The sequence below is a fragment of the Rhodospira trueperi genome, assembly GCF_900101965.1.
In the GTDB taxonomy this organism is placed as follows: domain Bacteria; phylum Pseudomonadota; class Alphaproteobacteria; order Rhodospirillales; family Rhodospirillaceae; genus Rhodospira; species Rhodospira trueperi.
In genome coordinates this window covers 515,747-572,015 of record NZ_FNAP01000001.1, presented here as the reverse complement: position 1 = coordinate 572,015, position 56,269 = coordinate 515,747, and the positions used below count along the sequence as shown (strand labels likewise).

General features: G+C 66.7%; 51 protein-coding genes and 1 tRNA gene (2 of these 52 cut by a window edge). 27 read left to right on the top strand and 25 right to left on the bottom strand.

Going from position 1 to position 56,269, the window contains the following annotated elements; translation table 11 throughout:
• Nucleotides 1-550, bottom strand: the beginning of a protein-coding gene (locus BLS85_RS02635) for a GAF domain-containing sensor histidine kinase (protein ID WP_092781616.1). Its footprint begins 713 nt before the window's first position; only the first 550 of its 1,263 coding nucleotides appear in the window; its start codon is at nt 548-550; its stop codon lies off the left edge, out of view.
• A 216-nt stretch (nt 551-766) separates the two neighbouring features.
• Here BLS85_RS02635 and BLS85_RS02630 point away from each other — a divergent pair, with 216 nt between their 5' ends.
• From BLS85_RS02630 to BLS85_RS02620, 3 genes are read left to right on the top strand one after another with little or no spacing between them, the layout of a single operon-like run.
• Nucleotides 767-1,393: a transglutaminase-like cysteine peptidase gene (locus BLS85_RS02630; protein ID WP_176793285.1), complete on the top strand. Its 627-nt coding sequence runs from the start codon at nt 767-769 to the stop codon at nt 1,391-1,393.
• A gap of 39 nt (nt 1,394-1,432) precedes the next feature.
• Nucleotides 1,433-2,137: a DJ-1/PfpI family protein gene (locus BLS85_RS02625; RefSeq protein WP_092781610.1), complete on the top strand. Its 705-nt coding sequence runs from the start codon at nt 1,433-1,435 to the stop codon at nt 2,135-2,137.
• A 36-nt stretch (nt 2,138-2,173) separates the two neighbouring features.
• Nucleotides 2,174-2,386 (top strand): heavy-metal-associated domain-containing protein, encoded by a 213-nt coding sequence (locus BLS85_RS02620; RefSeq protein ID WP_092782151.1) that lies wholly within the window; start codon nt 2,174-2,176, stop codon nt 2,384-2,386.
• Nucleotides 2,387-2,394: 8 nt separating this feature from the next.
• Here BLS85_RS02620 and BLS85_RS02615 read toward each other — a convergent pair whose 3' ends face one another.
• A complete protein-coding gene (locus tag BLS85_RS02615) occupies nt 2,395-2,826 on the bottom strand; it encodes a universal stress protein (protein WP_092781607.1) in 432 nt (143 codons plus the stop codon).
• Between the two features lie 171 nt (nt 2,827-2,997).
• Between BLS85_RS02615 and BLS85_RS02610 the strand changes: the two genes are divergently transcribed.
• Nucleotides 2,998-3,600 carry an NnrU family protein gene (locus tag BLS85_RS02610; protein ID WP_092781605.1) on the top strand — a complete coding sequence of 201 codons (603 nt, stop codon included), beginning with the start codon at nt 2,998-3,000 and terminating at the stop codon, nt 3,598-3,600.
• A gap of 12 nt (nt 3,601-3,612) precedes the next feature.
• On the opposite strand, the gene BLS85_RS02605 is transcribed toward BLS85_RS02610, so the two are convergent.
• Entirely contained in the window at nt 3,613-3,894 is a 282-nt protein-coding gene (locus BLS85_RS02605; protein WP_092781602.1) for a PepSY domain-containing protein, read from the bottom strand.
• A gap of 93 nt (nt 3,895-3,987) precedes the next feature.
• Between BLS85_RS02605 and BLS85_RS02600 the strand changes: the two genes are divergently transcribed.
• Entirely contained in the window at nt 3,988-6,735 is a 2,748-nt protein-coding gene (locus BLS85_RS02600; protein WP_092781599.1) for an ATP-dependent DNA helicase, read from the top strand.
• 461 nt (nt 6,736-7,196) lie between these two features.
• Here BLS85_RS02600 and elbB read toward each other — a convergent pair whose 3' ends face one another.
• Both elbB and BLS85_RS02590 read right to left on the bottom strand, forming a co-directional pair.
• Nucleotides 7,197-7,862 carry an isoprenoid biosynthesis glyoxalase ElbB gene (gene elbB, locus BLS85_RS02595; protein WP_092781596.1) on the bottom strand — a complete coding sequence of 222 codons (666 nt, stop codon included), beginning with the start codon at nt 7,860-7,862 and terminating at the stop codon, nt 7,197-7,199.
• 112 nt (nt 7,863-7,974) lie between these two features.
• Complete coding sequence (locus BLS85_RS02590) at nt 7,975-9,000, bottom strand: MraY family glycosyltransferase (protein WP_092781594.1); 1,026 nt, start codon at nt 8,998-9,000, stop codon at nt 7,975-7,977.
• Nucleotides 9,001-9,133: 133 nt separating this feature from the next.
• Here BLS85_RS02590 and BLS85_RS02585 point away from each other — a divergent pair, with 133 nt between their 5' ends.
• The 4 genes from BLS85_RS02585 (at nt 9,134) to irrA (ending at nt 12,601) form a co-directional block, all read left to right on the top strand.
• Complete coding sequence (locus BLS85_RS02585) at nt 9,134-9,733, top strand: 2-hydroxychromene-2-carboxylate isomerase (protein WP_092781591.1); 600 nt, start codon at nt 9,134-9,136, stop codon at nt 9,731-9,733.
• 83 nt (nt 9,734-9,816) lie between these two features.
• The gene (gene ugpQ / locus BLS85_RS02580) at nt 9,817-10,581 is read left to right on the top strand and encodes a glycerophosphodiester phosphodiesterase (RefSeq protein WP_092781589.1); all 765 of its coding nucleotides are present in this window, start codon (nt 9,817-9,819) and stop codon (nt 10,579-10,581) included.
• A gap of 128 nt (nt 10,582-10,709) precedes the next feature.
• Nucleotides 10,710-12,107, top strand: coding sequence for an NAD(P)H-dependent flavin oxidoreductase (locus tag BLS85_RS02575; protein WP_092781586.1), 1,398 nt, complete (start codon nt 10,710-10,712; stop codon nt 12,105-12,107).
• Nucleotides 12,108-12,196: 89 nt separating this feature from the next.
• Entirely contained in the window at nt 12,197-12,601 is a 405-nt protein-coding gene (gene irrA, locus BLS85_RS02570) for an iron response transcriptional regulator IrrA (protein WP_092781583.1), read from the top strand.
• A gap of 24 nt (nt 12,602-12,625) precedes the next feature.
• Here the strand turns inward: irrA and BLS85_RS02565 are convergent, their stop codons facing one another.
• Complete coding sequence (locus tag BLS85_RS02565; protein WP_092781580.1) at nt 12,626-13,093, bottom strand: DsrE family protein; 468 nt, start codon at nt 13,091-13,093, stop codon at nt 12,626-12,628.
• A gap of 235 nt (nt 13,094-13,328) precedes the next feature.
• Between BLS85_RS02565 and soxC the strand changes: the two genes are divergently transcribed.
• The 3 genes from soxC (at nt 13,329) to acmB (ending at nt 16,937) form a co-directional block, all read left to right on the top strand.
• Nucleotides 13,329-14,663, top strand: coding sequence for a sulfite dehydrogenase (gene soxC, locus BLS85_RS02560; RefSeq protein ID WP_092781577.1), 1,335 nt, complete (start codon nt 13,329-13,331; stop codon nt 14,661-14,663).
• Complete coding sequence (locus tag BLS85_RS02555; protein ID WP_092781574.1) at nt 14,647-15,336, top strand: c-type cytochrome; 690 nt, start codon at nt 14,647-14,649, stop codon at nt 15,334-15,336. Before soxC ends, BLS85_RS02555 begins: the two co-directional genes overlap by 17 nt.
• Before the next feature lie 398 nt (nt 15,337-15,734).
• A complete protein-coding gene (gene acmB, locus BLS85_RS02550) occupies nt 15,735-16,937 on the top strand; it encodes a methyl acetate hydrolase AcmB (RefSeq protein ID WP_092781571.1) in 1,203 nt (400 codons plus the stop codon).
• A 61-nt stretch (nt 16,938-16,998) separates the two neighbouring features.
• On the opposite strand, the gene lpdA is transcribed toward acmB, so the two are convergent.
• From lpdA to BLS85_RS02515, 7 genes are all read right to left on the bottom strand, one after another.
• Nucleotides 16,999-18,411 (bottom strand): dihydrolipoyl dehydrogenase, encoded by a 1,413-nt coding sequence (lpdA, locus tag BLS85_RS02545; RefSeq protein WP_092781568.1) that lies wholly within the window; start codon nt 18,409-18,411, stop codon nt 16,999-17,001.
• A gap of 165 nt (nt 18,412-18,576) precedes the next feature.
• Nucleotides 18,577-19,878: a 2-oxoglutarate dehydrogenase complex dihydrolipoyllysine-residue succinyltransferase gene (gene odhB / locus BLS85_RS02540; RefSeq protein ID WP_092781565.1), complete on the bottom strand. Its 1,302-nt coding sequence runs from the start codon at nt 19,876-19,878 to the stop codon at nt 18,577-18,579.
• 134 nt (nt 19,879-20,012) lie between these two features.
• Nucleotides 20,013-22,964, bottom strand: a complete 2,952-nt coding sequence (locus BLS85_RS02535; RefSeq protein ID WP_092782148.1) for a 2-oxoglutarate dehydrogenase E1 component — start codon at nt 22,962-22,964, stop codon at nt 20,013-20,015.
• Nucleotides 22,965-23,263: 299 nt separating this feature from the next.
• Nucleotides 23,264-24,139, bottom strand: coding sequence for a succinate--CoA ligase subunit alpha (sucD, locus tag BLS85_RS02530; RefSeq protein ID WP_092781562.1), 876 nt, complete (start codon nt 24,137-24,139; stop codon nt 23,264-23,266).
• Nucleotides 24,139-25,338: an ADP-forming succinate--CoA ligase subunit beta gene (sucC, locus tag BLS85_RS02525; RefSeq protein WP_092781559.1), complete on the bottom strand. Its 1,200-nt coding sequence runs from the start codon at nt 25,336-25,338 to the stop codon at nt 24,139-24,141. The genes sucD and sucC overlap by 1 nt, the downstream gene beginning before the upstream one ends.
• A 57-nt stretch (nt 25,339-25,395) precedes the next feature.
• Nucleotides 25,396-26,352 (bottom strand): malate dehydrogenase, encoded by a 957-nt coding sequence (gene mdh, locus BLS85_RS02520; RefSeq protein WP_092781556.1) that lies wholly within the window; start codon nt 26,350-26,352, stop codon nt 25,396-25,398.
• Between the two features lie 321 nt (nt 26,353-26,673).
• Nucleotides 26,674-28,173 carry a tetratricopeptide repeat protein gene (locus BLS85_RS02515; RefSeq protein ID WP_176793283.1) on the bottom strand — a complete coding sequence of 500 codons (1,500 nt, stop codon included), beginning with the start codon at nt 28,171-28,173 and terminating at the stop codon, nt 26,674-26,676.
• Between the two features lie 194 nt (nt 28,174-28,367).
• On the opposite strand from BLS85_RS02515, the gene chrA reads away from it, so the two are divergent.
• From chrA to BLS85_RS02500, 3 genes are all read left to right on the top strand, one after another.
• Entirely contained in the window at nt 28,368-29,585 is a 1,218-nt protein-coding gene (gene chrA / locus BLS85_RS02510; protein WP_092781550.1) for a chromate efflux transporter, read from the top strand.
• 80 nt (nt 29,586-29,665) lie between these two features.
• On the top strand, nt 29,666-30,025 hold the full coding sequence (locus tag BLS85_RS02505) for a type II toxin-antitoxin system RelE/ParE family toxin (RefSeq protein WP_218128249.1): 360 nt from the start codon (nt 29,666-29,668) through the stop codon (nt 30,023-30,025).
• The gene (locus tag BLS85_RS02500) at nt 30,004-30,327 is read left to right on the top strand and encodes a helix-turn-helix domain-containing protein (RefSeq protein WP_092781544.1); all 324 of its coding nucleotides are present in this window, start codon (nt 30,004-30,006) and stop codon (nt 30,325-30,327) included. The genes BLS85_RS02505 and BLS85_RS02500 overlap by 22 nt, the downstream gene beginning before the upstream one ends.
• A 10-nt stretch (nt 30,328-30,337) precedes the next feature.
• Here the strand turns inward: BLS85_RS02500 and msrB are convergent, their stop codons facing one another.
• Together msrB and BLS85_RS02490 are read right to left on the bottom strand one after the other, a co-directional pair.
• Entirely contained in the window at nt 30,338-30,796 is a 459-nt protein-coding gene (msrB, locus tag BLS85_RS02495) for a peptide-methionine (R)-S-oxide reductase MsrB (protein ID WP_092781541.1), read from the bottom strand.
• A 75-nt stretch (nt 30,797-30,871) separates the two neighbouring features.
• Complete coding sequence (locus tag BLS85_RS02490; RefSeq protein WP_092781538.1) at nt 30,872-31,219, bottom strand: helix-turn-helix domain-containing transcriptional regulator; 348 nt, start codon at nt 31,217-31,219, stop codon at nt 30,872-30,874.
• A gap of 158 nt (nt 31,220-31,377) precedes the next feature.
• Here BLS85_RS02490 and hpnC point away from each other — a divergent pair, with 158 nt between their 5' ends.
• The 7 genes from hpnC to BLS85_RS02455 all read left to right on the top strand — a co-directional run bounded on the left by hpnC (nt 31,378) and on the right by BLS85_RS02455 (nt 39,550).
• A complete protein-coding gene (gene hpnC / locus BLS85_RS02485; RefSeq protein WP_092781535.1) occupies nt 31,378-32,244 on the top strand; it encodes a squalene synthase HpnC in 867 nt (288 codons plus the stop codon).
• A 60-nt stretch (nt 32,245-32,304) separates the two neighbouring features.
• Nucleotides 32,305-33,480 (top strand): glycosyltransferase, encoded by a 1,176-nt coding sequence (locus BLS85_RS19380; RefSeq protein ID WP_092781532.1) that lies wholly within the window; start codon nt 32,305-32,307, stop codon nt 33,478-33,480.
• On the top strand, nt 33,477-34,346 hold the full coding sequence (gene hpnD, locus BLS85_RS19375; RefSeq protein ID WP_092781530.1) for a presqualene diphosphate synthase HpnD: 870 nt from the start codon (nt 33,477-33,479) through the stop codon (nt 34,344-34,346). Before BLS85_RS19380 ends, hpnD begins: the two co-directional genes overlap by 4 nt.
• Nucleotides 34,346-35,620, top strand: coding sequence for a hydroxysqualene dehydroxylase HpnE (hpnE, locus tag BLS85_RS02470; protein WP_092781527.1), 1,275 nt, complete (start codon nt 34,346-34,348; stop codon nt 35,618-35,620). The genes hpnD and hpnE overlap by 1 nt, the downstream gene beginning before the upstream one ends.
• Before the next feature lie 339 nt (nt 35,621-35,959).
• Entirely contained in the window at nt 35,960-38,047 is a 2,088-nt protein-coding gene (shc, locus tag BLS85_RS02465; RefSeq protein ID WP_092781524.1) for a squalene--hopene cyclase, read from the top strand.
• Between the two features lie 7 nt (nt 38,048-38,054).
• Nucleotides 38,055-38,756, top strand: a complete 702-nt coding sequence (locus BLS85_RS02460; protein WP_092781521.1) for a phosphorylase family protein — start codon at nt 38,055-38,057, stop codon at nt 38,754-38,756.
• Nucleotides 38,753-39,550 carry an RNA methyltransferase gene (locus tag BLS85_RS02455; protein ID WP_092781518.1) on the top strand — a complete coding sequence of 266 codons (798 nt, stop codon included), beginning with the start codon at nt 38,753-38,755 and terminating at the stop codon, nt 39,548-39,550. Before BLS85_RS02460 ends, BLS85_RS02455 begins: the two co-directional genes overlap by 4 nt.
• 7 nt (nt 39,551-39,557) lie before the next feature.
• Here BLS85_RS02455 and lipB read toward each other — a convergent pair whose 3' ends face one another.
• The gene (gene lipB, locus BLS85_RS02450) at nt 39,558-40,229 is read right to left on the bottom strand and encodes a lipoyl(octanoyl) transferase LipB (protein WP_092781515.1); all 672 of its coding nucleotides are present in this window, start codon (nt 40,227-40,229) and stop codon (nt 39,558-39,560) included.
• Between lipB and BLS85_RS02445 the strand changes: the two genes are divergently transcribed.
• Nucleotides 40,228-40,806 carry a DUF924 family protein gene (locus BLS85_RS02445; protein WP_092781512.1) on the top strand — a complete coding sequence of 193 codons (579 nt, stop codon included), beginning with the start codon at nt 40,228-40,230 and terminating at the stop codon, nt 40,804-40,806. The genes lipB and BLS85_RS02445 overlap by 2 nt on opposite strands.
• Nucleotides 40,807-40,820: 14 nt before the next feature.
• On the opposite strand, the gene BLS85_RS02440 is transcribed toward BLS85_RS02445, so the two are convergent.
• The 5 genes from BLS85_RS02440 to BLS85_RS02420 form a co-directional block, all read right to left on the bottom strand.
• Nucleotides 40,821-41,609: a PleD family two-component system response regulator gene (locus BLS85_RS02440; RefSeq protein WP_092781509.1), complete on the bottom strand. Its 789-nt coding sequence runs from the start codon at nt 41,607-41,609 to the stop codon at nt 40,821-40,823.
• A gap of 155 nt (nt 41,610-41,764) precedes the next feature.
• On the bottom strand, nt 41,765-42,538 hold the full coding sequence (locus BLS85_RS02435) for a protein phosphatase CheZ (protein ID WP_092781506.1): 774 nt from the start codon (nt 42,536-42,538) through the stop codon (nt 41,765-41,767).
• Nucleotides 42,539-42,640: 102 nt separating this feature from the next.
• Nucleotides 42,641-42,985, bottom strand: a complete 345-nt coding sequence (locus BLS85_RS18575; RefSeq protein WP_143027065.1) for a hypothetical protein — start codon at nt 42,983-42,985, stop codon at nt 42,641-42,643.
• Nucleotides 42,986-43,053: 68 nt separating this feature from the next.
• Nucleotides 43,054-44,025, bottom strand: coding sequence for a DUF948 domain-containing protein (locus BLS85_RS02425; RefSeq protein ID WP_143027064.1), 972 nt, complete (start codon nt 44,023-44,025; stop codon nt 43,054-43,056).
• A 291-nt stretch (nt 44,026-44,316) separates the two neighbouring features.
• Nucleotides 44,317-45,012, bottom strand: a complete 696-nt coding sequence (locus tag BLS85_RS02420) for a hypothetical protein (RefSeq protein ID WP_092781497.1) — start codon at nt 45,010-45,012, stop codon at nt 44,317-44,319.
• Nucleotides 45,013-45,181: 169 nt separating this feature from the next.
• Here BLS85_RS02420 and BLS85_RS02415 point away from each other — a divergent pair, with 169 nt between their 5' ends.
• On the top strand, nt 45,182-46,039 hold the full coding sequence (locus BLS85_RS02415) for a DUF4743 domain-containing protein (protein WP_092781494.1): 858 nt from the start codon (nt 45,182-45,184) through the stop codon (nt 46,037-46,039).
• Here the strand turns inward: BLS85_RS02415 and BLS85_RS02410 are convergent.
• The 3 genes from BLS85_RS02410 to phbB form a co-directional block, all read right to left on the bottom strand.
• The gene (locus BLS85_RS02410) at nt 45,997-47,202 is read right to left on the bottom strand and encodes an O-antigen ligase family protein (protein ID WP_176793281.1); all 1,206 of its coding nucleotides are present in this window, start codon (nt 47,200-47,202) and stop codon (nt 45,997-45,999) included. The two genes, BLS85_RS02415 and BLS85_RS02410, sit on opposite strands and share 43 nt — an antisense overlap.
• Nucleotides 47,186-49,675, bottom strand: a complete 2,490-nt coding sequence (locus tag BLS85_RS02405) for a PAS domain-containing sensor histidine kinase (protein ID WP_092781488.1) — start codon at nt 49,673-49,675, stop codon at nt 47,186-47,188. Before BLS85_RS02405 ends, BLS85_RS02410 begins: the two co-directional genes overlap by 17 nt.
• Nucleotides 49,676-50,132: 457 nt before the next feature.
• Entirely contained in the window at nt 50,133-50,861 is a 729-nt protein-coding gene (phbB, locus tag BLS85_RS02400; protein WP_092781486.1) for an acetoacetyl-CoA reductase, read from the bottom strand.
• A gap of 458 nt (nt 50,862-51,319) precedes the next feature.
• On the opposite strand from phbB, the gene BLS85_RS02395 reads away from it, so the two are divergent.
• Nucleotides 51,320-51,406: transfer RNA gene (locus BLS85_RS02395), tRNA-Leu, on the top strand.
• 64 nt (nt 51,407-51,470) lie between these two features.
• Here the strand turns inward: BLS85_RS02395 and htpG are convergent.
• The gene (gene htpG, locus BLS85_RS02390) at nt 51,471-53,369 is read right to left on the bottom strand and encodes a molecular chaperone HtpG (RefSeq protein ID WP_092781483.1); all 1,899 of its coding nucleotides are present in this window, start codon (nt 53,367-53,369) and stop codon (nt 51,471-51,473) included.
• Between the two features lie 297 nt (nt 53,370-53,666).
• Between htpG and BLS85_RS02385 the strand changes: the two genes are divergently transcribed.
• The gene (locus BLS85_RS02385) at nt 53,667-54,008 is read left to right on the top strand and encodes an HPF/RaiA family ribosome-associated protein (RefSeq protein ID WP_092781480.1); all 342 of its coding nucleotides are present in this window, start codon (nt 53,667-53,669) and stop codon (nt 54,006-54,008) included.
• A 60-nt stretch (nt 54,009-54,068) separates the two neighbouring features.
• Nucleotides 54,069-56,269, top strand: the 5' portion of a protein-coding gene (locus BLS85_RS02380) for a helicase-related protein (protein ID WP_092782145.1). Its footprint extends 376 nt past the window's final position; the window shows 2,201 of its 2,577 coding nt (coding positions 1-2,201); the start codon lies at nt 54,069-54,071; its stop codon lies beyond the right edge, outside the window.

Genomic DNA, 56,269 nt, shown 5'->3' with positions numbered 1-56,269 from the left:
GAAGGGTTTGCTGGTGTTCGGCTTCTGCCTCCAGGGCCGTCAGGCGGCTGCGCAGAAGGTCCGTGGCCGTTTCCGCCAGATCCGTGAGGATTGCGCGCTGTCCCGGCGTCAGGCGGGGGCGCTGGGCCGTGTCGATGGCACACAGGGTCCCCAGGCGATACCCGTTTTCGTCACTCAGCGGCTTGCCGACATAGAAACGGATGTGGGGTGGGCCGATGACCAGGGGATTGCGGGCAAATCGGGCGTCCCGATGCGTGTCTGGGACCTCCAGGATATCGTCGTTGAGGATGGCATGGGCACAGAAGGCGACATCCCGGGACGTTTCGGAAGCGTCGAGTCCGCACCGTGCCGCAAAGAACTGTCGGTTGACGTCCACCAGGGTGATCAGGGCGATGGGAAGGTTCAGGACCTGGGCCGTGATTCGAGCCAGACGGTCAAAAGCGGCCTCCGGCTCGGTGTCGAGCAGGCCCTGACGCTGCACGGCGCGTAGACGGTCCGCCTCATCGGGGGGAAGCTGGGCGGGGCTGTAGTCCAACGTGTCGGTAGTCATGATGAGAGCACGATCCCTGCGTGTCCGATCCTTGAGGAGTCTGCGGTTGTGTGACGATCCGAATCCGCTTTGGCCCCGTCACCATACCATGTACGTTGAAGATGTGTGATCGGGTCAGTGGGATGCAATGCCTGAAAGGTAGGGTGTCGAGCGATGGCAGCCAAACGCGGATTTCAAAGGCCGGGCCAAAGGGTCCGTGGCTTGATCTCCACGGCCATGATGGCCGGGATCATAGCCTTTGGCACGATATTTGGGGCTGATGAGGCCGCCGCAGGGTTGTTCGGCAGTCAGGAGGTCGAACGGCCTGGGGCATTCGCGACCTTCGGAAAATGGCACGGTGTCGTTGATCGCGTCGGCACCGAACAACAGGTCATGCCACCGCCATGCCGGGGCCGCGACTATGATGCCTGCCCCTATCCAGAATTGGAAACCTTCATCGAGACCGCACGCGGTCAGGATCGGCTGTCGCAACTGAAATCGGTGGCGCGGTACTTCGACCGGCAGAGGTATATCGAGGATCAACCGAACTGGGGTGTGCCGGACTACTGGGCCACGCCGGGGCAGTTTCTGAGCCGCAATGGCGATTGTGAGGACTTCGCGATCTCGAAGTATGAGGCGCTCATGATGTTGGGGTGGCCCGCGAGTGACTTGCGGATCGTTTATGTGCAGGACCTGAACCTTCAGGTGGGCCATATGATTCTTGCGGCCACCCTGCACGGCACCACCTACATACTTGATAATCAGGCCCGCAATCAGCTGATCCGTCACGAACGGATCCGGCACTACCGTCCCGTCTATTCGCTGTCCCAGGATCGGTGGTGGCGGCATGTGCCCGCGCAGTGACGGACGGCGCGAACGGGCGGTCGGGCCCGGGGGTGTGACATGGCCCTGACCGTGGGGCTGTTGGTCTTTCCCGATGTGATGCAGTTGGACATGACCGGGCCACACGAGGTGTTCGCGCATGGCCCCGACTGTCGTGTGCTGACCGTCGGAAAGAGCCTTGAGCCCGTTCGCGCCAGCGGCGGTTTGCGCCTGCTGCCCGATGTATCCCACGTGGATTGTCCGCCGCTGGATGTCATCTGCGTGCCCGGCGGGGCGGGCACCACGCCCCTTTTGGAGGACGCCGAAACCCTTGAGTTTGTCCGGCGGCAGGCGGCGGGCTGCCGGTTCGTCACCTCCGTCTGCACAGGCTCCCTGGTGCTGGGCGCGGCCGGACTGTTGGTGGGGCGGCGGGCGGCCTGTCACTGGATGTCGCGCGATCTGCTCGCGGCGTTTGGCGCCATCCCCGATTCGGCCCGGGTGGTCCGGGACGGGAATGTGATGACCGGCGGTGGGGTGACCGCCGGGATCGACATGGCTCTGACGCTGATGGGCGAACTGTATGGGTCGACGGTGTCCCGGCGGATTGAACTGGCCATGGAATATGCGCCGGCCCCGCCGTTCAACGCCGGCCGGCCCGAGACCGCCGGCCCCGAGGACGAGGCGGCGACACGGGCGGCGGCGGCCGAGCGCCAGACCGCGCGCGCTCAGGCGGTGGACCGGGCCGCGCGGGCCTTGAACCATGCGGAGGGGGATTCCCATCCTTAAGGTTCCGGCTATCCTGCTCGCATGAAGGGGCACACCATGACCGACTCCCGCTATCACGTCGCCGGCATGACCTGCGGCGGCTGCGCGCGCTCCGTTGAACTGGCCATCCGCGAAGCGGCGCCGTCCGTCACGGCGGTGACCGTCGATCTTGAGGCGGGGACCGTCACTGTTTCAGGCGCCGCTGAGGCCGCCGTGATCGAACAGGCGGTGGACGACGCCGGCTTCACCTTCGGCGGGCGCGCGGCCTGAGGCCGGGATCACTCGTGACGGACCACCAGGACGGAGCAGCGGGCGTGCCGCACCACGCGCGCCGCGTTGGGGCCGAGAAGGTAGTCCCGCAGCTCCGGCCGGTGGGCGCCGATGACGATCAGATCGATCTCGCGCTGGGCGGCCATCGACAGCACCGCCTCGTACACGTTGCCCTCGCCGACAAGGTGATTGACCGACATGCCCTCCGGCAAGCCGGCTTCGGCCTTTTCGCGCAGGCGGTCCAGCACCATGGTGGCCATTTTCTTCTCGTACCCGGCCGGGAAGAACTGGCCGACGATGCTCATGCCGAAGTCGGGCACCACGGTCATGACATCCAGGCGGGCGTTCCACTGGCGGGCCAGCTCGATGGCCGTTGGGTAGGTCTTCTCCCAGTCGAAGGGGGCGTCCAGATCGACCGAGACGAGAATGTGTCTGAACATGGGGGGCGGCTCCGCCAGAGGGCAACGATCCCGTGAGCTTACCGGAGGCGGTGAGGGTTGCAACAGCCGCGCTGCTCCGGCCCTGTTCGGCATTGAGCGGCGGCGGCGGTTCGCCCTACACTCCGGCCCGCCTGACCATCCTCGCACACCGCTCATCACGGGACACGCACCATGACGATCCTGGCCGTTGGTATCCTTGTGTTCTTTCTGACCCACGTCGTGCCGACCAATCCGGTCCTGCGCGAGCGCCTCGTCGGCCGCTTCGGCGAGAAGGCGTACAAGACCGGCTTCTCGGTGAGCTCGCTGATCGGCCTTGCCCTGATCATCTACGGCTTTTCCGTTGCCCCGCGCATGCCCGGGTACGCCATGCCGGAGTGGGGCGTGTACGTGCCGATGGTGGCCGTGCCGGTGGCGTTCATTCTCGTTCTCGCCGCCTACATCCCCTGCAACATCGCGCGTTGGACGTGGCATCCGATGACCCTCGGCGTGTTGCTGTGGGCCGTCGCGCATCTGATGGCCAGCCCCTACGCCGCCTCCGGCCTGCTGTTCGGCAGTTTCGCGCTGTACTCCGGGTTCAACCTGCTGGGTCAGTTCGCCCGGGTGCAGGACGATCCTCTGCCCAAGCAGCCCGTCGGCAAGGACATCGTCGTCATCTTCCTGGGCCTGTCGCTGTCCATCATCATGACCGTCTCGCACATCTTCCTGTTCGGGCGCAGCGCGCTGCCCTGGCTGTTCGAGGGCCACGGTACTGGCCTGCCGGCGCTGCCGGGGTGATGAGAGGCGGAGTCACCGGACTCCCCAGCCGCCTTCCGAGATCACAGTGCCGGTGGCGTCGTCAATCATGACGGCGTAACCGCTCCCTTTCGTCGCGGTGCTGACGGACCACACCACACGACCGTTCTCCCGCCGTGGCTCCGCCATCATGCCGCTGAACCCTCGGAACGCCGCGAGATCGGGATCGCGCGCCTTGGCCCAGGCGATCTCGACCGCCTGATCGGCGGAAAGGCGGGTCTTCGGCCAGGGTAAATCCCGGAACACGAACCGCGTCACCGCATCCCATACCCCCATTGTCTGTCCTTTCGATCGCATCGACGCGAACCATCACGGCGCCCGTTCCTGCCGCGTGACCCCGGCCCGTGGCCTCCTTTATACTCGCCGACGATGACCACCGACCAGACCTTGCCGCCGTCCTCGTCCGTCTCGGTACCGCCCGTGCCCGCCCTTGTGGCGAGTCCGCGCCGCGCCGTGCTGGTGCATCCGGACGGCGAGGTGGAGGAGGGCGAGCCGGCCGTCCTCGGCCGTCGCGCGGCCGACCTGCGGCCGCTGGTCTGCCATGCCCCGGGGACGGCGGCGCGGCTGGGGCGGGAGTCGTTGCGCGCGCACGATGTGCTGGAGTTGTTCGCCTTTGCACGCCCGGCGCGCTTCGTGTTGCCCACGGCGGCGGGACTGGCGGAGGCGCTCGGCCTGGAGCGGCCGGAAGACCTCGTCTCGCAAGCGCTGGTGTTGCCCCGCGTCGCTGCCGCTCTGTTGCACGAAGTGACCGCCCTGCCGGGGCGGGAACGATCTGACGCCCGATCTCTGGCCTTCGCGATGGCCCGGGGCGGCTGGATGTGGGGCGGCCCGGTGCTCGCCGCGCTGGGCGCCCAGGGGGACGCACCGCACGCCGCGAGCATGGTCCGCGCCTTCCGCGTCTGGGAACGCCTAACGGAGATCAGCGAGCACGCCCCCGACGTCCCCGCCGGCAATCATCCGGTGGAGGGCGGCGAGGCCCGCGCCCGGTTGGCCGACCTGCTCGGCCCCGCCGCCGAGGATCGCCCGCAACAAGCCGACTACGCCAGCGCCGCCACCGCCGCCTTTGCCCCCCGGGAAAAGCGGGCCGCGCCGCACATGGTGCTCGCCGAGGCCGGCACGGGCGTCGGCAAGACGCTGGGCTACATCGCGCCGGCCAGCGTATGGGCCGACCGGAACGAGGGCACGGTGTGGATTTCCACCTTCACCCGCAACCTGCAACGCCAGCTCGACGGCGAACTCGGCCGCCTCTACCCGGACCCGGCGGAAAAGAACCGCCGTGTCGTCATTCGCAAGGGACGGGAGAACTACCTGTGCCTGCTGAACCTGGAGGAGGCGGTCTCCCGCCTGCCCACCCAGCCGGCGGCTGCCATTCCGCTCGGCCTGATGGCACGCTGGGCGCTGGCGACGCGGGACGGCGACCTGATCGGCGGCGATTTTCCCGGCTGGCTGGTGGACATCCTGGGGCGCGGCTGGAGCGTTGGCCTTGCCGACCGGCGTGGTGAGTGCATCTTCTCGGCCTGCCCGCACTTCAACCGCTGCATGATCGAGAAGGCCGTGCGCCGCGCGCGCCGAGCGCGGTTGGTGGTCGCCAATCATGCCCTTGTGCTGGTGCAGGCGGCGCTGGGTGGGCTGGAGGACGGGGTGCTGCCGACCCGCTACGTGTTCGACGAGGGCCACCACCTGTTCGACGCCGCCGACAGCGCCTTTTCCGCTCACCTGAGCGGCGCCGAGACCGCCGAATTGCGCCGCTGGCTGCTGGGGGCGGAGGATGGTTCACGCACCCGCGCGCGCGGCCTGAAGGCCCGCGCCGAGGAGCTGATCGGCGAGAGCAACCGCGCCGCCGAGGCTCTGGTCGAGGTCCTCCAGGGCGCCCGCGTGCTGCCCGGTCCTGGCTGGCATGCGCGGCTGGGCGAGGGCGGGGGAAAGGGGCCCACCGAACGGTTCCTATCGCTAGTGCGCGAGCAGGTGCTGGCCCGGGCGCGCGGGCAGGACGGCCCCTATTCCCTGGAAACGGAGGTGACCCCGCCGGTGCCCGAGTTGGCCGAGGCGGCGGCGGCCCTGGATGTGGCCCTGCACGGGCTGGACCTCCCGGTCTCCAACCTGATGAAGGCGCTAGAAGCGCGACTCGATGACGAGGCGTCGACCCTCGACCCCACCACCCGCCAGCGCATCGAGGGCCTGGTGCGCAGCCTCGACCGCCGAGTGTTGCGGCCGGTGCGGGCATGGCGGGCCATGTGCCGCACGGTCGGGTCCGAGACTCCGCCGGAGTTCGTGGACTGGCTGGGGATTGAGCGCGCCTACGGCCGCGACATGGACGTCGGCCTGCATCGCCACTGGATCGATCCGACGGTGCCGTTCGCGGAGGCGGTGGCCAGCCGGGCGCATGGTCTGCTGGTGACGTCGGCGACTCTGCGCGACGGCTCCGGTGACGCGGAGGCCGACTGGCGGGCGGCGGAACGTCGTACCGGCGCAGCGCATCTGCCGCACGGCATCCGGGCCGCCGTGCCGTCGCCGTTCGACTATCCTGCCCAGACTCGCGTGCTGGTGGTGACCGACGTGCGCAAGGATACACTGCATCGCGTCGCGGCGGCCTATCGGGAGCTTTTCATCGCGGCGGGCGGCGGCGCGCTGGGCCTGTTCACGGCCATCGGGCGGTTACGCGCCGTGCATCGGCACATCGCCGCCGACATGGACGCCGCCGACCTGCCCCTGTACGCCCAGCACGTGGACGGCATCGACCCGGCCACCTTGGTGGACATGTTCCGGGCGGAGGAGAACGCCTGCCTGCTTGGCACCGATGCCATGCGCGACGGCGTGGACGTGCCGGGGCGCTCGTTGCGGCTGATCGTGTTCGACCGCGTGCCCTGGCCGCGTCCCGACATCCTGCACAAGGCGCGCCGCGCGCATTTCGGCGGGCGCGCCTACGACGACATGATGACACGCCTGCGCCTGAAGCAGGCCTTCGGCCGGCTGGTGCGCCGCGCCGACGACCGGGGCGCGTTCGTGCTGCTCGACCCCATGATGCCGTCGCGGTTGGGCGGCGCCTTTCCGGACGGCGTGTCCATCGAGCGGGTCGGATTGGCCGAGGCGGTGGAGACGGTGCGTGGAATGATGTGACGACCGGCGGTCCTACCAGCGATGCCACTGCCCGCGGCGATCATAATAGCCCCAGGCGGGCCGATGAGGTTGGCCCCAGGCGGGCCTATGAGGTTGGCCCCAGGCGGGCGGATAGGCATGCCCCCGAGTCGGCCGATGGACCCGATACCGGGGCGGCGGTGGCTTCGGCACCACCACCGTCGGAGGCGGCGCGTATCGCGGCCGCACGGGTTGATGCGCCGGGGGATGGTACGTCTGGCAGCCGGTGAAGAGCACGAGACTGACCGCCGCCACGGCAATCGACGCCCCGACGGAGCGCATGGAACGGATACGGGCGGGCATGGCCGGGTCCTCCGATGGTGATGACCGTCCGATCGGGATACCCCACCTCTGTGGCGGAAGCCGGGTGGCCCCTGTGGCAAAGTCGGGGCAGTTGCGCGCCCGAACCGGACGGTTCCATCTTCCTCGGCCGATGTTGGCCCCTACCCCTGCCGGATGAACTCCATCAGCGACTCGACCGCGTTGTCGGTGCCTTCGGCGATCTGGCTCACCGTGGCGTCGAGCATGTAGCAGGGCGAGGTGACGATCTTGAGCGCGGGGTCCACCACCACTTCGCCGTGGGTGGTGGCCTGGTGGTTGGCTCTCATCTTGGTGAGCGCCTCGGCGGTGCCGGCGTCGGAGCCGATGGTCAGGGTGACGCCGCCGAACACGCGGGCGATCACCGCCGGCGCGATGCACAGCGCGCCGATGGGCAGGCCGGCGCCGTGGGCGGCTTTCAGGGCGGTCTCGACGGCGGGCAGCACGGTGCAATCCGGGCCATCAACGGCGAAGGTACACAGGTTCTTGGCGGCGCCGAATCCCCCGGGCAGGATCAGGGCGTCGAAGTCCGCCGGGTTGAATTCGGCGATGTCCTTGATGGCGCCGCGCGGGATGCGGGCCGCCTCGGTCAGGACATTGCGGGTCTCGCCGGTGGGCTGGCCGGTGCGGTGGTCGATGACGTGCATCTGCGGCACGTCGGGCGCGAAGCACTGGTAGCTGGCGCCGCGCCGGTCGATGGCCAGCAGGGTGAGTACGCTTTCGGTCACCTCGGCGCCGTCGAAGACGCCGCAGCCGGACAGTAGAACGGCGAATCGGGGACTGTCGGTCATGGGTCGGTCCTCTCACTGGTGATTTCGGCGGGCGGGCCGTGGCGGTGCTGCCCGCTGGCTCGACCCTACCTTGGGAACCTTGGCCGGCGACGGCAAGAGAAGATCCGCGGACTCATCTCTTAGGCGCCAACCATCGCGCCCGGTGTTGGAAGACCCACAGCAGGCCGCCCGTCAGCACCGCCGCCAGGATGAGGGGCGCCCAGGGCGACGCGACGGCGGCCCACAGCGCCAGTCCGGCCAGCGCGGCGTTCAGCAGGGCGATCGCCCCGCTCACGCGGGCGTGCGAGACGCCGGCCTGGACAGCTCTCTGGTATGCGTGCTCCCGGTGCGCCTGCATGAAGGGACGGCGCCGGATGATGCGGTTGGCCAGCGTCAGGGTGGCATCCGCGAGATAATAGGCCGGCGCGATCAGGGCTGCCGCCAGATGGCCCAGGCTGGCGAGCATGACCAGAAGCCCGCCCAACAGGAATCCGAGCGGCACACTGCCCACATCGCCCAGGAAGATGCGCGCGGGGTGCCAGTTCCAGACCAGGAACCCGGCCATCGCTCCGGCCAGGATCCACGGCGCTCCCACGGGTATCGGCACGTTGGCCACGCCGTGCAGCAGAGCCAGGGCGGCTCCCAGGGCCACCGTCTGAACGCCGGATATGCCGTCGATGCCGTCCATGAAGTTGAATAGGTTGACGAACCAGACCCAGCACACCGCCGCCGCCAGCAGATCGAGCGATGGCGGCAGCCAGCCCTGGAACACAGGGCCGGGCAGTGGCAGAACCAGCAGGGTCAGGAGGCAGGCGGCGAAGTGCGCCACCAGGCGCACACGGGCGGACAGATTTCGCAGGTCGTCCAGCCACGACAGAGCGGCCAGGCCCAGGGCCCCGACGATCAGCACCCAGGGCGTCCCGCCACCGTTTTCCAACGGAAGGGAGACCGCGTCCCAGGCAAGCAGCGGCAGAGCCACGGCCATCACCGCCAGCCCAGCGCCCCGGGGCGTCGGGACGGCATGGCTGGAGCGCGCGTTGGGGTGGTCCAGCACGGCGCGGGCGCGCAGCCACGCCTCCACCAGCCGCACCGCGCCGATGGACAGCACGGCGGCGATCAGAGCCAGGATAAACGGGGACGGCGCGACGGTCAGCATCATGGCGCTGGGATATAGCCGGGCCCGTCCCGATCGGCAACGACCCCGCAACAGGATGTTCTGTCACGGGGCGCGCATGTGCGTTAGAGTCAATTCAATCTGATTGTTGGGGCCCCTCGTCGGGCACGGAGGTCGTATGTCTAGGACGGTCACCTATTACTTTTCCCTCAATTCACCGTGGAGCTACCTCGGCGGGGACAGATTGGCCGCCATCGCCCGACGCCGAGGTGCCACGGTGGATGTCCGACCCGTGGACGTCATGCGGCTGTTCAGGGAAAGCGGCAGCCAGCCGCTTAGCCAGCGGCCGAAGGCGCGGCAGGACTACCGGCTGTGGGAGATCAAGCGGTGGGGGCGGCGGCTCGACATTCCGGTGCTTCCGTACCCTGATGCCTTTCCGTGTGACGAGCGTCTCGCGGCGGCTTGCGTGCTTGTGGTGAAGGCCGGCGGCGGTGACGCGTTGCGGCTGGCGACGGCCCTGGGCGGAGCGCTGTGGGTGGACAACCGGGATCTCTCCGCCCACGAGGTCGTGGCCGATGTCCTGACGGCGGACGGGTTCGAGGCGGGCGCGGCGCTGGCGGAGGCCGAGGGGCGCGCTGATCACTGGGAGACCGAGCGTCAGGCCAACACCGACGCCGCACTGGCCGCCGGCGCCTTCGGCGTGCCGACCTATGTTGTTGGTGAAGAGCCGTTCTGGGGGCAGGACCGCCTGGATTTCGTAGAGGAGGCGTTGGCCTGACCTGGGGGAACCGGAGCGGGCTTGACCCATGAGGACCGGGCGTGGTCCTTGGGGGCCCTTTGTTCTAAGGGGAGCCGCTCGCCATGACCGTCACGACGCTGCCGCCGGGGTTCTCGGCTCCGGCGCGGGTGATTGCCCATCGGGGCGCCTCCGGCTCGGCGCCTGAAAACACGCTATCCGCGTTCCGGCTTGCCCACGAGCTGGGCGCTCGCTGGGTCGAGTTCGATGTGCGCCTGACCACCGATGGCCGCCCGGTGGTGTTCCACGACGACCATCTGGATCGGACCACGGACGGCGGCGGCCCGCTGGCCGAAACGCCCCTGTCGGCGTTGGGTGATCTGGACGCGGGCCAATGGTTCGATCCTGCGTTCGCCGGAGAACTGGTGCCGACGCTGGAGGAGGTGCTTGATCTGCTCTCGGACATGGGCATGGGCGCCAACATCGAACTGAAACCGCACCCGGGCCACGAGCGGGAGACGGCGGAGATCAGTCTGTCGGTGGCCCGCGAGCTGTGGCCTCCGGAGGCGCCGCCGCTCCTGATTTCCAGTTTCAGCGATTCGGCGCTCGCGGTGGCGCGCGACGTGGCTCCGCAGTGGCCGCGCGGCCTGGTGGTGGGCGCGCTGGCCGATGACTGGAGGGACCGTGCCGCGCAGGTTGCGGCGTGGTCGATCCACTGTGATGCCGAGCTTCTGAACGCGCGCGGCGTGGCGGAGGTGCTGGACGCGGGCTATCGGGTCATGGTTTATACGGTCAACGATCCGGGGCGCGCCGTGAACCTGTGGGATTGGGGCGTGGACTCCATCATCACGGATCGCCCGGAGGCCTTGCTGTCCCTGGCTGGCTCCTGAGGTCGGGTCGGCCTGCCCCGGAGCGTCAAGGGGCGATGCCAGCCCCAGGGCAACGTATCCAGGTCGGTGGGCGCCCTCGGTGGGTGACTGTCCGTCGGTTCGCATCCGAGAAGGCGAAAGGAATCAATGTGAAGCCTCTCAATCCGTTCCTGATTTCCGGGCAGGAGGTGCTGCCGCTTGTGGAAGGCGGCAAGGGTGTAGCGGTCTCCAACGGTCTCAGTGCCGGGGCCTGGGCGGCAGCCGGTGGCGTCGGGACATTTTCGGGGGTCAACGCCGACAGCTACGACGAGAACGGCAATGTTATCCGCCAGATTTATCGCGGCAAGACCCGCGTGGAGCGGCACGAGGAACTCGTGGCTTACGGCATTCGCGGGGGCATCGCCCAGGCGCGCATCGCTCATGACACCGCCGGCGGACACGGCCGCGTGCACATGAACGTGATGTGGGAGATGGGCGGCGCGGAACGCGTGCTGCAGGGTGTGCTGGACGGCGCCCGGGGCCTGATCCACGGCATCACCTGCGGCGCCGGCATGCCCTATCGCTTGGCCGAGATCGCCGCGCGGTTCCGGGTCCACTACTACCCGATCGTCTCCTCGGCGCGGGCCTTCAGCGCCCTGTGGAAACGCTCCTACCGCAAGTACGCCGACTGGCTGGGCGGCGTGGTGTACGAGGACCCCTGGCTCGCCGGCGGACACAACGGGTTGTCCAACACCGAGGACCCCCGCGCGCCCCAAGACCCCTATCCGCGTGTTGCCGCGTTGCGCAAGAGTATGCGCGAAGCCGGCTCGCCCGAGGTTCCGATCGTCATGGCTGGCGGGGTCTGGTACCTGCGCGAGTGGTCTGACTGGATCGACAATCCCGAGCTTGGTCCCATTGCCTTTCAGTTCGGCACGCGGCCGCTGCTGACCCAGGAAAGTCCGATCCCGGATGCCTGGAAGCAACGCCTGCTGCGGCTGGCCAAGGGCGACGTCCTGTTGCACCGGTTCAGTCCGACCGGATTCTATTCGTCGGCCGTGCGCAATGTTTTCCTGCGGGAACTGGAGGAACGCAGCGAGCGGCAGGTGCCGTATGCACGCGAACCCGACGAAACGCACAACGCGGCCCTGGCCGTGGGGCAGCGCGGCCGGCAGGTCTTCGTTCCAGAGAGCGCGCTGGAGAAGGTGCGGTCCTGGATGGCGGCGGGCCATACGGAGGCCCTGCGCACGCCCGACGACACACTGATCTATGTGACGCCCGAGAAGGCGCGGAAGATTCTGAACGATCAGGTTGAGTGCATGGGGTGTCTGTCGGCGTGCGCGTTCTCGAATTGGTCGCAGTCCGAAAGCGGTTCCACCGGCCGCCGGGCCGATCCGCGCTCCTTTTGCATACAGAAAACCTTGCAGTCCATCGCCCATGATGGTGATATCGAGAATAATTTAATGTTTGCCGGTCACAATGCCTCCAGGTTCGCGACCGATCCCTTTTTCGCCAATGGGCGGATTCCGACGGTGCGGGAATTGGTGGAGCGGATCACGACCGGCGATTGAGATCATCATCAGGGCTGGCGCTGCCATGATGGGCCGCCCGGATCCGGGGTCGCGAACGAACCGGATGAGGTAAGGAGTGGACCGAGGCCATGAGACAGATTCCCGCCGCGATGGATCGACTGCGCGAAGCTGGTCTGCGCCCCACCCGGCAGCGTCTGGCGCTGGCCCGCCTGCTGTTCGACAATGGCGACCGGCACGTCACGGCTGAGATGCTGCATTCGGAGGTCATGGCCGCCGGGGTGCGGGTCTCGCTGGCCACTGTCTACAACACCCTGCACCAGTTCACGAATGTCGGGCTGCTGCGGGAAATCGTGGTGGAGGCCGGGCGGTCGTACTTCGACACCAACACCAGCACCCACCATCACTTCTTCCATGAGGCCAATGGCCACCTGAGCGACATTCCCGGCACCCAGATCGAGGTTGCGCGGGTGCCGGACGCGCCCGAGGGAACCCGGATCAAGAGCGTGGACGTCATCGTGCGTCTGGAGGGGTAGGGCGGACGGCGCGGTCTCCGCCCGTCACGGAGCCAGGGCGATCCAGCCCTTGAGTTGGCGCTCCACGATCTCGGCAAGGCCGGCCTGCACCCAGTCGACACCGGGGACCAGATCCTCCGGCGAATGACCCGTGGTTTCCATGGTGTTGCCGCAACCGATGTATTCGATGTCGTATTTGAGCTGGCTGGCGATGCGCTCCGCCAACGGGCTGTCCTTGTACAGCATCTCCATGCCGCGTCCGTAGGCGACGATCGCCAACTGTACATTGTCAATGCCGTAGAACTTCTGAAGGTTGATGGCGTTCCACAGCACGCTGTTGGCCGCGCTTTCGTCGTTTGTCGTCAGTTGCAGGACGATTCGGCGCGGATTGTCGAACCCGGGCGGCGGATCGGCCAGTTCGGTTTCGCCCGCCCCGGCCGGCGTGACGGCGAACGCGCACAGCGGGACCAGCAAGGCCAGAAGACGGGGCACGGAGACAAGCAGGCGGGGCATGATCGGGTGTCCTCCCTGGTGGCTGTCGCCCGGTGTTGATGTCCCGGGTCCCGTCGAGCCTTAGCATATCACCGCCCGCGTGGGAGCCCCCGTCGCTATGGTCCCATGACGATGACGCCGTCGAAACCAAACATCATTTCCGCCTTGAAACGCATTCGGGTTTGGTTAGGATCATCTAATATTTCGCGTCGGGCGTGGCGCGGGGACAGATAATAACATTCTGGGGAGGACACGGATGGATCGGACCAACGGAGCGCCGACGAACGGCGCCCGCAAGGCCGGCGTTGCGCGGCCGTCATCGCCCGGTCGGCGGGCTTTTCTGAGGACGGGGGCCGGCGTGGCCGGTGCGGCGGCGGCCGGCGCGGTGCTCGGCAAGAGCGGCCCGGCGGCGGCCGCGGCGGAGGCGGATCCCGCGCACCTGCCGCCCAACGTGCCCTGGTGGACCCAATACCTGGGCGACGGCGTCGCGGCGCGGCCCTACGGCCTGCCGTCCCCGCACGAAGCCCACGTCGTCCGGCGCAATGTGGAGTGGCTGACGGCCACCACCGAATCGTCGGTGAACTTCACCCCGATTCAGGACCTGCACGGGTTCGTCACGCCCAACGGCGTGTGCTTCGAGCGTCATCACGGCGGCACGACGGAGGTCAATCCGGTCGATTACCGCTTGATGATCAACGGCCTTGTGGACACGCCGAAGATCTTCTCCATGGAGGACATCTTCCGCTTCCCGGTGGAAAGCCGGTTCTACTTTCTGGAATGTGCCGCCAATACCGGTATGGAGTGGCGCGGCGCCCAGCTCAACGGCGTGCAGTTCACCCACGGCATGATCCATTGCGTGCAGTACACCGGCGTGCCGCTGCGGGTGATCCTCGATCAGGTCGGCGTCAAGCCGAACGGCACGTGGCTGTTGGCAGAGGGGGGAGATTCCTCCGGCATGCACCGCTCGGTGCCGCTGGAAAAGGCGCTGGACGACGCCATGCTGGCCTTCGCCATGAACGGCGAGATGCTGCGGCCCGAGAACGGCTATCCGCTACGCCTCGTGTTGCCGGGCTGGGAAGGCAACATGTGGGTCAAGTGGATCCGCCGCATCGAGGTCGGCGATCAGCCCTGGCACACCCGCGAGGAAACGTCGAAGTACACCGACCTGCTGGCGAACGGCAAGGCACGCTTCTTCACCTGGGAGATGGACGCCAAGTCGGTCATCACCGGTCCCTGTCCGGAAAAGCCGGTGCTGCACAAGGGCGTGAACCAGATCAAGGGGCTGGCGTGGTCCGGTCGCGGTCGCATCAAGGAGGTCCACGTCAGCACCGACGGCGGGCGCAACTGGATGCAGGCCCGTCTGCCCGACCCCGTGCTGCCGAAGTGTCTGACCTGCTTCAACGCCGAGTTCGAGTGGAACGGCGAGGAGGTGCTGCTGCAAAGCCGCGCGGTCGACGAGACCGGCTATGTGCAGCCGACCATGCAGGCGCTGCAGGAGGTGCGCGGCGTCAACTCCATCTATCACAACAACTCGATCCAGACGTGGCTGGTGAACAAGACCGGGGAGGTGGAAAATGTCCGTCTTGGCTAAAACCCTCACCCGGGGCGTGGCGGCCGGTGCCCTTGCGCTGGGCCTGGGCATCTCGACCGCCGCCATCGCCGACGATCTCGAACCGGGCAAGCAGTACGACCTGGGCCGCGCCGCCACGGCCGAGGAAATCGCCGGCTGGGACATCGACGTCATGCCGGATGGAACCGGCGCGCCGGTCGGACAGGGCACGCCGATCGAGGGCGAGGATATCTACCTGACGCAGTGCGCCTCCTGCCACGGCGAGTTCGGCGAAGGCATGGACCGCTATCCCGTGCTGTTCGGGGGCGAGGACACGCTGGCCAGCCACAATCCGGTGAAAACCCCCGGCAGCTACTGGCCCTACGCCTCGACGCTGTTTGACTACATCCACCGCGCCATGCCGTTCGGGCAGGCGCAGACGCTGACCAACGATCAGGTCTACGCCCTGACGGCGTTCCTGCTCTACATCAACTTCGTCCTCGACGACGACGCGTTCGTGCTGAGCAACGAAAACATCGGCGAGATCGAGATGCCCAACCGCGACGGCTTCATTCCGGACGACCGCCCGGACGCCCAGCCCGAAACGGTGTGCATGAGCGATTGCGACGTCGGCACCGAGGTCATCGGCCGTGCCGCCATCATCGACGTCACCCCGGACGGGGACGGCCAACCGGAGGGGATCAGCCTGGAGTAGGGCGCTGGCGCCGGGCGGGAGACGATCTTCCGCCCGGCCGGGACGGTCGCGTGAAACATGCTGGGCGGGCGATACGGTTTCCGAATAATCCGTTGCCCCCGGTGCCGGGGCATTGGGGCCGGTCGGCAGAGAGCGATCGAATTCCCTCCCCTGGATAGGGCTGGGAAGGGGGTGATGCGGAAAACAGCCTCCTTCGTATTCCGCGCCTTCCCGCTCCTTTGGGCCCTCTCCTGTGGGAGAAGTCGAATGGCCCGAAGGGCCGGAGGGACCTCGAGCGGCCACCCGACCGAACGGATTCTGTCGACGACGGGGCGGCGTCAATCGGAAAAACGATGAGCAGGGCGCGAAAATGCCCACGAACACAGCCGGACATCCACGAAAGAGGGAGACCAAGCCCGATGACCGATCTGACCTCCGCGCTTGATGCCATTCTCACCCGCGCAACCAGCGGTCCAGGCCACGAGAGCGTTCCGGGCGTCGTCGCCATGGTGACGGACCGCACGGAGACGATATACAAAGGGGCGAGCGGTGTGCGGTCGCTCGCCGACGCCGTGCCAATGACTCCAGACACCGTGTTCGCCCTGTTTTCGACCACCAAGGCCATCGCCGGGACGGCGGTGTTGCAGTGCGTCGAGGAGGGCCTTCTCGACCTCGATGCGCCGGCGCGGACGTACGTCCCGGAAATCGCCGCCTTGCAGGTGCTTGAGGGCTTCGATGCGACAGGCGCGCCCATCTTGCGTGCGCCGCGCACGGACATCACCACCCGCATGCTCATGCTGCACACGGCCGGATTCGGTTACGACTTTTTCAACGAGTCGTATGCGCGGCTGGCCACGGAACACGGCCAGCCAAGCGTGATCACAGGCACCAAGGCCGCCCTGATGACACCGCTTCTGTTTGATCCAGGCACGCGATGGGAATACGGCACCAACATCGACTGGGCCGGTCAGGTTGTCGAACGGCTGCGTGGTGAGAGTCTTGGTTCGGTTCTCCGGAAGCGGGTGTTCGAACCGCTGGGCATGAGCGACATCGCCTTCACCCGCGACGCCGCCATGAAAGCACGGACCGCGACCATGCACGCGCGCGGTTCCGACGGACAGCTCACGCCGCAACCGAACTTCGCGCTGCCCGACACGCCGGAAGTGGAAATGGCCGGCCATGGCCTTTATGCCTCGGTCGAAGCGTACATGGCGTTCATGCGCATGTGGCTCAACGACGGCGAAGGCCCTCACGGCCGGATCCTGGCTCCGGAAACGGTCGCCTGGGCCGCCCGCAATGGGCTGGAACCGCACCAGAAGGTCGTGATGCTGCCGGGCGTGATTCCGAGCCTGTCCAACGACGCCGAGTTCTTCCCGGGTCAGAAGAAATCGTGGGCCTATACCTTCATGGTCAACGAGGAAGAGGCCCCGACCGGTCGTCCGCCGGGTTCCCTGGGCTGGGCAGGGTTGGCCAACCTGTTCTACTGGATCGACCGGACCAATGGGATCGCCGGCTACTGGGCCACGCAGATCCTGCCGTTCGCCGATCGTGCGTCCTTTTCGTCGTATCTGGAATTTGAAACGGCGACCAACATCGGCATGGGGGTGAAGGTCGCCGCCTGATCCGTGTTCGGGCTCTGACCGGTTCCAAACGGCAGCCCGCAGGAGTCTTCTCCGCTCCTTCCTACATATGCAGCGGCCGGCCGTGCACGGCGAGCGCCGCTTCCTTGATGGACTCGCCCAACTGCGGGTGGGCATGGCTGGAGCGGAAGAGGTCCTCGGCGGACGCCCCGAACTCCATGCCGACGACGACTTCCTGGATCAGGTCGCCGGCCGACGGGCCGATGATGTGGCAGCCCAGCACCCGGTCGGTGCGCGCGTCGGCCAGGATCTTGACGAAGCCGTCGGTGTCGTTCTGGGCGCGGGCGCGGCCGTTGGCGGTGAACGGGAAGCTGCCGACTTTGTAGTCGGTGCCGGCGGCCTTGAGCTGTTCCTCCGTCTTGCCGACGGCGGCGATCTCCGGCCACGTATAGACCACGGACGGGATGGCGTCGTAGTTCACGTGGCCTGCCTGTCCGGCCAGAATTTCGGCGACCGCGACGCCTTCTTCCTCGGCCTTGTGGGCCAGCATCATGCCGCCGATCACGTCGCCGATGGCATAGATGCCCTTGGCGGTGGTCTCGTAGCGCTCGTTGACTTTGATGAAGCCGCGCTCGGTGCGCTCGATGCCGTTCTTGTCCAGGCCCAGGCCCAGGCTGTGCGGGACGCGACCGATGGCCACCAGCACGGCGTCCGACACCACGTTTTCCGACTCGCCCCCGCCGGCGGGCTCGACCGTCAGGGTGACGCCCTTGGTGGTCTTCTTGGCCGCCGTAACCTTGCTGGACAGGCGGAACTCCAGGCCCTGCTTCTTGAGGATGCGCTGGGTCTGCCTGCGCACCTCGCCGTCCATGTGCGGCAGGATGTGGTCCAGGTATTCGACCACCGTGACCTTGGCGCCCAGGCGGCTCCACACCGAGCCCAGTTCCAGCCCGATGACACCCGCGCCGATGACGGTCAGGTGCTTGGGCACCTTGGACAGCGAAAGGGCCCCCGTGGAATCGACGATCATGCGTCCGTCAACGCTCACGTCCGGCAGCGGCGCCGTCTCCGAGCCGGTGGCCAGCACGATGGAATCGGTGATCAGGGTCATGTCGCCGCCGTCGTGCAGCGCGACGCCGACCTCGCCCGGGTGATCGATGCGGCCCATGCCGCTGATCCAGTCGATGCGGTGCTTCTTGAACAGATAGGCGATCCCCTCGGTGTTGGCCTTCACCACCGCGTCCTTGCGGGCCATCATGGCGGGCAGGTCGGGACGCACGGCGCCGCTGATCTTGATGCCGTGATCGGCGGCCTCGTGCTTGGCCTGGGCGAACAGGTGCGTGGAGTGCAGCAGCGCCTTGGACGGGATGCAGCCCACGTTCAGGCAGGTGCCGCCCAGGGACTTGCGCATGTCCACGCAGGCTACCTTCATGCCCAGTTGCGCGGCGCGGATGGCGCACACGTACCCCCCCGGGCCGCCACCGATCACCACCAGATCATACGGGTTGTCGCTCATCGGATTGGTCCTTCCCTTTTTCGTCTTCCCCTTGGGCCGCCGTCCCTGTTGCGGGCCTGCGGCGGCCAATGTCATCCGCCCGTTTCCGTCTGTCCCCCGTGGCGGATGGTGAAAAGCAAACGGGGCGTCCGCCGGTCGGACGCCCCGCCCCGGGGCCGTTTTGCGTTACATGTCCAGAAGGATGCGTTGCGGATCCTCCAGGCATTCCTTCATCCGCACCAGACTGCTGACGGCCTCCTTGCCGTCGATGATGCGGTGATCGTAGCTGAGCGCTAGGTACATCATCGGTCGCGCCTGGATGGAGCCGTCGGGCATGACCATGGGCCGCTGCTGCGTCTTGTGCATGCCCAGGATGGCCGACTGCGGCGGGTTGAGGATGGGCGTGGACATCAGCGAGCCATACACGCCGCCGTTGGAGATGGTGAAGGTGCCCCCGGTCATCTCCTCCATCTTCAGGCTGCCGTCGCGCGCCTTCTTGCCGAAGGCGGTGATGTCGGCCTCGATTTGCGCGAAGCTCTTGGCGTCGCAGTCGCGCACCACCGGGACCACCAGCCCGTTGGGGCCGCCCACGGCGACGCCGATGTCATAGTAGTTCTTGTAGACGATGTCGGTGCCGTCGATCTCGGCGTTGACTGCGGGGAACTCGCGCAGGGCCACCACGGCGGCCTTGATGAAGAACGACATGAAGCCCAGGCGCACGCCATGCTTTTTCTCGAACGCGTCCTTGTGCTGGGCGCGGACATCCAGAATAGCCGTCATGTCCACCTCGTTGAAGGTGGTCAGCATGGCGGCGGTATTCTGAGCCTCCTTCAGGCGTTCGGCGACGCGCCGGCGCAGGCGGCTCATGGGAACCCGTTCCTCGCGCGGATCGTCGGCGCGCGCCTTGGCGGCGGCGGGCGAGGCCGGCGCGGCGGGTCCCTGGGACGTCGGTTTGGCCTGCTCCAGGAAGGTCAGGACGTCCTCCTTGGTCAGGCGACCGTCCTTGCCGGTGGCGGGAATCTTCGCCGGGTCGAGGCTGCGTTCCTCCACCAGCTTTCGCACGGCGGGCGACAGCGGATGATCGAGGTTGGCGGCCTTGCCCTCGGCGGCGGCCGGCTGGGGTTTGGCCTCGGGCTTGTCCTCGGCCGGCGCGTCCGGTTTCGCCGCGGGCTCGGGCTTTGCCGCTGGTTCCTTCTTCTCCTCAGGCGTCTCCTCGGGCTTGGCGGCCGGCTTGGACTCCGTCCCCGACGCGCCTTCATCGATACGACCCAGAAGGGCGCCGACGGCGACCTCGGCGCCTTCGTCGGCGACAATCTCGGCCAGCGCCCCTGCGGCCGGGGCGTTGACCTCGACGGTGACCTTGTCGGTTTCCAGTTCGACAAGCGGTTCATCGGCGGCGACCGCGTCGCCCGCCGATTTCAGCCAGCGGGCGACGGTGGCCTCGCTGACGGATTCACCCAGGGCGGGCACGGTGATGTCGGTGGCCATCGGTGATCCTTTCATCCTTCTTGGCGTTCGGTGGGCGGGATGGTCCCGAAGCGATGGGCGAGGGATATCCAACCGGGGGTGGGGATCGCAATGCGACTCCGGTCAAGGCCCGGGGCGGCCCCCCGGAGATCGGCTCATCTCACGGCGGCGAGACCGGTGGCACGCCGGAACGGCTGCGGCAGGGCATCCAGCGGCCATGTCAGGGCCTGTTCCACCAGGGTTTCCTGTTCGTGTTTGTGCACGCTGGCGACGCCGGCAGCGGTGGAGGCCGATGCCTTGCGGCCGACGAAATGGGCCTGGCGAGCCTTGTGGTGCGCCTCCTCCAGCGCGAAGCGCAGGCGGCGGTCCACGAACATCCAGGCCCCCATGTTGGCAGGCTCCTCCTGGCACCAGATGACCTCGGCGTTGGGATAGCGTGTCAACTGCGCCTGCACGCTGTCCTTCGGCCACGGGTAGAGCTGTTCGACCCGGACAAGGGCCACGTCCTTGAGGCCCTCGTCCTCGCGCGCCTGGAGCAGATCATAATACACCTTGCCGCTGCACAGCACGATGCGGCGGACCTCCTCGTCGCCGACCAAGGCGTCGGTGTCCGGCAGCACGCGATAGAACCGCCCGTGGTCACTTAATTCGGCCAGCGTGCTGACGCACCGTTTGTGACGCAGCAGAGACTTGGGCGACATCACGACCAGCGGTTTGCGGAAGTTGCGTCGAAGTTGCCGGCGCAGGGCGTGGAAGTAGTTGGCCGGCGTGGTCAAGTTGCAGACCTGCATGTTGTCCTCGGCGCACAACTGGAGATACCGCTCCAGCCGGGCCGAGGAGTGCTCCGGCCCCTGGCCCTCGTAACCATGGGGCAACAGCATCACCAGCCCCGACATGCGCAGCCACTTGTATTCGGCGGCACAAATGAACTGGTCGATGATGACCTGGGCGCCGTTGGCGAAGTCGCCGAACTGCGCCTCCCAGAGCACAAGCGCCATGGGATCCTGAGAGGAATAGCCGTATTCGAAGCCGAGCACGGCGTACTCCGACAGGGGGCTGTCGAGCACCTCGAATGTCGCCTGTCCCTCGCGGATGTGGTTCAGCGGCCGGTACCGCTGCTCGGTGGTCTGATCGATCAGCACCGCATGCCGCTGGGAAAATGTGCCCCGCCCGCTGTCCTGGCCCGACAGGCGCACCGGGTGCCCCTCCAGCAGCAGGGTGCCGAAGGCCAGTGCCTCCGCCGTGGCCCAATCGAGGCCCTCGCCGGTTTCCAGCATTTTCGCCTTGGCCTTGAGCTGCCGGGCGATCTTGGCGTTGAGGTCGAAGTCTGGCGGCGGTGTTGAGAGGGCCGTCAGGACCTCGCCCAGTACGGTAGGCTTGGCGGCCGTGGAGTACTGGCGGAATTCCTCTTCGCCCAGGGCGGCCTCCAGCCCCTCCCAGATGCCGTGCAGCCAGTCTGCGCGGTTCGGGCGGTAGGACTCGCCAGCCTTGAACGCCGCTTCCAGCCGATTGACATAGGCGGCGGTCATGTCGTCGATGTCTTTCTTGGACAGCAACCCGGCCTCGACGACCCGATCGGCATACAGGGCGCGGGTCGTCGGGTGATCGGCGATGCGGCGGTACATGCGCGGCTGCGTAAAGGCCGGCTCATCGGTTTCATTGTGGCCGTGACGGCGATAGCAGACCACGTCCAGCACCACGTCGGTGTTGAACTGCTGGCGGAATTCGATGGCCACGCGGGCGGCGTGGACCACGGCCTCCGGATCGTCGCCGTTCACGTGCAGGATCGGCGCCTGGATGGTCTTGGCGATGTCGGTGCAGTACTGGCCGGAGCGGCTGTACTTGGGGTTGGTGGTGAAGCCGATCTGGTTGTTGATCACGATGTGGATGGTTCCGCCCGTGCGGTATCCGATCAGGTGCGCCAGCGCGAAGCCCTCGGCGACGATGCCCTGGCCGGCCATGGCCGCGTCGCCATGCAGCAGCACCCCGAGCACGCGGTCGCGCCGGTGGTCGCCGATCTGGGTCTGCTTGGCCCGCACCTTGCCGAGAACCACGGGGTTGACGGCCTCCAGGTGCGACGGGTTGGCGTTGAGGGTGACGTGAATGGTGCGGCCGTCGAACTGGCGGTCGGCCGATGTGCCCAGGTGGTACTTGACGTCGCCCGATCCCTGAACGCTTTCCGGGTTGGCGGAATTGCCCTGGAACTCGCTGAAGATCGCTTCCAGCGGCTTGTGCATGACATTGGACAGAATGTTGAGCCGGCCCCGGTGGGCCATGCCGATGACCACATGCTCGAGGTCGAGTTGGCTGCCGCGCTTCAGGATCTGCTCGATGGCGGGAACAATGCTCTCGGCGCCTTCCAGCCCGAAGCGCTTGGTGCCGACGTACTTGCGGTGCAGGAACTGCTCAAAGACCTCGGCCTCGATGATGCGTTCCATGATGGCGCGGCGGCCGATGTCGGTGAAGGCGGTGCGGTTCAGTTCGCTTTCCACCCGGCGTTGGATCCAGGCCTTCTGGTCCGGGTACTGGATGTGCATGAACTCGACGCCGATGTGCCCGCAGTACGTTTCGCGCACCACCTCGACGATCTTGCGCAGCGTCGCGGTTTCCAGCCCCAGCACATTGTCGATGAAGATCTCGCGGTCGAGGTCGGCATCCGTGAACCCATAGCTACGGTAGTCCAGCTCCGGGTGCGGTTCCGGCTCGGTCAGCCCGAGCGGGTCCATGTTCGCTTCCAGATGCCCGCGCACCCGGTAGGCGCGGATCATCATCAGCGCGCGGATGGAATCGAGGATGTGGGCGCGCGCCTGTTCGTCGGTCAGGCCGCCGGTCGCAGGAGCGTCCTTGCCCTTGCCCTTCGCGGGTGCTGGCGGCGCCTCTGGATCGGGTGTGCCGATCACCGCCCGGCCGTTGCGGTTCCACGACGGGCCACGCAGTTCGGCGCGGATGTCGTCGGCGCCGTCGCGCAACTCGTCGAAGAAGCCGCGCCAGCCCGGATCAACGCTGTCCGGCGCCTCCAAGTAGCGTTCGTAAAGCTCGGCGATATAGGTGGCGTTGGCGCCGGTGAGGAAGGAGGCGGCGAGGCGGGAGTCGAGAAAGGAGTCCATCGTGGCGCGGTCGAACACGGCCTTTCGGGCCGCATTCCCTCCTAATTCAGGCCCCGATCCGATCATGGCGGGGCGACGGCGCGACGATCCGAATCATACGGTCCCGGCAAACCGGGACGGTGTCTGGGGTCCAGCCCCCGGCAACCGAACCGCCGCTGGACGGCGGTCCGGGCACCGGAGCGCCCGGACCGTCCATTGCAGGATCAATAATCTAAGCACCCCGACCGCTCCATTCCACCACCTTCTCGCAACCGAACCGCAAAGAAAAAGCGGAAAGGGCGCGGTGCGGGGCCGGCCAATCAGCCCTTCATGGCCTTCAGCATGGTCTCGCCAAGGGCGGCCGGGCTGTCGGCCACCAGGATGCCGGCGGCGCGCATGGCCTCGATCTTGGCGTCCGCCGTGCCCTTGCCGCCGCTGATGATGGCGCCAGCGTGGCCCATGCGCTTGCCCGGGGGGGCGGTGCGCCCGGCGATGAAGCCGACCATCGGCTTCTTGACCTTGGACTTGGCGATGAACTCGGCGGCCTCTTCCTCGGCCGAGCCGCCGATTTCGCCGATCATGATCATGCCCTCGGTCTCGTCGTCGCCCAGGAACATCTCCAGGCAGTCGATGAAGTTGGTGCCGTTGACGGGGTCACCGCCGATGCCGATGCAGGTGGTCTGTCCCAGGCCGGTGGCCGTGGTCTGTGCCACCGCCTCATAGGTCAGCGTGCCGGAGCGGGAGACCACGCCGATCTTGCCGCGCTTGTGGATGTGACCCGGCATGATGCCGATCTTGCACTCGTCCGGGGTGATGACGCCGGGGCAGTTGGGGCCGACCAGCCGCGTCTTCGAGTTCACCAGGGCGCGCTTGACCTTGACCATGTCCAGCACCGGAATGCCCTCGGTGATGCACACCACGAGGTCAAGTTCGGCGTCCACGGCTTCCAGAATCGCGTCGGCGGCGAACGGTGGCGGCACGTAAATCACGGAGGCGTTGCAGTCCGTCTTCTCCTTGGCCTCGGCCACGGTATCGAACACCGGCAGGTCGAGGTGCTTGGAACCACCCTTACCCGGCGTGACGCCCCCAACCATCTTGGTGCCGTAGGCGACGGCCTGTTCCGAGTGGAACGTGCCCTGGCTACCCGTGAAGCCCTGGCAGATGACCTTGGTGTCCTTGCTGACGAGAACCGCCATTACTGCGCCTCCTTCACGGCCTTGACCACCTTGTCGGCGGCGTCTGCGAGGTTGTCGGCGGCAATGATCGGCAGGCCCGACTCCGCCATGATCTTCTTGCCCAGGTCCACGTTGGTGCCTTCCAAGCGCACCACCAGGGGCACGTTGAGGCTGACCTCCTTGGCGGCCGCGATGACGCCCTCGGCGATCACGTCACAGCGCATGATGCCGCCGAAGATGTTGATCAGGATGCCTTCGACATTCGGATCGGACAGGATGATCTTGAAGGCCGTGGTGACGCGCTCCTTGGTGGCACCGCCGCCGACATCCAGGAAGTTGGCCGGCTCGGCACCGTACAGCTTGATGATATCCATGGTGGCCATGGCCAGCCCGGCGCCGTTGACCATGCAGCCGATGGCCCCGTCGAGCTTGATGTAGTTGAGGTCGTGCTTGGTGGCCTCCAGCTCGGCCGGGTCTTCCTCGTCCTCGTCGCGCAGTTCGGAAATCTCCGGGTGGCGATAGAGGGCGTTGGAATCGAAGTTCATCTTGGCGTCGAGCGGCAGAACCTCGCCGGCGCCCGTAACCACCAACGGGTTGATCTCCAGCATTGAGGCGTCCGTTTCGAGGAACGCCTTGTAAAGCGCCATCAACAGCTTGGTGGCGCTTTTGATCTGCGCGCCTTCCAGGCCCAGGCCGAAGGCGACCTTGCGGCAGTGGAACGGCATGATGCCGGTGGCCGGGTCGATGTCTTGCAGGATGATCTTCTCGGGGGTCTTGGCGGCGACCTCCTCGATCTCCACGCCGCCCTCGGTCGAGGCCATGATGGTCACCCGGCTGGTGGCACGGTCCACCAGCATGGAGAGGTAAAGCTCGCGCTTGATGTCGCAGCCGGCCTCGATATAGACGCGCTTGACCTGCTTGCCCTCGGGGCCGGACTGGTGCGTGACCAGGGTGTGACCCAGCATCTGCCCGGCGTTCTCGCGCACCTCGTCCACCGACTTGACGACGCGCACACCGCCCTTATCGCCGGCCTCGGTCTCCTTGAACTTGCCCTTGCCGCGCCCGCCGGCGTGGATCTGGCTCTTGACCACGAAGACCGGCCCGTCGAGCCCGCGCGCGACCTGTTCGGCCTCCTCGGGCGTGTAGGCGACGCCGCCCTTCAGTACCGGCACACCGTATTTGGCCAGCACCTGCTTGGCCTGATACTCATGGATGTTCATGAATGGCTACCCCGTTGTGACGGACCCCGCGCGCCGATCCGGCGCGGTTTCCAATCCTTATTTCGGCATCAGTTCCTTGGAGGCGGCGACGAGGCCGCGCACGGACTCGACCGAGTGGTCGAACATCGCCCGTTCGTCGGCGTTCATCTCGATCTCGACGACCTTTTCGACACCGCCGGCCCCCAGGACCACCGGGACGCCCACATACAGGTCGTCCACGCCGAAGGCGCCGCCGCACCAGGCGGCGCAGGGCAGCACGCGCTTCTTGTCCTTCAGGTAGGCTTCGGCCATCTGCACCGCCGCCGCCGCCGGGGCGTAGAACGCCGAGCCGGTCTTCAACAGGCCGACGATTTCGGCGCCGCCGTTACGGGTGCGGGTGACAATCTCGTCCAGGCGCTCCTGGGTGGTCCAGCCCATCTTGATCAGATCGGGCAGCGGAATGCCGGCCACCGTGGAGTAGCGCACCAGCGGCACCATGGTGTCGCCGTGGCCACCGAGCACGAAGGCGGTGACGTCCTCGACCGAGACGTTGAACTCCTCGGCCAGGAAACAGCGGAAGCGGGCGCTGTCCAGCACGCCGGCCATGCCGACCACCTTGTTGTGCGGCAGGCCCGACAGTTCGCGCAGCACCCAGACCATGGCGTCCAGCGGGTTGGTGATGCAGATGACGAAGGCGTCGGGGCAGTTGGTCTTGATGCCCTCGCCAACGGCCGCCATCACCTTGGCGTTGGTGCCGATCAGGTCGTCGCGGGACATGCCGGGCTTGCGCGGCACCCCGGCGGTGACGATGACCACGTCCGCGCCGGCGATGGCGCTGTAGTCGTTGGCGCCCGCGTAGGTCGCGTCGCAACCCTCAATGGGAGCGGACTGGGCGATGTCCAGGCCCTTGCCCTGCGGCACGCCCTCGGCGATATCGAACAGCACCACATCGCCCAGTTCCTTCAGGCCGATGAGATGCGCCAGCGTGCCACCGATGTTGCCGGCGCCAACGAGAGCGATCTTTTTGCGAGCCATGACCGTCCTTTCGTCCGAAATCCGTGAGAAAACCCCAAGTGCCGCCGTGCGGCGAGCCGGTCGGGGCGAGCGCGCGCCTTGGGTGCGGCGCGGCAATTGACGTTTTGGTAACCCGATTCCGACTTGGGGGCAAGGCCCGACCCCCGTATTCGACCGCGAGTCGGGGCTTCGTCGGGCGGTCACGCCATGACACGTCCATGACAAATGTCAACACCCTTGAGTAAAGGCAGCTTTTCCGAGTCCGGGGCACGGATAAGGCGCCGTGGTCCCCTTGGGGACCTTCAGAAAGGGTCTGGCGGCGGCTGTCCTTTGGATAGGCGTCTAGTTGGACGAATCGGAGCCGAAAAAACTGTCCAGTGCTTTCCTGAGAATGTACTCGCCAGTCCGTTCAGCGACCCAGCCGGCAATTCCTCCGATCAGCTCCTCACGGTTCATCTTCTCAAGGGCCTCCTCGGCATCGTCATGTCCGTTTGCCGCGGCCGCCTCCAGCCAGTGGCGGGCTGTGTCCTTGTCTTCGCGAACGCCTTCGCCGGAAAGGTAGTGTGCAGCAAGCATGAACTGAGCGTCGGCTCGGTCGTTTTCCGCAGCCTGACGGTACCACTTGACCGCCTCGGCGTTGTCTTCCCTCACGCCGTCTCCCCGGTCATACATCAGGGCGAGGGTATACTGTGAATCGGCGAATCCTTGTTCCGCTGCGCTACGGAAATAGTCCAGGGCTTGAGAGCTATCTTCCTCCACACCACTGCCCCGTTTGAATTTGAGCCCGGTAATGTGTTGGGCTCGGGGATCGCCGAGATCGGCGGCGCGTCGGTACCACAAGAACGCCTTGGCGTCGTCTTGCTCGATACCATTGCCCCATTCGTACATCGTCGCAGCCTTAAGCTGTGAACGAATATGATCCTGTTCGGCGGCGCGGAGGTACCAAGCGTGGGCTTCGGCGCGGTCCTTGGCAACGCCATCACCGTCGTAATACATGGTTGCCAAATTGAACTGCGCCCCGGGAACACCATGTTCCGCCGCTTTTTGATACCAGACAAGAGCCTGTTCAGCGTCTTTCTCGACGCCATCACCAACATAGTATGCATACCCTAGAACGAATTGCGCCTCTGCATAGTCAAGATCGGCAGCGCGTCTGTAATACTCGACGGCCTTGGCGGTGTCCTTCTCGAAGCCGCGCCCTTGCTCGTACATCCAGCCGATATTATACAAGGAATAGGCGCTTTCCTGATTTGCCGCTTTCTGATGCCAATCAGCCGCCACGGCGTCGTCCTGCGATACGCCGATTCCGTTGAGGTACATATACCCGAGATTGGATTGGGCCGGGTGATACCCGGCTTCGGCGGGGGGCTTCAGCAACTCGAAAGCCCTGTCGGCATCGACTTGGACACCATCGCCCGCCAGGTACATATACCCCAGCGATCCTTGAGCGATGATGCTGCCTTTGGCGATCGCTTCTTCGAAGAGCTCTCGAGCCTCGGACCCATCGCCTTTCTTCAACACAATGCGGCCCAAGGCCGCACGAACCAGATGGTCGTCAGACCAGTGTTCGAGCGCGTCGCGGCACTTGGGCTCAGCGAACTCGGGATCCAGGTCAGCGAAGGGGATGCCGGTCAGACCGTCCTCGCCCGACCACCGGGGCTGAGCAGCCTCCTGACCGAGGCCCGCGTCCAGACAGGCGTGACGCAACGCTTTGGAGTTGAGAGACCCGCTGATGAGCACGGCGCCGACGACGAGGACGGCGGCCCCGGCACCGCCCAGCAGCCAGTAACGTCGGGTCATGATCGACACCCCCCCATTTCCGATCCAGAGGTAGAAACCCATAAAGATATCTCTTGTGGCTGTATAGGAGGATTCGACAAGCACACCGTCGGAGTCGGCCGGGGCACGAGCCATGGTTCGGTGACGGTTTCGTTGAAAGTTCCGCGCCCCACTTGTCCGCGCCCCGCGTGCGCGAGATCGTCAACGTGGACCGACCCCAAGTGTCGTCAAAAAGCGCCGCCAAAACGAGAGGGTTCATGACAAACCCATCCACCGCTCCGACCGCCTCCGCCTGGACCGTGTTCCTGGTCTTTCTGCGCCTGGGTTTGACCAGTTTCGGTGGGCCGGTGGCCCACCTGGGCTATTTCCGCGCTGAACTGGTGGAGCGCCGCAAGTGGCTGTCGGACGCCGCCTATGCCGATCTGGTGGCGCTGTGCCAGTTCCTGCCCGGCCCAGCGAGCAGTCAGGTCGGGCTTGGCCTGGGGCTGCACCGCGCCGGCCCGCTGGGCGCGTTGGCCGCCTGGACGGGCTTCACGCTGCCGTCGGCGCTGGCGCTGGCGCTGGCGGCGCTGGGCGTGGCGGCGCTGGACCCGGGCGGGGACAGCGGCTGGCTGCGCGGGCTGAAGATCGTGGCCGCCGCCGTGGTCGCCCAGGCGGTGTGGGGCATGGCGAAGACGCTGGCGCCCGACCGGCCGCGCGCCACCCTGGCCCTGGCGGCGGCGGCGCTGGTGCTGGTGTGGCCGCTGACCGGGCTACCGCTGGTGCTGGGGCAACTGGCGCCCATTGGCATCGGAGCGCTGGTGGGCTGGGCGCTGTTCAAGAGCGAGGCCGTCGAGGCCGCCGACCATCTGCATGTCGGGTTCGGACGTCGGGTGGGCGTGGCCTGCCTGGGGCTGCTGGGCGCGCTGTTGGTGCTGCTGCCGGTGCTGGCCCAGGTCACGAACGCCGACTGGGCGCGGCTGGCCGACGGCATGGTGCGCGCGGGCTCGCTGGTGTTCGGCGGCGGGCATGTGGTGCTGCCGCTGTTGCAGGCCGAGGTGGTGCCGACGGGATTGGTGGACCGCGAGAGCTTCCTGGCCGGGTACGGTCTGGCCCAGGCGGTGCCGGGGCCGCTGTTCACGCTGTCGGCGTTCCTGGGCTCGGCCGCCGGCGCGACGGTGCTGACGAGCCTGGGGCTGGCCCTGCTGGCCACGGTGGCGATCTTCGTGCCGGCCGCGTTGCTGCTGTTCGGCGCGCTGCCGTTCTGGAGCGCGTTGCGGCAATCTCCGGCGGCGCGGGCCGCCCTGACCGGCATCAACGCGGCCGTGGTCGGGCTGCTGCTGGCGGCGTTCTACGACCCCGTCCTGACCAGTGCCGTCGCCGCGCCCGAGCATGTGGCCCTGGGGCTCGCGGCGTTTCTGGCCCTGCACATCTGGAAGGCCCCGCCCTGGGCCGTGGTGCTGGGCGGGGCGGCCGTGGCGGGGGTGGTGGTGTAGAGGATGGCTTCACAAGGCATGCCAGTCTTGACATACTACGACGGTCACCGGCCCGGGTTCAGACAAGGGTGCGGCTTGATATGAAGCCTTTGGCCTGGATCGGCTCGACGCGGGGAGCGTTGCTCACGTTTCCCGAAGATGTTGTCCGCGAGATCGGGTACGCCCTTTATCTCGCGCAAATCGGGGACAAACATCCGGCTGCCAAACCGCTCAAAGGTTTCGGTGGGTCTGGGGTCCTGGAGATTGTGGAGCGGTTCGACGGTGACACGTACCGCGCCGTATACACGGTTCGCTTCGCCGAGGTGGTCTACGTCCTCCATGCCTTCCAGAAGAAGGCCAGGCACGGCATCTCGACGTCGCAACAGGATATGGGCCTGATCCGAAACCGCTTGAAACAGGCTGAAACGGAGCACCAAGCATGGTTGAGACGGAGTCCGTAAGCTACACGAACGACACCGCCTTCCACGCGCTCGGGCTGGAGGACGCCGACGAAATGGTCGTCCGCGCGGATCTGATGCGCGCCATTGGGCAGATCATCGCCACCCGTGGCCTGACGCAGTCTCAGGCAGGGGCGTTGATGGGCCTGGATCAGCCGCGTGTGTCCGATCTTGTTCAGGGCCGGATCAGCCGGTTTTCCACAGACCGTCTGTTGCGCGCTCTCCGAGACCTCGGCCAGGACGTGAACATCCGCGTTACACCCGCCGCCGGCCAGGAAAAAGGCACCATCCGGGTGGCCTCGTGATCGCGTTCGGTCAGCCGTGTTCCGCCGGCGCAAACGACAGCGCCGTGCCGTTCATGCAATAGCGTTGCCCGGTCGGGGCCGGGCCGTCGTCGAACACATGCCCCAGGTGGCCGCCGCACCGGGCGCAGTGGACCTCCGTGCGAGGGGCGATCAACTTGTAGTCCGTGCTGGTGCCGACGGCGCCCTGAAGCGGCTGGAAGAAGCTGGGCCAGCCGGAGCCGCTGTCGTATTTCGTCGCCGTGTCGAACAGCGGCGCCCCGCAGCCGGCGCAATGGAACGTGCCGGGCCGCTTCTCGGCATTGAGGGGGTGGGAGAACGGCCGTTCCGTGCCGTGCTGGCGCAGGACGTGGAATTGCTCCCGGGTCAAGTCGGCCTTCCAAGCGGCCTCGCTCTTGCCGGCGGGAAAGTCCGCCGCCGCGTTGTCCTGTTCGCCGCCCTTCAGCACGCGGGAGAGAATGCCACCGACCATGATCGCCTCCGTTCCTGGCGTCTGCGGCGCCAGAACCGCGCCGCAGCCGAGATGTTGGTGTGGGAAGGAGGGCGGTCAAGGTGGAGGCGCCGCCGCCTCTTCAGTCGGCCCCGAGGGAACCGCGCGCAGGTCGAATCCGTCCCTGTTTTTCAGGTGCGCCACGATGGCGAGCAGGTTGTCGGCACGCGGGTTGCCCCCGGGGCTCAACATGCGCATCAGGCTTTTCGGGCTCTTGTGCAGATCCGCGCCAAGGCGCTCGAACCCGATGGTCGCGTTGACGTAGTCCCGCAGCAGAATCTTGCCCGTATCGACGTCACCGTCGAGGAATGAGCCGACCGCCTCTTCGAACAGCCCGAGCCGGAAGGCCGGATCGTGTTCCGCGCGAGCCTTGATCGTGTCCTTGAAGTCCCTGGTGAGGGGCATGGCATCATCCAGACCAGGAACCCATGATCAAACACGCGAGGAGAATACGGCCCGTTCGTCTGACATTCCATCGCCTTGTTTCGACTCCCTCGCCATCCCGTCTCCCCTCTGCTACATCCGCGTCCATCGTCGTCGCCGCGCCGAGGATGTCGCCGCCCATGACCGCCACCGCTCCGTCCCAGCCCACCGCCGCCGAAGCGCCGTCCGGCAAGCACGCCGGCACGGAGAACTTCCCGGTCGGCTCCATCCTGTTGTCGAAACGGGTTCGGCCGCATGTGGCGACGTTCTATGCCTTCGCCCGGGCCATCGACGACATCGGCGACGCGCCGCGTCTGTCGGCCGACGAGAAGATCGCCCGCCTGGACGGGTTCGAGGCCGCCGTTACCGGGCGTGACACCACCGATCCCGCCTACGCCAAGGGCCACGCCATGCGCGAGAGCCTGCAAGCCACAAACGTCCCGGCCCGGCATTGCGTGGACCTGATCGCCGCCTTCAAGCAGGACGCCATCAAGGGCCGTTACGCGGATTGGGACGATCTGGTGGCCTATTGCATCCTCTCGGCGGCACCGGTCGGGCGCTATCTGGTGGACCTGCACGGCGGATCGCGCAACGGCTACGGCCCGTCCGACGCGCTATGCATTGCCCTTCAAGTCATCAACCACCTTCAGGATTGTCAGGACGACTACCGCACGCTGGACCGCGTCTACCTGCCGCAGGACTGGATGGCGACCGACGGCGCGGCGGTCGAGGACCTGGACCGCGCCACCTGTACGCCCGGTCTGCGCCGCACCGTCGACCGCTGCCTGGAGGGCTGCCGCGCTCTGCTCACGGAGGCCCGCGCCCTGCCCGGCGGGGTGATCGACCGCCGCCTGGGCATGGAAAGCGCGGTCATCGTCGATGTGGCGGAAACCCTGGTGCGCAAGCTGGCGCGCGAGGACCCACTCAAAGCGCCGGTCAAGCTGACGAAGCCACAAGCCGCACTGTGTGCGTTGCGCGGGGTGGCGCGCGGCGTGCTGGGGCGCTAGAAAAGGGCGGGGCACTGGGGCTCGAACGAACAGACACTGCGACGGGAGGACTCCGGGGTCATGGGCATCGCCGAAACGTTGTCCCCGGCCGGGTGGGCGTCCCTGGCGGCCGTCCTTGTGTGGCTCGGCCTGTTGTTGGCGCGCGGCGGGTTCTGGCGCGCCGATCAGAAGCTCGATAACGCGGGTGTGACGCACGACGAGGCCAAGCCCGTGGTCGCCGTCATTCCGGCGCGTGACGAGGTCTTCACCATCGGCCGCACGGTCCATTCCTTGCTGCGGCAGGACTATCCGGGGCCGCTGTCCATCGTGGTGGTGGACGACAACAGCAGCGACGGCACCGCCGCCGCCGCCCGCGCCGCCGCCGAACGCGATGACGAGAAAGCCTGCCTGCATGTGATCCAGGGCCAGCCGCTGCCGGAGGGCTGGTCCGGCAAGCTGTGGGCGGTTTATCAGGGGCTCCAGCATGCGCGGACGGTGGCGCCGGACGCCCGCTATGTGCTGCTCACGGACGCGGAGATCGAGCACAACCCCGGCAATCTGAGCCGTCTGGTCGCCCGGGCGGTGCGCGAGAACCGGGTGCTTGTCTCACTGATGGTGCGGTTGCGGTGCGTGTCGGTGTGGGAAAAGATTCTGATCCCGGCGTTCGTGTTCTTTTTCCAGAAGCTCTACCCGTTTCCGCGCGTCAACGATCCCAAGTCCTCGGTCGCCGGCGCGGCGGGGGGCTGCATGCTGGCGCGTCTGGACGCCTTGGATGCTGCCGGCGGGATCGAGGCCATCCGTTCCGAGTTGATCGACGATTGCGCCCTGGCGCGGAATATGAAGGCGCAGGGCTCGATCTGGCTCGGGCTGGCGACGCGCACCCGCTCCCTGCGTCGTTACGAAGGGCGGGGGGAGATCTGGCGCATCGTCACCCGCACGGCCTTCACCCAACTCGGCAATTCGGCCTTCTATCTCCTGCTGATGATGCTGTTCATGGTTCTGGCCTACCTGTGGCCGCCGGTCGCCTTCGTCTGGGGGCTGGTTAACGGGGACTGGACCACGGCCGGACTGGGGCTGCTGGGCTGGCTGTTGATGGCCGTGGCCTACTGGCCGACGTTGAAGGTGTATCATATGCCACGTTGGCGCAGCCTGACGCTGCCGCTGGCGGCGTTGATGTACAGTGGAATGACGCTGGATTCGGCGCGTCGGCACTGGGTGGGGCAGGGACGGGCCTGGAAGGGACGGGTGTATCGATGACCGAACCGGCGGGGCTGGACGACGAGGCGCGGCGGACGGTCGCCCGCATCGTGTCGGCGGCTGGGACTTCTTTCGGCGGAGCCATGCGCATCCTGCCGGCCGAGCGGCGCCACGGCATGTTCGCCGTTTACGCGTTCTGTCGCGTGGTGGACGACATCGCCGATGAGCCGGCGCCGGAGGCCGACAAACGCGCGCGCCTGGACGACTGGCGTGACCGCGTGGCCGCCGTATGCGCGGGGCGACCGCGCGCCGATGAGCCGCTCGACCGCGCCTTGGCCTGGACGGTCGGTCGGTTCGGTTGTGCGGAGGCGGATTTCCAGGCCGTGCTCGACGGCATGGCCATGGACGCCCCGCCGTCCGTCCGCATTCCGGACCTGGAGACGCTGGCCTTGTACTGCGACCGCGTGGCTTGCGCCGTCGGCCGGTTGTCCAATCCGGTGTTCGGCATTCCGCCGGTCGACAGTCCGGCCCTGGCAGCGGCCGTGGGCAACGCCCTGCAACTGACGAATATTCTGCGCGACGTGGCCGAGGACGCGGGGCAAAATCGCGTTTATCTGCCCGCCGACCGGCTCGCCGCGCACGGGCTGGCGGCGGTGCCCGACCGAGCGGCGGACATGCTGGATCATCCGGCGGTGCCGGCCGTGCGCGCGGAACTGGCGACGCTGGCCAAGGCCCGCTTCGCCGAAGCGGACGCGCTGTTCATCCGCCTGCCGCGCGGGCCGGCGCGGCCGGCGCGGGTCATGAAGGAGGTCTATCACGCCCTGTTCCGCCGTCTCCAGGCGTGCGGCTGGGGTGCGGTCCACGCGCCGCCCGCCGTACCCAAGGCGGTCAAGATTGGGCTGGCGCTGCGGTACGGGTTCCTGTGATGGCGCCAGACGGACCGCGTGTTCATGTGATCGGCGCCGGGCTGGCCGGCCTGGCGTGCGCCGTGGCCCTGGCGCGCAAGGGTCGACCGGTGAGCGTGTACGAGGCCGCCGGCCATGCCGGCGGGCGGGCCCGGTCCTTCCGCGACGCCCGCCTTGAGCGGGTGATCGACAACGGCTCGCACTTGCTGCTGGCGGGTAACCGCTCGGTGTTCCGGTTCCTCGACCACATCGGCGCCCGCGATCAGCTGGTCGGGCCGCGCGAGACGCGGTTCCCCTTCCTGGACCTGTCGGACGGGCGGCGTTGGATGGTGCGGGCGGGCCACGGCCTGTGGCCGAGTTGGGTGTTCGATCCGGCCCGGCGTGTTCCCGATACGCGGGCGCGCGACTACCTCTCCGGGCTGCGGTTGGCGCGCGCGCGTCCGGACGCCACGGTGGCCGAGGTGCTGGGGGACACGGGTCCCCTCTATGACCGGTTCTGGCGGCCCCTGGCGGTGTCGGCGCTGAACACCGAGGCCGAGCTGGGGCAGGCGCGCCTGCTGTGGCCGGTTCTGCGGGAGACCTTCGGTCGCGGCGGGTGGGCGGCGCGGCCGCTCTGGGCGCGCGAGGGGCTGAGCGAGGCGTTCGTCCGGCCGGCCCTGAAGCGTTTGGCGCACTGGAACGCGGAGGTGCGGTTCGGCCGTCGACTGAAGGACCTTGAGGTGACCGACGGGCGCGTCTCCCGCCTGATCTTTCAAGACGACGCCGAGCAGGTGGCGGCGGAGGAGGCCGTGGTGTTGGCCGTCCCTCCCTGGACGGCGAGCCTGCTTCTGCCGGGCCTGAAGGCGCCGAACGAATTCCGTTCGATCATCAACGTGCACTTCCGTCTGCCGTCGGCGCCCCGTCGGATCGCGCAGCCGCTGGGCCTGCTGGGGGGGACGGGAGAGTGGCTGTTCGTGCGCGGGGATGTGGCTTCGGTAACCATCAGCGCGGCGGACTCCCTGCTGGACCTCCCGCCGGACAGCATGGCCGCGCCCGTCTGGCCGGAGGTGCGCCGGGCCCTGGGCTTGCCGGCGGATACGCCGGTTCCGCCGGTGCGCGTTATCAAGGAAAAGCGGGCCACGTTCGCCCAGACGCCGGATCAGGTGGGCCGACGTCCCGGCCCCCGTGGGCCGCTGCGCAACCTTTTTCTGGCGGGCGATTGGACGGATACCGGGCTGCCGGCGACCATCGAGGGGGCGGTGCGTTCCGGTCACACGGCGGCTAAATCTGTCGTTGCACTGCAACGCGGTTCTTGACGCGGGCGGGGCTGTCAGTCCAAAAAATCCTTTGAGTTCGAGTAACAATCACGCCCGAAGTGCTGTCGCGGTGTTGTTGAAAATTCCCTCGGGAGCGGGTCACCGGACAAGACCCGTATGCTTGTGGGGATATCGGAACGAGTGCATGGCCTTCTGTTGAAGGACTCTTTCAGACCTTACCATACGGGTCTTGTCTAAGGGGTTCGTCCGGTTTGGGTCGTGCGGGAACAGGTCTGGTGACAGGGGTTGGATCGGGGGGCATCCTCGCACCGCGTCGCTGTTCGGCTGTCGTTTCGCCATCGTGCCAGTGAAGGGCCAGTCAAGAGAATGCCGTCACAAATGAACCATTCCCTGCGGAACACGCCTTTCATTGACGAAACTCTGTCGTCTTCTCCCTTCCTGTCGCAGTCCGTCGCCGGCTCCGCGCACGGCGGAACTTCCCATTTGCGCGACGTGTCGGCTCCGTCGTCGGTGGCTGCGGACGACGCCGAGGGCGTCGATCTTGACGCCGTGATTGACGAGGCGGCGGGTTGGCTGCGCGACCGGCAGGACGGCGACGGTCATTGGATTTTCGAGTTGGAGGCCGACGCCACCATCCCGGCCGAGTTCATTCTGTTGAATCATTTCCTCGACGAGATCGACGACGATCTTGAGCGGAAGATCGCCGTTTATCTGCGTCGGCTCCAGGGACCGCACGGCGGCTGGCCGTTGTTCCACGACGGTGATTTCGACATGAGCGCGTCGGTCAAGGCCTATTACGCGCTCAAGCTGACCGGCGACGATCCGGACGCGCCGCACATGGTCCGCGCCCGCGAGGCCATCCTGGAACGGGGCGGTGCGGCGAAGTCCAACGTCTTCACCCGCTACACCCTGGCCATGTTCGGGCAGGTGCCCTGGCGGGCCTGTCCGGTGGCGCGGGTCGAGGCGGTGTTGCTGCCGCGTTGGTTCCCGTTCCACATGAACAAGGTCTCGTACTGGTCGCGCACCGTCATGGTGCCCCTGTTCGTGCTGTACTCGCGGCGCGCCCGCGCAGAGAACCCGCGTGGCATCGGTATTCCTGAACTCTTCGTCACGCCGCCGGAGAAGGAGCGCAAGTACCACAGCAACCCGACCGGGCACTGGATGGGCGAGGCGTTGCTGAAAATCGACGCGGTGGCGCGCCTGTTCGAGCCGTTGTTTCCGGCCGCCGTGGAACAGCGTGCGACGGAAAAGGCTCTGAGCTTCGTCGAGGAACGGCTGAATGGCGTGGATGGTCTGGGCGGCATCTATCCGGCCATCGCCAACTGCCTGATGGTCTATCACATCCTGGGGTATCCGAAGGATCATCCCAGTGTTGTCTTGGCCCGCAAGGCGGTGGACGGTCTGGTGGTCCACAAGGGCGACCATGCCTATGTTCAGCCGTGCCTGTCGCCGGTGTGGGATACCGGTTTGGCCTCGCTGGCCATGCAGGAGACCAGTGCTTTGGGCCTGGGCGCCGACCGCCGCACCACGGCGGAGCGCGACGCCGCCGTGTCCAATGCCTGTGCGTGGCTGCGCGACCGGCAGATCCTGGACACCGTGGGCGACTACAAGGAGTGGAAGCCCGATGTCCGGCCCGGCGGCTGGGCGTTCCAGTACAACAACGCCCATTTTCCCGATGTCGACGATACCGCCGTGGTCGGCATCCTGCTGGACCGCGCCCGGGACCCGGCGAACAAGGAAGCCATCAGCCGGGCCGCAGAATGGATCATCGGCCTGCAATCAAAGAACGGCGGCTGGGGGGCGTTCGACGCCGACAACGAATACTACGTGCTCAACCACATTCCGTTCGCTGATCATGGCGCCTTGCTGGACCCGCCCACGGTGGACGTGACGGCCCGGTGCGTCGGGTTCCTGGCCCAGGTGGGGTACGACCGCGACCACCCGGTGATCGCCCGAGCGCTCGATTACCTTCGCAAGGAACAGGAGCCGGACGGATCGTGGTTCGGCCGCTGGGGCACGAACTACATCTACGGCACATGGTCGGCGCTGGCCGCCTTCAATGCCGTAGGCGAGGACCCGCAGGCACCGCACATCCGCGCCGCCGTGGCGTGGCTGCATCGGCGTCAGCAGGCGGACGGCGGCTGGGGCGAGGGCTGCGAGAGCTACTGGCCGGACAAGCGCGACTTCGTCAAGGCGTCCACCCCGTCGCAGACGTCCTGGGCGCTGCTCGGCCTGATGGCCGCCGGTGAGGTGGAAAGCGACGCCGTTCGGCGCGGAATCGAATACCTGATGGCGGCCCCGCGCCAGGGCGGGCGCTGGAACGAAGAGCTTTACAACGCTGTCGGTTTCCCGCGCATCTTCTACCTGAAGTATCACGGCTATCCGGCGTTCTTCCCGCTGTGGGCGCTGTCGCGCTATCGCAACCTGACGCGCGGCAACTCCAAGCGCGTGCAGTGGGGGCTGTAAGCCCGCCGTGCCCGTTCCCGCCGCAGAGCAACCGATTGGTGTGGTCACCGGCCTGACCGGGGAACGCCGCGTGGTGGAGGGTGTGCCCGGTCTGCTGGCGCGCTGCGACGGCCCCGGAGCGGAGAAGGCGGAGGCCGCCGCTCGTGGCCTGCTGGAGGCCGGTGCGCGCGCCCTGGTCAGCGCGGGCATCTGCGGGGCGCTGGATCCCGCCCTACGGCCCGGCGACGTCATCCTTCCGACCCGCGTGGTCAACCGGCACGACGACGGAGAATCCTGGCTGGTGGATGCTGCCTGGCACGCCGCCGTCATGGCCGCCGCGCCGTCGGGCACGGCCTACAACACGGGCGCCCTTCTCGGATCGGATCGCGCCGTCGGGTCGCTCTCCGGCAAGCACCACCTCGCCGCCCGTACCGGCGCTGTCGCCGTGGATATGGAAAGCCACGCCGTCGCCCGCGTTGCCGCCGAGGCTAGGGTCCCGTTCCTCGTCGTGCGCGCCGTGGCTGATACTGCCGGCGATACGTTGCCGCCTTGGCTGGCCGGCGTGCTGAACCGCGACGGAAGCCCGAACGCCGCCGTGGCGGCGCGGCGCATCCTGCTCGGGCCATGGCGACTGCCGACCCTCATCCGGCTGGCGCGCCGTAACGCGGCGGCGGAGGCTTCGCTGGCCGAAGCCTGCCGGGCGGTCTGTCCGTCGGGGCCGGGGACATGATGCCGCCGGACACGCCGAGCATCGTTCTGGTACGTCCGCAACTGGCCGAGAACGTCGGCACGGCGGCGCGGGCGATGATGAACTGTGCCCTGACCGATCTCAGGATGGTGATGCCGCGCGAGGACTGGCTGGCGGACAAGGCGATTGCCGCCGCGTCTGGGGCCGAGGCCGTGTTGCGTCAGGCCCGGGCCTATGACTCGACCGAGGCGGCGTTGGCCGATTGCCACCGCGTTTACGCCACCACGGCGCGCCGCCGCGAGATGATCAAGCCCGTGATGACGCCCCGCCACGCAGCCGGGGTGATTCGGGACGCCGCCGGGCGGGGGGAACGCTGCGCGGTGCTCTTCGGTCCGGAGCGCACCGGGCTGGAGAACGATGACGTCGCGATGGCCGACGCGGTGGTCGAGGTGCCGCTGAACCCGGCGCACTCCTCGCTCAACCTTGCCCAGGCAGTGCTATTGGTGGGCTATGAGTGGTTCCAGGCCGGGATTGACCGCCCCCCGGTCGAGTTGAGCGCCAGTGGTGCCGAAAAGGCCGACCGGGCCATGCTGATGACGTTCTTCCGCCATCTGGAGGCGGAACTGGATGCCTGCGGCTTCCTCAGGAACGCCGACAAACGCCCCGGCATGGTTCGCAACCTGCGCAGTCTGTTCGGGCGCGCCGACCTGACGGTGCCGGAGGTGCGCACCCTGCACGGCGTGGTCAAGGAACTGCGCTGGGGACGCCGACCCGACCGGCCCAAGCGGGTCGAGGGTGGCGTGCCGACTCCCTGGGCGGGAGACAACGAGGAATAGACCCGGGTCACGGGGGCGGCGCCGGCCCGGGCGGCGGGAACACGGCGGGAAACGTCTCCTTCAGAGCGGTGTCCACCTGCTCGAGCGTTGCGGACAACCCCAGGTCGCGCAGGCTGGTCACCCCATGCTCGCGGATGCCGCAGGGAACGATTCCGGCGTAGTGGCTCAGGTCGGGGGCGACGTTCAGGGCGATGCCGTGAAAGGTCACCCAGCGGCGCACCCGCACGCCGATGGCGGCGATTTTGTCCTCGCGCCCGTCGTCGCGGACCACCCAGAGCCCGACGCGGCCGTCCCGCCGCTCGGCGGCGACGTCGAAGCGGGCCAGCGTTCGGATCAACCAGTCCTCAAGGCGATGAACGTGACACCGGACGTCCCGGTTCCGCCGCGCCAGATCGAGCAGAACGTAGGCGACCCGTTGGCCGGGGCCATGATAGGTGTATTGTCCGCCCCGTCCGGTCGGATAAACAGGGAAGCGATCCGGCATCACCAGATCCTCCGGACGGGCGCTGGTGCCGGCGGTGTAGAGCGGCGGATGCTCCAGCAGCCAGACCAGTTCCGGCGCCGTACCGGAACGGATGGCCGCAACGTGGGTCTCCATCGTGGACACGGCCTGGGGATAGGGGACGGGGGCGGCGGAGACCCGCCATTCCGGCAACTGAGAACAAGGGGGGCTGCACATGACTGTCTCTGTCGATCCCACCGCGCGGGCGGTGCTCGAATTCTGGTTCGGGGCGCCCGGAGATCCCCACCATAATCAGTTCCGGCCGGAGTGGTTTCAGAAATCGGACACCTTCGACGCCGGGATGCGCGACCGTTTCGCGTCGGATCACGACCGCGCGGCGTGGGGCGAATACGATGCCTGGGCTGCGTCTGCGCCGGGGGCCTTGGCGCTGATCCTGCTGCTCGATCAGGTTCCGCGCAACATTTTCCGGGGCACGCCCAGGGCTTTCGCCACCGACGCCAAGGCGCTGGAGGTGGCCAAGCAGGCGATCCGGGACGGGCACGACCACACTCTCGGACCGCTAGAGCGGCTGTTCCTGTACATGCCGTTCCAGCATTCGGAGGACCCAGTCGAACAGGACCGTTCGCTGGCGCTTTATGAACGGCTCGGCCTGGAGGATGCGCACAAATTCGCGCTCCGCCATCAGGAGATCATCGCCCGGTTCGGACGATTCCCGCATCGAAACACGATTCTGGGAAGGGCATCAACGCCGGAGGAGGATGCGTTCCTACTGGAACCGAACTCCTCATTCTAACCCATTGTCCTGCCTTAAAGAATACCGAACCGGGTCAAGGCCAGCGCGAGATCGTCGCCGAAGCGCGGACCCTTCTTCAGCAGCGCGGCCCGGGGCGGCAGATCCTTCAGCGCCGGATGGCCCCATTCGTAACTGCTCAGCAGGGCGAAGGGGATGTCGCGGGTGTGTGGCATCGCCGTGAACGCGCAGGCCAGATCCACGCCGGTGATCTCGCCGATCTCCTGACCGGCGACAATCAAGTCGGGTCGGGCTCGGAACGCCTGCTCGAAGGCCTCGAAAGGAATGCGTACGTTGGTGCTGCGCAGCCCACATGCGGCCAGTTCCCGTTCCACCAGATGGGCACCGGCCCGGTCCCGCAGCACGAGCAGAACCTCGACCGGACGCGGGACCACGACATCGAAATCGATATCGAATGTGCGCTTGATGGGGAGTTCGCGGACGACGCGGGCGGTGGCCTCCGCCCCTTCCATACGTCCCTCAAGCGCATCCTCAAAACGGTCGGCGAAGGCTTGGATGTCATCGACGTGAGCCGGAGTCACGTTCTCCAGCGGCCCAAGGTACTCGTCCATGCGCCGCAGCACCATTCGGGCGCTCGGCATGACGCCGGACGGCGCCTGGGCGTTCAGAGAGCGGACGACGGAGCGCAGTTTCGCAACGGCTTGATGTCCCGTCGTCGCCCCGGATCGGACGTTTTCCAGTTCCACCTGGATCTTGTTGAGCGCGTTCCGAGCGTCATCCAGGAATTCGGCCTCGATTTCGCGGTCGATATCGTCTGCGCTGGGCATGGTCTGGGCGGAGGCCATGGGAGTCCTTCCCCGCTATCAGGATTGTGCCAGAAAATGGGTCATTCTAGCGCACCGCGCGGGCGCCGCAACCCCCGCTTGAAAACCACAGGATGCAAAAAGGGCCAAATCAACCATTAGGATAGCAAGCAATCTGTCGGGACGGTTCGCGCTGATCATCCGAACAGCTTGTCGATATCACCCTGATCCAGGCCGCCGCCGGGGTCCTCGTCGCCTTTGTCATCCTTTTTGCTGTCCGGCTTGGGCGGCGGGGAAGGGGCCTTCGGCGTGGCGGCCGCCTTCGAGTCCGGCTGCCGCGATGGCTGGGCGGCCGGTGGTGGGGTGTCAGGAGTTGGTGCGGGCGATGGTTGGGCCGATGAAGGCGCGCCGACGTTCCCGGCGGGCTGGTTGTCCATGAGACGATCAACGTCGGATTGCGAGACTCCCTTGCCCTTCAACTGCGGTCCGTTCAGCAACCGGCGTTCGTCATCCGGCGCCAAGTTGGCCTTCTCATCCTCGGGGTCGACCGACGATAGGGCCTGCTCGCCCCAGGCCGTAATCAGGTTGTTCACCCGGGCCTCGATATACTGCAACGTTTTCACGACCTTGGTGATGCGCTGACCGGTGATGTCCTGGAAGCTGCAGGCCTCGAAAATTCCGCCGATATGGTCGGGCACCGCGTCCAAACGGCTGGCCAAGTCGGGGTCGGTGACCGACGGACGCAGGGCGAGCATGACCTCGTCAATGGCCTCGGCGTTTTCCATGATGCTGTTGGTCGCACCTTCCGTGGCCTCGACAATGGCGTCGAGTTCGTCGGACATGTTGGCGAACCGGTCCTGACAGTCCCCCGGCTTGCGGATCGACGCAATCTCCTGGCGGATGGTCTGAATCCTGTCAAACAGTTCCAGAAATTCCTGCCGGAGAATGCGAACGTCATCAAGGTCGCTCATATCGGATTGCATTCCATTCCATGCATATGGCGGACAAAAAACCAGACTTCGTACCTTGTAATCCCATGCGTCATGCGTCAACAGATGAAACGAGCCCGGCGCTCAACGATCACGCTTGTCTGGATGTCTTTGGGCACGAGGCGCAGCCAAGGATGTGTCTGTTGGGGGGCGCTCATCGGGCGGTTTGTCGCCGCCACCGCCGATGACTTGATGCGCCATGATCCGCAGCAGGAACTTGTCCTCGTCGCTCAGGTCTTCCAGCAGCGCACGCTTGGCGCGGTGGATCCGCATGGCTTCCTTCAGAAGCGCCTCGCGGGTCTGCGGGGTCGACTCGGATGCCTTGGCGGAAGGCCGTCTCTGAGTCGCCGACGATTGAGGCGGTCGGCTCTTCGGACGGGGTGGTGTCTTGGTCGGACGCTTCTCCCGTCGACCGAGCAGGGTTTTCAAGACGGTCTCACCCCAAGCCAAGACGGCTCCTCCCGGTCACATCGGCAACGAACAGGTCCGAGCCCCGGTCAGGACTCAGACCCAGGGCAATCGCGCGCCCGCCACGCTTGGTCCTCCCATCCGCCCGGCACGCCGGGTTCGCGCGCCAGAAGGAGGCCCCGCAGTCCGGCAAACAGTCGAGTGATTCCCATGGCCGGGTCCAGCGCCCGAAACATCCGGTGACGAACGCCGCCGAACCTGAAGCCCTCCTGCTCGCCGCCCGGATGTGCCGGCGCAGCGCCACCGGGCTGCTCGGCCGCGGTGAAAGACCAAGCCTTGTGGGCATCGTCCCAGCCGGCCTCATGATCGTGAGCCTCATCCGGCCCTCGAAAACCCGGATCCTGAGGGCCGAACGGCTCGACTGGCCCGCTGCCGACAGTCTGGGGTGGCGGACCGACGAGATCCTGAACGTGGTCGGATACGGTTCGGAAAACCCCGTAAAGGCGATCGAGCGGCCCGTCCTCCAGGACTTCGCGGACCAGTTTGTCCGCGTCGTAGTCCTTGGCCAAGGTCAGAAGGCGCTCGTATCGGCGCAGGAAGCGTTGCAATCCGGCCGAGGCCACGCCGTCACCGGCGATGCGTTCAGCCATCAGATCGACGAAGGTTTCGTCGAGTTCGGAGCGTTCCAGCAGGGCATGGCAGAACGCCCACGGATCCCCGGCCGCGTTCAGGGCCCAGAGGTATTCCGTATCTTCGGTGCTGAGCACGCCGAGCCGGCCCGTGATCATGCCGGCCTGACTGTTGAGATCCTTGAGTGCCAGTTCGACCCCATTCAAAAACGACTGCCGCCGGGCCTGTTCCTGCATCTCGATGCTGGTGCGCACGAGGGACTCGATTTCCTCCGTTGTCCGCAAGGCCTGACGCTGGATGGCGCGGACGGTCTGATGGGTCCGTGTCATCGCCAGCCCAACCAGGATGAACGCCGCCGCCAGCCAGATCGCGGCGAGGGGTGCGGTGCCCGCCGCGAGGAACAACGCCAATTCGGTGGGCGGCGAAGCCATCAGGCCGTCCCAGCCTGGCCCCGTCCGGATGTAGTTATTGATCAGGACCAGCCACCACACTGAAAGAACACCCGCGACGCCGAATGTCGCGGCGCCCGGAAGCAGTCCTGCGAGGCTTCCCGAGGGGTGCCTGTGTCTCACGGTGGTTCGGACCCCTCGTCTGTCGTTGCGGTAAACCGTGTCGGGTGGTCGGCCCTGTGCTCAGGGCGTATGATGACTCTACCACGAAGGTCAGGCTTTGTCCCGTGGCGCGCGGTGGGGTGCCGCGCGGGATTGGTCGACCGTCTTGCCTTACCTGCGTCCGGGGCGGGGGCGTTTCAGATGGGGTTCGGCCTTGGCAAGGAAACGATCCACCATCCGCACACCCTGACCATGCGGGTCCAGCGAGGGATTGTCGGCCAGATCGCCCCGTATGGACATCAAGGCCTGCCGCAATCGCTGATCCAGGGTATCCGGAGACTCCTCAACACTGCTTTGCCAGATCGCGCCCAGGATCAGTTTCTGCACGGTGTCGGCGGTCGGTTCACCGACGGCGGTTTCGCGCGCGATGCGGGCCAAAAGGCGGGCCTTTTCCTGAGCGTCCTCCTGTCGCGTCCGTTGGCGCCACCACGCCACGACCGCCGCCACGCACAGAACGACCAGCAGAAACCATGTCAGGCTAAGGCCGAGGGCTGTCTCGCCGCGCTCGTACACAGACATGATGAAGGAGACAATCTGCGACAATGCCAGCATTAACAGGATGACGGCCATCTTGCCCCACAGCGTGCGCGGGAGGGCGACCAGAACGGGCGTCATGAACAGGTAGATCATGAGCCCCGACACCGGCCCGAGGCCGACCGGATGAAGGCGATCACTGGGCGACAGAATCCCCAGTTCCACCATGCGCTTGCCTTCCTCGATGTTGTTCAGGACGGGAATCAGCATCGGCAGAACGAGTAGGCCACCAACCAGATACGCCAGCAGAGTGTTCCGGGTTGTCACGCGCATCCGTCAGGTCCCATCCTTCAGAACGAATCCATCGGGCGATGGTATCACCAACCAGGGCCCGAAGGTCATCCCGACGGCATTCGACAATGACCGTCGTCCCTTGTCCACCGTACACAGGTGCCATCAGGGCGCTCCGCAGCGCCGCCGAACCCGGTAAGGGAGATCTGCCGTGTCATTCCATCAGCATATCGTGAACCTTAACCGGCACGATCTGGGTCGATTCCGGCCGTTCTTCGTGGCGGAGCGGAAGGTCGGCTGGGTTCGGCACCGGATCGCCGAGCGACTGGCCGATTTCGGGTCCGTGTTCGACGTCGGGTCGTTCGGAGTCGCGCTGCGGCCGACGCTGGCGACTCCCGCGCAGCGGACGGACGCCGTAGCCGAGACACTGTCCGTGCTGAGGGATGAGGGGCTTGTCCCGCCACCGCGCCATGAGCGCTACGCGGTCTCCGCCACCCTCTCGGAAGCACCCCTGTTCGAGTTGGACCGCGCGCACGTTCCTGTCTTCGGGGTGCTGTCGACCGGCGTTCATCTCAATGGGTATGTCCAGGGGCCTGACGGGCCGCGCTTGTGGGTCGCGCGACGGGCCGACGACCGCGCGGTGGCGCCGGGCAAGCTGGACAATCTGGTGGCCGGAGGGCGGTCGGCCGGACTCAGCCCGCGCGAGACCCTGATGAAGGAGTGCGATGAGGAGGCGGGCATTGATCCCGGCATGGCGGCCCGGGCCCGACCGGCTGGGCTTGTCTCCTACTGCCTCGAGGCCGACCTCGGCCTGAAGCGGGATACCTTGTTTGTGTATGACCTGGAGGTGCCCGAGTCTTTCGCGCCGGTCAACCGAGACGGCGAGATCGCGGCGTTCATGCTGTGGTCGGTGCATGCCGTGCTCGAGACCCTGCGAGACGGCGATGCCTTCAAGTTCAATGTGCCCTTGGTGATCCTGGACTTCGCCGTGCGTCAGGGCATTCTGACGCCGGACTCAGAACCCGACTATGCCTCTCTGGTGCACGGCTTGCGGCGTTCGCTCCCCTGACGGCGGGTGTCGGGTTCCGTCGCAGCCACGAACAGGGCGCAGATCAGCCACGGATACACGACCAGGGCGACGGTGAAATCCGACCAGATGTTGATTCCGATTGCCGGGGGAGTGACGGCGGCGGCCAGGGCTGCCAGTCGCACCGCGACCGGCCAGCGGGCGGAGAAGGCGGGCCGATCCGTCAACAGCCGCAACAGCAGCGCCAGGGCCACCAGGGCGACCAGTCCGCCCTCGGCCAGCACCTGCATCACCGCCGCGTGCGGGTGATACCGGCCCGTACCCAGGTCCAGAGGGCCAAGATCAATGAGCGGTGCAAGGTCGGCGAAGCTATCCAGACCGTGACCGAACAGGGGCGCCTGTTCGAACAGCACCAGGGCACGCTGCCAAAGTTCCAGCCGGATGAGCCAACTCGATCGCAAGTCGATGACGGTCCAGTCCGTCAGATTGGAAACCTGGATGGCCAGCGATATGACCAAGGGCGCGCACAGGACCGCGACGATTACCGCGACACCGAGACCGGGGCGAACCCAGGCAAGGACCAGGGTGAGGAGCGTAAGGGTGTAGGCCAGCGTCGCCGTGCTCGAAGAGCTTCCAAAGGCCAGAATGGCCATGAAAACCAGGAACGCTAGCGCGGCGCCCCAATGTCGTCGCTGCCAGAGGAGGGCCATGGCTGGGGCCACCAAGGCCATGGCGATGAAGGTCGGCTTCGCCAGCGCGTCCGGCGTGATGCAGAAGGGCGGAATTGAGTCTGCGTAAAGGAACTGCGCCTGCGCGACCAACAGAACCGGCAGCGCCGTGGCGCTTGCCATGAACACCGTGGCGGCCCGGTCGAGGTCTCGGCGGCTCACCCAGCGCGGCAGACGCCGGCAGACCACGGCGCCGATGCTGGCCGCCGCGAACAGGATGGCCTCCACCTCCTTATCGCTTCCCTGGATTGCCAATAGACCAGCCAGGCCAGCCGCGCACGCGAGAGCGGCCAGAATCGGGACATTCCGCTCGCGCCACGCGATCCATAGCCCACCCAGGCCGGCCACCGCCAACGTGGCCGTCGCGAACGCGCCTGCGAGGTAGACCGCGAACAAAGGAATGGCGGCAAGGATGAACGGCAGAACACGGATCAAGGGGTCGGGATCACGGGCTCCGGAGTCAGAGGAACTGATCAAGGGTCTCACCGCGAGTCGGTTTGGCCGGGAATCGCGCCGGATCATGCGTGGTTACCGTCTTCGCGCGTCCCGTGGGAAGGTGGCAGGTGACGGTCGTTCCGACCCCGGGATCGGCGTGGACTACGATGGTCCCACCATGCATTTCCGCGAATCGCCGCACAAGCAGCATGGCGAGGCTGGCACCGCCCGAAAAATCCTGAGACGTGGACGCGTGCCGCCCGGCGGTTTCTGAGCCATGATCGGCCACCGTCAGGGTCGCGGTCTCCTCATCGCCCAGGGCTTTGGTGAGTTTCACCGTGATTTCGACGGTGGTGGCGGTCGGGCTGGCCTTCACCGCGCCACTGATCAGATGGAACAGGATTTGCCGGATGCGGGACTCGTCGCCCACCATCCAGCCGATGTCCGGCGGGCACATCAGTTCGATGGCGACGGCGCGCCGGCGGGTGTTCTCCCGGCAGCGCTCGACCACGGCGGTCACGGTGTCGTGAAGATCGAAGGCGTCCACATCGAGCGCCGAGCGTCCGGCTTCGATGGTGACCAGATCCGCGATGTCGTTCAGGATCGACACGAGCTCACGCGCCGTGTCGGCGATGGACTGGGCGTAATCGAATTGCTGGGCGTTCAGGTTGCCGTGGTACTCGGCGCACAGCATTTCGGAAAAGCCGACGATGGTGGTCATCGGCGTCCGCAGTTCGTAGGACAGGCTGGTGATGAAGTCGGCTCTCAGCATGCTGGCGGCGCTGAGACTCTGGGCGCGGTCGCGTAGCGCCTTCTCGACCCGGGCGGTATCCGAAACATCATTGTAGCTGAGCAACACACCGCCATCGGGCAGGGGCACGCAGGCGTAGTCCAGGACGGGGCCGTCGACAAGAGTCACGCGTCCACGGTGCGGGCTGCGCTGTGAGGGCGGGGTCAGGACGGCGAACCGATGATGGCGCCATCCGGTCTCCTCGGTGAACCGGTCGCGCAGAAGATCCAGAAACTCGGACAACTGGGGTGGTGTCTCGACGTTGGCGGCGTCGGGGCCCCAGAGCGTCCCGAAGGCTGGATTGGCCAGCTTCAGGCGTCCGTCGGTACCGAACACACCCACAGCCTCGTGAAGATGGTCCAGGGTTTCGCGCTGGACCGCCGTCAGGGTGTTGTACGACCGCTCCAGGCTGAGTGTGTCGGTGACGTCCTCGTAGGTCAGAAGCAAGCCGCCCAGCGGCTGCGGCGCGATCACCCGGCGCAGGGCCTTGCCGTCGGGCAGGTGGACCAGGTCTTCCATGGGAGCGATCAGGGAGGTGAACCGGTCCACCTCCGCAGCCTTGAAGGCCGGGTAGTCCGGCACCTCGGGCAGGGCGCGCCGGTCGCGCAACTCATCCAGAAGATCGCCGTAGGATGGCTGGGTTTCCCGTAGCCAGTTTGACTCCAGGTGCCAGAGGCGGGCGAACGCGGGATTGTGGTAGGTTAGTCGCGTGGCCGCGCCAAAGATGGCAATGGCGGTGGACAGATGCTCAAGCACGACCGCCTGGTTGGCTTGCTCGCCGGCCAGTCTGTTTTCCAGGTCCTCCAGGACAGAGATATCGCGAGCAATGCCCACCGTGAGCCGGTCGGCCCCATCCTCCGACGGCTGGTCGAACGGGGCTTCCGTGATTTCCATGAGACGCCGGGTGCCCTCGATCACGAGATGGAACCGCTCAGACAAAGGGGCATCGGCGGCGCGGCTGCGGGCGGCCAGGGCGCGCAGCTCGCGACCGGTGTCGCCGCCAGCCAGATCATGACCGCCGGTCACGGCGGTTCCGGGATCCGCGGCCTCGACGGCGCGGGCATAGGCGTCGTTGCAGGCAACCAGACTGAGATCGCCGTCCCGAACCCAGACCGGGCAGGGCAGGGCATCCAGGGTGGCACGCAACCGTGTTGAGGCGTGGCGTAGTCGAGAGGTTTCGGTGCTCAGGCGATCCACGGCGCGTCCGTCAAGGGTGGCATCGCGCACCCACAGCACGTCAGCCAATGCCTGCCCGGTGTTCGGATCGGCGACGCGGGTGCCCTTGAACTCAATCTGGCCGCCGCTCTGTCCGTGGGAGACGGTCACCGTGAAAGGGACACCGTCCTTGCGCAGGTGTTCGATGGCCCGCAGAAGACCGGGCCGGCTGTCGTCCGCGACGTCCGCCACCACGTCGCCGATCCCGGACGACGTGCCGGCGGACAGCCCGAGAAGGACGGCCAGACGGCGGGAGCACACCGCCTCCTCGGCCTGATGAAGCCACAGGAAGTAGCCGTCCCGCCCGGCGGCGAGGGTTTCCCGCAGGGTTCTCACTTGCCGTGTCTGGTCCTCCAGGTCGTGCTCAACCTGGTGGCGACGGCGCATCTGCCACCACAGACCCGCGCCAAGTAGAACGGTCAGGGTCAGCAGCCCGAGCGCGACAAATGCGAACGGATCCGCAAGCAGGGTGGGATCCAACAGTCCGAACAGGGGTTTGTTTTGTGGCATAAGGGACGTGGCCGGGTCCTGGGCGTTGGCCGGGGCCGTCGAGAGGCACAACAGGACGACCACAACGGGCGCTGCCGAAGTGGGCGGGCGCGATGCGAGATCCCGTTCAGTGCCGAATCTCGCGAAGCGTTGTCCGCGCCCGCGCTTGCGTTGCGGTCCTGCGCTGGGTGTCACGTCCGTCTCCAACCCCTTCCGAACCAAGACCGGTGGCGGCACACCTCACGTCCCCGGTTTCTCTCGGGGACCGGTCGACCGAAGGGGAGTATAGCGGCATTCCGGGTGAACGCGCGAGGGCAAGGTACAATAATCCACCGAAAAGCGTATCGACGTCACAGCAGTTGGCAGATGTGCGGGGGCAGGACTCGGGGTCGGGTGATCTGCCCATTCCCTGCTTTCTCGATCCGAGCGGGCAGCCCCCGAACACAGGGGGTCCATTGGGGGCCGCCCGAACCTGTCGTCAGTACATGTGTTGGCCGCCGTTCACGGAAACCGTCGATCCGGTGATGAACCCGGCTTCATCGGCCGCCAGGAACACCACGGCGCGGGCGATATCATGCACCGATCCCAGACGCTTGACCGGGATGCCGGCAATGATTTTCTCCAGCACGTTCGCCGGCACGGCCCGCACCATTTCGGTATCGGTGTAGCCGGGCGAGACGTTGTTGACGGTGATGTTCTTGGCCGCGCCCTCCAGGGCCACGGACTTGGTGAAGCCCTTCATGCCCGACTTGGCGGCGGCGTAGTTGGCCTGACCGATCTGACCGCACTGTCCGTTCATGGACGTCACGTTGACGATGCGGCCGAACCCGCGCTCGCGCATGCCCTCGATGACGTTGCGGGTGGTGTTGAAGGCCGAGGTCAGGTTGGTCTGAATCACGGCATTCCACTGGTCGGCGGTCATCCGGTGCAGGGTGCTGTCGCGGGTGATGCCGGCGTTGTTCACCAGAACGTCAATCGGCCCCATGTCGGACTCAATCGTCTGGATGGCGGCCTTGGTGGCCTCGAAGTCCGAGACGTCGAACTTGTAGACGGGGATTCCGGTTTCTTCGTTGAACTTCTGCGCGGCGGCGTCGTTGCCCCCATAGTTCGCGGCCACGCGGAAGCCGGCGGCCTTCAACTCGATACTGATCTGGGCGCCAATGCCCCGGGTGCCGCCGGTGACAAGCGCAACACGTCCTTCAGCCATGGATCATCTCCCCGTTCAGGATGGTGGTTGGTTGGTTTGGTTGGTTGGTTTGGTTGGTTGGTTCGACGGCCCTGGGATGAAGGCGCGCCGAAGACATCTTTCGTGTGAGCCGGGCGAAAGCCCGAGAGAAGCGACCCTGCGCGATCACCCGGAGCGCGTTTGGCCTTGTGATGAGATGTGACCGGATCACTGGGAGAACAAGGTCCCAGCAACAGCCGAATGGCGAAACTCACGGTTTGCGGTGTCGGCCGAAGACGAACACCCGCTCCCCTCGGGTCCAGACCGTCAGTGTAACGAGGATCGGCGCCGCGAAAAAGGGGGTGCCTTAGCAATTCACTCAACAACCCGTTCGCCTTCGGTTTCCCGGTGCTGATGACGCTGAACGCCCTTGAAGGCCCCCGGCGATTCTGCTAACCGATGCGTCCTTGGCCGGCCCCCGGATCGGCCCCCCACGGTTTGCGGTCGTGGCGGAATTGGTAGACGCGCAGCGTTGAGGTCGCTGTCCCGGAAACGGGGTGGAAGTTCGAGTCTTCTCGACCGCACCATACAAGAAACGCCGGTGATCGAACGCATCGACCGCCGGCGTTGCTTTTTTCTGACCGAAGCGCGCTATACCGCCCCTGTCATCACCGTGCTGAGGCGGCGCGCGAAGGCCACGGGGTCGGCGGGGGCCTCGCCCTCCACGATCAACGCCTGATCCAGCAGCAGCATTCCCAGGTCCGACAGATCACCGCCACCGGAGGCAACCTTCGCCGCCATACCCTTGATCAGCGGATGGGAGGGGTTGATCTCCATGATCCGCCCCGGCTTGTGTCCCATGTCCTGGCCGGCCTGCTTGAGCATGCGCTCCAGGTGCAGGCTCATGCCGCCATCTTCCGAGACCAGGCAGACCGGGCTTTCCTTCAGACGGGTGGAGGACCGAACCTCCTTGACCGCATCGCCCAGGGTCTCCTGGAGCGCCTTGGCCAGCGCCTCGATCTGGTCGGTGGGGGCGGTTTCCTCCGGCGTCTCGTCCTTGGACTCGGGGTCGGCCACGGCATCGAGGCCAGCCGCGCTGCTGGCGGCGGACTTCAGCGCCTTGCCCTGATAGTCCGGCACCGCGTTGATCCAGAACTCATCCACCGGATCGGTGAGCAAGAGCACCTCGACGCCCTTGGCGCGGAAACCCTCAAGCTGCGGCGAGCGCTTCAGCGTCTCCGCATCGTCGCCGGTGATGTAGTAGATCTCTTCCTGGCCGGTCTTCATGCGCGAGACATAGTCCGCCAACGACACCCAGCCGTCGGTCGTGGAGGAGCGGAAGCGGGTCAGTTCGAGAATATCGGAACGGCGTTCGAAATCCTCGTAGATGCCTTCCTTGAGGACCGCGCCGAAGGTCTCCCAGAACGTGGCGTACTCGTCCGCGTTCTCTGCCCGTTTCTTCAAATCACCCAGCAGGCGCTTGACCAGCCCGCCCTGGATCTTTCGCAGCACCGGATTGTTCTGCAGCATCTCGCGGCTGACGTTCAGCGGCAGATCGCTGGAATCCACGATGCCGCGCACGAACCGCAGATACGACGGCAGCACCTCCGGCGCGTCGTCGGTGATGAAGACGCGGTTGACGTACAGCTTGATGTGCGTCTTGCGCTCGGGCTGGAAGAGGTCGAACGGCTTCTGCGACGGCACGAACAGCAGGCCGGTATACTCAATGGCGCCCTCGGCCTTGAAATGAACCGTGTGCCACGGCGTGTCAAAGGCATGGGAAACGTGGTGATAGAACTCGGTGTACTGCTCCTCGGTGATCTCGGAGCGCGGCCGGGTCCACAAGGCGGAGGCCTCGTTGAGGGTCTCCTCCGTATCCTTCCCCTCGTCGTCTTTTCCGAGAAGAACCACTGGAATTTCAATATGATCAGAGTATGTCTTCACGGTTGACTTGAGACGCCAGTCCTCCAGGAACTCCTTGGCATCCTCGCGCAGGTGCAGGACGATGCGGGTGCCCGGCGCCGTGACCTCGGCCTCGCCGATGGAGAACGCGCCGCCGCCGTCGCTCTCCCAGTGCCAGCCCTGGGTCTCCCCGGCCCGGCGGGTGAACACCTGGACCTGCTCGGCGACCATGAAGGACGAGTAGAACCCGACGCCGAACTGGCCGATCAGCCGGGCCTCGCCCTGCTTGTCGGCGTCCTTGAGGTGTTTGACGAACTCCTCCGTCCCCGACCGGGCAATGGTGCCCAGGTTGTCGATCAACTCGGCGCGGTTCATGCCGATGCCGTTGTCCGCGATCTCGATGGTGCCGGCGTCCTTGTCGAGGCGCAGCGTGATGCGGAAGTCCTCGGCGCCCTCGCGTAGGGCCGGCGTGGTCAGGGCCTCATAGCGCAGCTTGTCGCAAGCGTCCGACGCGTTGGAGATCAACTCGCGCAGGAAAATCCGCCGGTCGGAATAGAGCGAGTGAACAACGATATCCAGCAGCTTGGTGACCTCGGCCTGAAACGACAGCCGGTCTTCGATCCGGTCTTCGGTCTTCGTGTCCGTCATGGGGAGAACCCTGTCCGTCATGTCATGTCTTGGTGTCGCCGCCGGCGGGGCCGGGGCGAGGCGGGAATGTCTTCGGCGCGTTCATATGTGCCGGTCGGACGGAGTGCGCAACCCTGTCGGTCGCAGGCCGCCGTTCACCCTGCCCCGGCTGTCCGTTCGCGGTATCGCCCGAGTCAAAAATCGGTCATGATAACAGATGGACACCGTTGACCGGGCGGGCCTCCCGGCGGTATCGACGGCGTCCCCGGTGGTGGCACACCGCCGATGGGGACCTTTTTTGGTGATTGGGAGACATCGATGCAAATTCCCCTGCAGATCGCGTTTCACGGACTGGACCATTCCGACGCGGTGGAGACCCGTGTCCGGGAGAAGGTGGACAAGCTGGAACAGTTCTGCGATCGCATCACGAGTTGCCGCGTGGTGATCGAGGTTCACCACAAGAATGTCTCCAGCCTGCATCGCAAGGGCGAGCCCTACCACGTCACGATCTCCTGCAAGGTGCCGGGTGACGATCTGGTGGTGCGGCGCAGCCCCAAGGATCCCAAGGCGCATGAGGACATTGGCGTGGCCTTGCGGGATGCCTTCTCCATCATGGAACGGCGCGTGAAGGATTACATGGAGCGCGTCAAGACGGGCTGAGCCCGTCACTCGAACTCGGCCTTGCCAAGGCGGACCCGCGGTCGCATGCTCGGGGGCGCCATGACACCCCTGACGGATCGCTCCCGGGTCTGGGCCGTGCTCGGCCCGACCAACACGGGCAAGACCTGGCTGGCGGTCGAGCGCATGCTCGGCCACCCGTCCGGGATGATGGGATTCCCGCTGCGCCTGCTGGCGCGTGAGAACTACGAGCGGGTGGTCCGGGCCAAGGGCGTCGGCAAGGTCGCGCTCATCACCGGCGAGGAAAAGATCATTCCCGCCGAGGCTCGGTATTTTCTGTGCACGGTCGAGAGCATGCCGGTCGGCCGGCCGGTCGATTTCCTGGCCATCGACGAAATTCAGCTCTGCGCCGATCCCGACCGGGGGCACGTCTTCACCGACCGCCTGCTGAACGCGCGCGGTCGCGAGGAGACCATGTTCCTGGGCGCGACCACCATGGAGCCGCTGTTGCGCCGGTTGTTGCCGGACTGCCTGTTCGAAACCCGGCCGCGCTTTTCCAACCTCACCTATACCGGGCCGCGCAAGCTGACGCGGCTGCCGCGCCGGTCGGCCATTGTCGCCTTCTCGGCCGGGGACGTCTACGCCATCGCTGAACTGGTCCGCCGCCAGCGCGGCGGCGCGGCGGTGGTGATGGGCGCGCTCAGCCCGCGCACGCGCAACGCCCAGGTGGCGCTCTACCAGAACGGCGAGGTGGACTACATGGTGGCTACCGACGCCATCGGCATGGGCCTGAACATGGACGTCGACCATGTCGCCTTCGCCGCCATGGAGAAGTTCGACGGCAGCCGCCAGCGCCCGCTGCGCTCGACCGAGGTGGCCCAGATCGCCGGCCGCGCCGGCCGCTACATGAACGATGGCACCTTTGGCACCACGGGCGAGGTCGGGCCATTGCCGACGGAACTGGTGGAGCGGGTGGAGAGCCACCAGTTCCAGGCCGTGCGGGGGATCCAGTGGCGCAACGCCGCGCTGGAGTTCTCTTCCGTGGCCGCCCTGCACAACAGCCTGAATGCGCCCGCGCCACTCGACATCCTCAGCCGGACTCGCGACGCGCCGGATCAGGTGGCGCTTGAGACCTTGACCCGCGAGGACGAGATCCGTTCGCTGGCCCGTGGCCGTGAGGCAGTCGCGTTACTCTGGGAGGTCTGCCGGGTGCCGGACTTTCGCAAGATCCACGAGGAGTCCCATATCCGTTTGCAAGGCCAGATCTATCGCCACCTGACGGCGCGGGCGGGGCGGTTGCCGCCGGACTGGATCGCCGGTCACGTCAAGCGGCTGGACAGCACCGACGGCGATATCCACACCCTGACGGATCGCATCGCCAGCATCCGCGTCTGGACCTATGTCGCGCACCGCAACGACTGGCTGGCCGACGCCGAGCACTGGCGGGAACGGACGCGGGCCATCGAGGATCGCCTGTCCGACGCCCTGCATGAGCGCCTGACCCAGCGCTTCGTGGATCGCCGCAGCGCCGTTCTGATGCGCAAGCTCAACGACCGGGCCGAACTGTTCGCCGTGGTGGATCGGGACGGTGCCGTCCAGGTGGAGGATCATTACCTGGGGCGCCTGCAGGCGTTTACCTTCGCGCAGGACCGCCGCGACGGCGGCAAGGGCGACAAGGCGGTTCTCAACGCCGCGCTGAAGGCGCTGCACGGCGAGATTGGGCGGCGCATTCTGGCGCTGGAGGCCGCCGAGGATTCGGCCCTGACGCTTACCGATGACGGCGCCGTCGCCTGGGATGGCGCGGTGATCGCCCGCCTGGGACGGGGGCCGGAGCCGTTGCGGCCCGTGGTGGACCTGCCGCCGAACGACCTGCTGACCGGGGAACGGGCCAGACGGGTCCAGGCGCGTCTAGCGGCCTGGTTGGAGCGTCTGTTGGATCGGGAATTGCGGCCATTGATGGATCTGCGCGATGTGGGCGACCTTTCCGGGGCCGGGCGCGGACTGGTCTATCAGGTGGTCGAGGCGCTGGGTACGGTGCCCCGCGCGGCCGTGGCCCCCCAACTGGCGAAACTGACCGGGGCGGATCGCAAGACCCTGGCGCGGCGGCATGTGCGCTTGGGGGTGGAGAGCGTATTCATGCCGCCTTTGCTCAAGCCTCGGGTGCAACGACTGCGCGGGCTACTGTGGCGGGCCAGTTCGGGCGGGACCGGCCTGATCCTGCCGCCGCAGGGGCGGGTGTCCTATCGGACGGAGGAGGCGACGGACGTCGAGGCCTTCCACCGGGCCATGGGGTTTCGGGTGAT

Excerpts from the sequence above, each read along its gene's own strand:
- BLS85_RS02600 (WP_092781599.1), top strand. The coding sequence starts at position 3,988 with ATGACCACCGACCAGACCTTGCCGCCGTCCTCGTCCGTCTCGGTACCG.
- BLS85_RS02440 (WP_092781509.1), bottom strand. The coding sequence starts at position 41,609 with ATGGCCTCCGCCCAGACCATGCCCAGCGCAGACGATATCGACCGCGAA.
- hpnC (WP_092781535.1), top strand. The coding sequence starts at position 31,378 with ATGACCGCCACCGCTCCGTCCCAGCCCACCGCCGCCGAAGCGCCGTCC.
- lipB (WP_092781515.1), bottom strand. The coding sequence starts at position 40,229 with ATGTGCAGCCCCCCTTGTTCTCAGTTGCCGGAATGGCGGGTCTCCGCC.
- sucC (WP_092781559.1), bottom strand. The coding sequence starts at position 25,338 with ATGAACATCCATGAGTATCAGGCCAAGCAGGTGCTGGCCAAATACGGT.
- phbB (WP_092781486.1), bottom strand. The coding sequence starts at position 50,861 with ATGGCTGAAGGACGTGTTGCGCTTGTCACCGGCGGCACCCGGGGCATT.
- sucD (WP_092781562.1), bottom strand. The coding sequence starts at position 24,139 with ATGGCGGTTCTCGTCAGCAAGGACACCAAGGTCATCTGCCAGGGCTTC.
- BLS85_RS02610 (WP_092781605.1), top strand. The coding sequence starts at position 2,998 with ATGACGATCCTGGCCGTTGGTATCCTTGTGTTCTTTCTGACCCACGTC.
- BLS85_RS02555 (WP_092781574.1), top strand. The coding sequence starts at position 14,647 with ATGTCCGTCTTGGCTAAAACCCTCACCCGGGGCGTGGCGGCCGGTGCC.
- msrB (WP_092781541.1), bottom strand. The coding sequence starts at position 30,796 with ATGGTCGGTGGCATTCTCTCCCGCGTGCTGAAGGGCGGCGAACAGGAC.
- BLS85_RS02445 (WP_092781512.1), top strand. The coding sequence starts at position 40,228 with ATGACTGTCTCTGTCGATCCCACCGCGCGGGCGGTGCTCGAATTCTGG.
- hpnE (WP_092781527.1), top strand. The coding sequence starts at position 34,346 with ATGGCGCCAGACGGACCGCGTGTTCATGTGATCGGCGCCGGGCTGGCC.
- acmB (WP_092781571.1), top strand. The coding sequence starts at position 15,735 with ATGACCGATCTGACCTCCGCGCTTGATGCCATTCTCACCCGCGCAACC.
- BLS85_RS02425 (WP_143027064.1), bottom strand. The coding sequence starts at position 44,025 with ATGGCTTCGCCGCCCACCGAATTGGCGTTGTTCCTCGCGGCGGGCACC.
- BLS85_RS19380 (WP_092781532.1), top strand. The coding sequence starts at position 32,305 with ATGGGCATCGCCGAAACGTTGTCCCCGGCCGGGTGGGCGTCCCTGGCG.
- BLS85_RS02500 (WP_092781544.1), top strand. The coding sequence starts at position 30,004 with ATGGTTGAGACGGAGTCCGTAAGCTACACGAACGACACCGCCTTCCAC.
- BLS85_RS02420 (WP_092781497.1), bottom strand. The coding sequence starts at position 45,012 with ATGCGCGTGACAACCCGGAACACTCTGCTGGCGTATCTGGTTGGTGGC.
- BLS85_RS02435 (WP_092781506.1), bottom strand. The coding sequence starts at position 42,538 with ATGAGCGACCTTGATGACGTTCGCATTCTCCGGCAGGAATTTCTGGAA.
- lpdA (WP_092781568.1), bottom strand. The coding sequence starts at position 18,411 with ATGAGCGACAACCCGTATGATCTGGTGGTGATCGGTGGCGGCCCGGGG.
- chrA (WP_092781550.1), top strand. The coding sequence starts at position 28,368 with ATGACAAACCCATCCACCGCTCCGACCGCCTCCGCCTGGACCGTGTTC.
- BLS85_RS02505 (WP_218128249.1), top strand. The coding sequence starts at position 29,666 with ATGAAGCCTTTGGCCTGGATCGGCTCGACGCGGGGAGCGTTGCTCACG.
- soxC (WP_092781577.1), top strand. The coding sequence starts at position 13,329 with ATGGATCGGACCAACGGAGCGCCGACGAACGGCGCCCGCAAGGCCGGC.
- ugpQ (WP_092781589.1), top strand. The coding sequence starts at position 9,817 with ATGACCGTCACGACGCTGCCGCCGGGGTTCTCGGCTCCGGCGCGGGTG.
- BLS85_RS02515 (WP_176793283.1), bottom strand. The coding sequence starts at position 28,173 with ATGGGTTTCTACCTCTGGATCGGAAATGGGGGGGTGTCGATCATGACC.
- mdh (WP_092781556.1), bottom strand. The coding sequence starts at position 26,352 with ATGGCTCGCAAAAAGATCGCTCTCGTTGGCGCCGGCAACATCGGTGGC.
- BLS85_RS02405 (WP_092781488.1), bottom strand. The coding sequence starts at position 49,675 with ATGCCACAAAACAAACCCCTGTTCGGACTGTTGGATCCCACCCTGCTT.
- irrA (WP_092781583.1), top strand. The coding sequence starts at position 12,197 with ATGAGACAGATTCCCGCCGCGATGGATCGACTGCGCGAAGCTGGTCTG.
- BLS85_RS02615 (WP_092781607.1), bottom strand. The coding sequence starts at position 2,826 with ATGTTCAGACACATTCTCGTCTCGGTCGATCTGGACGCCCCCTTCGAC.
- BLS85_RS02535 (WP_092782148.1), bottom strand. The coding sequence starts at position 22,964 with ATGGACTCCTTTCTCGACTCCCGCCTCGCCGCCTCCTTCCTCACCGGC.
- htpG (WP_092781483.1), bottom strand. The coding sequence starts at position 53,369 with ATGACGGACACGAAGACCGAAGACCGGATCGAAGACCGGCTGTCGTTT.
- BLS85_RS02490 (WP_092781538.1), bottom strand. The coding sequence starts at position 31,219 with ATGCCCCTCACCAGGGACTTCAAGGACACGATCAAGGCTCGCGCGGAA.
- BLS85_RS02385 (WP_092781480.1), top strand. The coding sequence starts at position 53,667 with ATGCAAATTCCCCTGCAGATCGCGTTTCACGGACTGGACCATTCCGAC.
- elbB (WP_092781596.1), bottom strand. The coding sequence starts at position 7,862 with ATGACCGACAGTCCCCGATTCGCCGTTCTACTGTCCGGCTGCGGCGTC.
- BLS85_RS02455 (WP_092781518.1), top strand. The coding sequence starts at position 38,753 with ATGATGCCGCCGGACACGCCGAGCATCGTTCTGGTACGTCCGCAACTG.
- BLS85_RS02590 (WP_092781594.1), bottom strand. The coding sequence starts at position 9,000 with ATGATGCTGACCGTCGCGCCGTCCCCGTTTATCCTGGCTCTGATCGCC.
- BLS85_RS02630 (WP_176793285.1), top strand. The coding sequence starts at position 767 with ATGATGGCCGGGATCATAGCCTTTGGCACGATATTTGGGGCTGATGAG.
- BLS85_RS02565 (WP_092781580.1), bottom strand. The coding sequence starts at position 13,093 with ATGCCCCGCCTGCTTGTCTCCGTGCCCCGTCTTCTGGCCTTGCTGGTC.
- BLS85_RS02620 (WP_092782151.1), top strand. The coding sequence starts at position 2,174 with ATGACCGACTCCCGCTATCACGTCGCCGGCATGACCTGCGGCGGCTGC.
- shc (WP_092781524.1), top strand. The coding sequence starts at position 35,960 with ATGAACCATTCCCTGCGGAACACGCCTTTCATTGACGAAACTCTGTCG.
- BLS85_RS02605 (WP_092781602.1), bottom strand. The coding sequence starts at position 3,894 with ATGGGGGTATGGGATGCGGTGACGCGGTTCGTGTTCCGGGATTTACCC.
- BLS85_RS02625 (WP_092781610.1), top strand. The coding sequence starts at position 1,433 with ATGGCCCTGACCGTGGGGCTGTTGGTCTTTCCCGATGTGATGCAGTTG.
- hpnD (WP_092781530.1), top strand. The coding sequence starts at position 33,477 with ATGACCGAACCGGCGGGGCTGGACGACGAGGCGCGGCGGACGGTCGCC.
- odhB (WP_092781565.1), bottom strand. The coding sequence starts at position 19,878 with ATGGCCACCGACATCACCGTGCCCGCCCTGGGTGAATCCGTCAGCGAG.
- BLS85_RS02585 (WP_092781591.1), top strand. The coding sequence starts at position 9,134 with ATGTCTAGGACGGTCACCTATTACTTTTCCCTCAATTCACCGTGGAGC.